44 protein-coding genes, 1 tRNA gene, 1 other RNA gene and 2 pseudogenes are annotated in these 41110 nt (G+C 70.2%); 44 read left to right on the top strand and 4 right to left on the bottom strand.

Annotation, left to right across the window (positions count from 1 at the left end; genetic code table 11):
• Positions 1-299 (top strand): annotated as a pseudogene (locus Q7W02_16420) (TCP-1/cpn60 chaperonin family protein).
• Between the two features lie 100 nt (positions 300-399).
• Here Q7W02_16420 and Q7W02_16415 read toward each other — a convergent pair.
• Both Q7W02_16415 and Q7W02_16410 read right to left on the bottom strand, forming a co-directional pair.
• Positions 400-3204 carry an AMP-binding protein gene (locus tag Q7W02_16415; GenBank protein MDO8477746.1) on the bottom strand — a complete coding sequence of 935 codons (2805 nt, stop codon included), beginning with the start codon at positions 3202-3204 and terminating at the stop codon, positions 400-402.
• Between the two features lie 24 nt (positions 3205-3228).
• The gene (locus tag Q7W02_16410) at positions 3229-3651 is read right to left on the bottom strand and encodes a CBS domain-containing protein (protein ID MDO8477745.1); all 423 of its coding nucleotides are present in this window, start codon (positions 3649-3651) and stop codon (positions 3229-3231) included.
• A gap of 287 nt (positions 3652-3938) precedes the next feature.
• Between Q7W02_16410 and Q7W02_16405 the strand changes: the two genes are divergently transcribed.
• Together Q7W02_16405 and mgtA are read left to right on the top strand one after the other, a co-directional pair.
• Complete coding sequence (locus Q7W02_16405) at positions 3939-4346, top strand: hypothetical protein (protein MDO8477744.1); 408 nt, start codon at positions 3939-3941, stop codon at positions 4344-4346.
• Between the two features lie 38 nt (positions 4347-4384).
• A complete protein-coding gene (mgtA, locus tag Q7W02_16400; protein ID MDO8477743.1) occupies positions 4385-6904 on the top strand; it encodes a magnesium-translocating P-type ATPase in 2520 nt (839 codons plus the stop codon).
• On the opposite strand, the gene Q7W02_16395 is transcribed toward mgtA, so the two are convergent.
• On the bottom strand, positions 6901-7512 hold the full coding sequence (locus Q7W02_16395; GenBank protein MDO8477742.1) for a class I SAM-dependent methyltransferase: 612 nt from the start codon (positions 7510-7512) through the stop codon (positions 6901-6903). The genes mgtA and Q7W02_16395 overlap by 4 nt on opposite strands.
• A complete protein-coding gene (gene ald, locus Q7W02_16390; GenBank protein ID MDO8477741.1) occupies positions 7509-8618 on the bottom strand; it encodes an alanine dehydrogenase in 1110 nt (369 codons plus the stop codon). Before ald ends, Q7W02_16395 begins: the two co-directional genes overlap by 4 nt.
• Positions 8619-8828: 210 nt before the next feature.
• Here ald and Q7W02_16385 point away from each other — a divergent pair, with 210 nt between their 5' ends.
• The 41 genes and pseudogenes from Q7W02_16385 to Q7W02_16185 form a co-directional block, all read left to right on the top strand.
• On the top strand, positions 8829-9266 hold the full coding sequence (locus Q7W02_16385) for an Hsp20/alpha crystallin family protein (protein MDO8477740.1): 438 nt from the start codon (positions 8829-8831) through the stop codon (positions 9264-9266).
• A 3-nt stretch (positions 9267-9269) separates the two neighbouring features.
• Entirely contained in the window at positions 9270-9698 is a 429-nt protein-coding gene (locus Q7W02_16380) for an archease (GenBank protein MDO8477739.1), read from the top strand.
• Positions 9699-9704: 6 nt separating this feature from the next.
• Positions 9705-11174: an RtcB family protein gene (locus Q7W02_16375; protein MDO8477738.1), complete on the top strand. Its 1470-nt coding sequence runs from the start codon at positions 9705-9707 to the stop codon at positions 11172-11174.
• 178 nt (positions 11175-11352) lie between these two features.
• Complete coding sequence (locus tag Q7W02_16370; GenBank protein MDO8477737.1) at positions 11353-11736, top strand: TraR/DksA family transcriptional regulator; 384 nt, start codon at positions 11353-11355, stop codon at positions 11734-11736.
• Positions 11737-11768: 32 nt separating this feature from the next.
• Complete coding sequence (locus Q7W02_16365; protein MDO8477736.1) at positions 11769-12068, top strand: c-type cytochrome; 300 nt, start codon at positions 11769-11771, stop codon at positions 12066-12068.
• Between the two features lie 4 nt (positions 12069-12072).
• Complete coding sequence (locus tag Q7W02_16360) at positions 12073-12522, top strand: universal stress protein (protein MDO8477735.1); 450 nt, start codon at positions 12073-12075, stop codon at positions 12520-12522.
• Positions 12512-12976 (top strand): universal stress protein, encoded by a 465-nt coding sequence (locus Q7W02_16355; protein MDO8477734.1) that lies wholly within the window; start codon positions 12512-12514, stop codon positions 12974-12976. The genes Q7W02_16360 and Q7W02_16355 overlap by 11 nt, the downstream gene beginning before the upstream one ends.
• Positions 12977-12979: 3 nt before the next feature.
• The gene (locus Q7W02_16350; protein ID MDO8477733.1) at positions 12980-13390 is read left to right on the top strand and encodes a CBS domain-containing protein; all 411 of its coding nucleotides are present in this window, start codon (positions 12980-12982) and stop codon (positions 13388-13390) included.
• 13 nt (positions 13391-13403) lie between these two features.
• A complete protein-coding gene (locus tag Q7W02_16345; GenBank protein MDO8477732.1) occupies positions 13404-13538 on the top strand; it encodes a hypothetical protein in 135 nt (44 codons plus the stop codon).
• A complete protein-coding gene (locus Q7W02_16340) occupies positions 13535-14002 on the top strand; it encodes a universal stress protein (GenBank protein MDO8477731.1) in 468 nt (155 codons plus the stop codon). Before Q7W02_16345 ends, Q7W02_16340 begins: the two co-directional genes overlap by 4 nt.
• Positions 14003-14007: 5 nt before the next feature.
• On the top strand, positions 14008-14580 hold the full coding sequence (locus tag Q7W02_16335; protein MDO8477730.1) for a universal stress protein: 573 nt from the start codon (positions 14008-14010) through the stop codon (positions 14578-14580).
• A 10-nt stretch (positions 14581-14590) separates the two neighbouring features.
• Positions 14591-15127: a YeeE/YedE thiosulfate transporter family protein gene (locus Q7W02_16330; GenBank protein ID MDO8477729.1), complete on the top strand. Its 537-nt coding sequence runs from the start codon at positions 14591-14593 to the stop codon at positions 15125-15127.
• Positions 15114-15668 (top strand): annotated as a pseudogene (locus tag Q7W02_16325) (YeeE/YedE thiosulfate transporter family protein). Before Q7W02_16330 ends, Q7W02_16325 begins: the two are co-directional and overlap by 14 nt.
• Positions 15669-15723: 55 nt before the next feature.
• Positions 15724-17940 (top strand): cytochrome-c oxidase, cbb3-type subunit I, encoded by a 2217-nt coding sequence (ccoN, locus tag Q7W02_16320; protein ID MDO8477728.1) that lies wholly within the window; start codon positions 15724-15726, stop codon positions 17938-17940.
• Between the two features lies 1 nt (position 17941).
• Positions 17942-18145, top strand: a complete 204-nt coding sequence (locus Q7W02_16315) for a cbb3-type cytochrome c oxidase subunit 3 (GenBank protein MDO8477727.1) — start codon at positions 17942-17944, stop codon at positions 18143-18145.
• Positions 18138-18716, top strand: coding sequence for a cbb3-type cytochrome c oxidase N-terminal domain-containing protein (locus Q7W02_16310; GenBank protein ID MDO8477726.1), 579 nt, complete (start codon positions 18138-18140; stop codon positions 18714-18716). The genes Q7W02_16315 and Q7W02_16310 overlap by 8 nt, the downstream gene beginning before the upstream one ends.
• Positions 18717-18724: 8 nt before the next feature.
• Positions 18725-20146, top strand: coding sequence for a cytochrome c oxidase accessory protein CcoG (gene ccoG, locus Q7W02_16305; GenBank protein MDO8477725.1), 1422 nt, complete (start codon positions 18725-18727; stop codon positions 20144-20146).
• Positions 20143-20625 carry a FixH family protein gene (locus tag Q7W02_16300; protein MDO8477724.1) on the top strand — a complete coding sequence of 161 codons (483 nt, stop codon included), beginning with the start codon at positions 20143-20145 and terminating at the stop codon, positions 20623-20625. Before ccoG ends, Q7W02_16300 begins: the two co-directional genes overlap by 4 nt.
• Positions 20622-21335, top strand: a complete 714-nt coding sequence (locus tag Q7W02_16295) for a sulfite exporter TauE/SafE family protein (GenBank protein MDO8477723.1) — start codon at positions 20622-20624, stop codon at positions 21333-21335. The genes Q7W02_16300 and Q7W02_16295 overlap by 4 nt, the downstream gene beginning before the upstream one ends.
• On the top strand, positions 21322-23787 hold the full coding sequence (locus Q7W02_16290) for a heavy metal translocating P-type ATPase (GenBank protein MDO8477722.1): 2466 nt from the start codon (positions 21322-21324) through the stop codon (positions 23785-23787). Before Q7W02_16295 ends, Q7W02_16290 begins: the two co-directional genes overlap by 14 nt.
• Positions 23787-23966, top strand: coding sequence for a cbb3-type cytochrome oxidase assembly protein CcoS (ccoS, locus tag Q7W02_16285; protein ID MDO8477721.1), 180 nt, complete (start codon positions 23787-23789; stop codon positions 23964-23966). The genes Q7W02_16290 and ccoS overlap by 1 nt, the downstream gene beginning before the upstream one ends.
• Before the next feature lie 58 nt (positions 23967-24024).
• A complete protein-coding gene (locus Q7W02_16280; GenBank protein ID MDO8477720.1) occupies positions 24025-25083 on the top strand; it encodes an NAD(P)/FAD-dependent oxidoreductase in 1059 nt (352 codons plus the stop codon).
• 76 nt (positions 25084-25159) lie between these two features.
• Positions 25160-25900, top strand: a complete 741-nt coding sequence (locus Q7W02_16275; GenBank protein ID MDO8477719.1) for a TVP38/TMEM64 family protein — start codon at positions 25160-25162, stop codon at positions 25898-25900.
• A gap of 278 nt (positions 25901-26178) precedes the next feature.
• On the top strand, positions 26179-27195 hold the full coding sequence (gene aroF / locus Q7W02_16270; protein ID MDO8477718.1) for a 3-deoxy-7-phosphoheptulonate synthase: 1017 nt from the start codon (positions 26179-26181) through the stop codon (positions 27193-27195).
• Positions 27192-28208, top strand: coding sequence for a 3-deoxy-7-phosphoheptulonate synthase (gene aroF / locus Q7W02_16265; protein MDO8477717.1), 1017 nt, complete (start codon positions 27192-27194; stop codon positions 28206-28208). Before aroF (Q7W02_16270) ends, aroF (Q7W02_16265) begins: the two co-directional genes overlap by 4 nt.
• 153 nt (positions 28209-28361) lie before the next feature.
• On the top strand, positions 28362-29324 hold the full coding sequence (locus Q7W02_16260; protein MDO8477716.1) for an energy transducer TonB: 963 nt from the start codon (positions 28362-28364) through the stop codon (positions 29322-29324).
• Positions 29325-29397: 73 nt separating this feature from the next.
• Positions 29398-29472: transfer RNA gene (locus Q7W02_16255), tRNA-Val, on the top strand.
• A gap of 137 nt (positions 29473-29609) precedes the next feature.
• Positions 29610-31406, top strand: coding sequence for a threonine--tRNA ligase (gene thrS / locus Q7W02_16250; GenBank protein MDO8477715.1), 1797 nt, complete (start codon positions 29610-29612; stop codon positions 31404-31406).
• Between the two features lie 82 nt (positions 31407-31488).
• Positions 31489-31950: a translation initiation factor IF-3 gene (gene infC / locus Q7W02_16245; protein ID MDO8477714.1), complete on the top strand. Its 462-nt coding sequence runs from the start codon at positions 31489-31491 to the stop codon at positions 31948-31950.
• Positions 31951-32010: 60 nt separating this feature from the next.
• Complete coding sequence (gene rpmI / locus Q7W02_16240; GenBank protein ID MDO8477713.1) at positions 32011-32208, top strand: 50S ribosomal protein L35; 198 nt, start codon at positions 32011-32013, stop codon at positions 32206-32208.
• 21 nt (positions 32209-32229) lie between these two features.
• Positions 32230-32586, top strand: a complete 357-nt coding sequence (gene rplT, locus Q7W02_16235; GenBank protein MDO8477712.1) for a 50S ribosomal protein L20 — start codon at positions 32230-32232, stop codon at positions 32584-32586.
• Positions 32587-32591: 5 nt separating this feature from the next.
• Positions 32592-33620, top strand: coding sequence for a phenylalanine--tRNA ligase subunit alpha (gene pheS, locus Q7W02_16230; GenBank protein MDO8477711.1), 1029 nt, complete (start codon positions 32592-32594; stop codon positions 33618-33620).
• Positions 33617-36070, top strand: a complete 2454-nt coding sequence (pheT, locus tag Q7W02_16225) for a phenylalanine--tRNA ligase subunit beta (protein ID MDO8477710.1) — start codon at positions 33617-33619, stop codon at positions 36068-36070. Before pheS ends, pheT begins: the two co-directional genes overlap by 4 nt.
• On the top strand, positions 36067-36288 hold the full coding sequence (locus Q7W02_16220) for a hypothetical protein (protein ID MDO8477709.1): 222 nt from the start codon (positions 36067-36069) through the stop codon (positions 36286-36288). The genes pheT and Q7W02_16220 overlap by 4 nt, the downstream gene beginning before the upstream one ends.
• Positions 36285-36587: a cell division protein ZapA gene (locus Q7W02_16215; GenBank protein MDO8477708.1), complete on the top strand. Its 303-nt coding sequence runs from the start codon at positions 36285-36287 to the stop codon at positions 36585-36587. The genes Q7W02_16220 and Q7W02_16215 overlap by 4 nt, the downstream gene beginning before the upstream one ends.
• Before the next feature lie 40 nt (positions 36588-36627).
• Positions 36628-36809, top strand: a non-coding RNA gene (ssrS, locus tag Q7W02_16210) — 6S RNA.
• A gap of 112 nt (positions 36810-36921) precedes the next feature.
• Entirely contained in the window at positions 36922-38529 is a 1608-nt protein-coding gene (gene rny / locus Q7W02_16205; GenBank protein ID MDO8477707.1) for a ribonuclease Y, read from the top strand.
• 102 nt (positions 38530-38631) lie between these two features.
• Positions 38632-39426: a TIGR00282 family metallophosphoesterase gene (locus Q7W02_16200; protein ID MDO8477706.1), complete on the top strand. Its 795-nt coding sequence runs from the start codon at positions 38632-38634 to the stop codon at positions 39424-39426.
• 5 nt (positions 39427-39431) lie between these two features.
• On the top strand, positions 39432-40286 hold the full coding sequence (gene folD / locus Q7W02_16195) for a bifunctional methylenetetrahydrofolate dehydrogenase/methenyltetrahydrofolate cyclohydrolase FolD (protein ID MDO8477705.1): 855 nt from the start codon (positions 39432-39434) through the stop codon (positions 40284-40286).
• A 164-nt stretch (positions 40287-40450) separates the two neighbouring features.
• Positions 40451-40927 carry a DUF559 domain-containing protein gene (locus tag Q7W02_16190; GenBank protein ID MDO8477704.1) on the top strand — a complete coding sequence of 159 codons (477 nt, stop codon included), beginning with the start codon at positions 40451-40453 and terminating at the stop codon, positions 40925-40927.
• Positions 40924-41110, top strand: a 187-nt coding sequence (locus Q7W02_16185; protein MDO8477703.1) for an exodeoxyribonuclease VII large subunit, incomplete at its 3' end; no start/stop codon positions are given. The genes Q7W02_16190 and Q7W02_16185, both read left to right, overlap by 4 nt.

Genomic DNA, 41110 nt, shown 5'->3' with positions numbered 1-41110 from the left:
TGCCGCTGCTCGAGCAGGTCGCCCGGACGGGCGAGCCGATCCTGATCATCGCCGAGGACATCGAGGGCGACGCGCTGGCGACCCTCGTGGTGAACAAGCTCCGGGGCGCGCTGCGCTGCGTGGCCGTGAAGGCGCCCGGCTGCGGCGACCGCCGCAAGGAGATGCTGGAGGACATCGCGGTCCTCACCGGCGGGCAGGTGATCAGCGAGGAGCTGGGCATCAAGCTCGAGAACGTCGAGCCCCGGCATCTCGGCCGCGCCAAGCGCATCGTGGTGGACAAGGAGGCGACGACGATCATCGGCGACGCTCACCGAGGCGGAAGAGGAAAAGGACAAGATGCCCGCGCCAGCCCTCGGGTGAGCGCGGACGGTGGACGAAGGGGCACGGCCAAGCCCGAGATCACGAAGCGGTAGGGGCACGCTCCAGAAGCCGCTCGCCTGAGCGGCGGGCGATCCAGTTCCTCGTCTCGTCGCGCAGCCGCACCATCTCGGGCCAGCCATCCTTGCCGGAGCGCAGGGGCGTACCCACCGCCACGGTGAGCGGTCCCGGTCGCGGCAGCCACACCTCGGCCGGAAGCACCTCCCGCGTGCCGCGCAACACGATCGGGATGATAGGACTGCCGGTCTCCATTGCGGCCTTGAAGGCGCCGAGCCGGAACGGCAGGATGCCGGCCGACCGGACGAACGTGCCTTCGGGGAACACGAGGACCGAGACGCCGGCGCGGAGGGCCTCGGTGACGCGGGCGGCATCGGCGACGCTCTGCGGCGCCCGGCCCCGCTCGACGGTGAGGTGGCCGACCTTGCGGATGAGCCTGCCGACCAGCGGTGCGCTGAGCAACTCACGCTTGGCCACGAATCGGAAGTCGGCAGGCAGGGCCGCGAGCAGGAGGACCACGTCGAGGTAGCTCGCGTGGTTCGCGGCCAGGACGGCGGGGCCGCCGCCCCGCAGGTGCTCGGCGCCTTCGAGGCGGATCGCGCAACCGCTGAGGGCCAGGATGACCCGGCACCACAGCCGCACCACGCGGTCGGCAACCCGCGCCCCCGGCGCCACGAGTATGCCGAGCCAGAGGGCCGGCAGCGTCACCAGGAGGAGCACTCCGAGGTAGCACCCGAGCGCCCAGCCCCCGAAGCGCACGGCCGCACGGCCCAGCCTGCTGCGGAGGGTGCCGCGGAGGAGCCTCCACCACTGGACGCGGGGCGACCCTCGCAGGCGTCCGAGAGTGCCGCTGACGTACGCCTCGCGTGTGGCCCCGCGCCGAATCTTCCCGCTCGAGGTCTTGAGGACTGCCCCCGGCGGGCCGATGACGACTGCATCGGCCGGCACGCCGAGGGCAGCGACGACACGGTCCTGCACGGCGGCTTCCAGCCGGGACGGCTGCGCACCGAGAGCCTCGCGGGTCTCGGCGACCACTACGAGCCGCTCGGTCCCGATCTCAGGATCCGGAACCCCGAAGGCCGCCACACACCCGCGCCGGACCCCAGGCACGCCGCCCACGATCTCCTCCACTTCCTGCGGGTAGAGGTTCCGGCCCGCCTTCTTGATCAGGTCCTTCCGCCGGCCCGTCACGAAGAGGTCGCCGTCGGCGACATAGCCGAGGTCGCCCGAGTCCATCCAGCCATCGCGGACGGCGTCGCGTGTCGCCACCGGATTGCGGAAGTAGCCGCTCGTCACCGACGGTCCCCGGAACTCGATGCGTCCCTCCAGGCGCTCCCCGAGCGCGCGGCCTGTCTCGTCCACGATGTGGATCTCGTGGCCTGTCAGCGGACGTCCGCAGCCGACGACGCGGAGCGGCGCCTGCTCGGACTGGTCCGCCGGCCGCGCCTGCCGCGTCCGCTCGAAGGCGTCGCGTCCTACGCGGTCGATACGGGGTGGGGCGCCGAGCCGGGGGACGGAGAGCGCGACGGAAGCTTCCGCGAGCCCGTACACCGGGCAGACCGTCTCGGGTTTGAGGCCGTAGGCGGCGAAGCGCCGGGTGAAGCGCTCGACAGTCTCCGCGCTCACCGCCTCGGAGCCGTTGAGCGCCAGGCGCCACGACGAGAGATCGAGCCCGCGGATCTCGTCGTCGGCCACCTTCCGCACGCAGAGGTCGAACGCGAAATTCGGCGCGGCCGACAGCGTGCCCCGGTGCGCGTGCAGCGCCCAGAGCCAGCGTGCCGGACGCGCGAGGAAAGTCATTGGCGAGAGGAGGACGAGCGGCACGCCGAAGTAGAGCGCGCCCAGCCAGCAGCCGATCAGCCCCATGTCGTGGTAGAGCGGCAGCCAGCTTACGGCCACGTCATCGTGGCGTATGTCGATCGCCTGGCCTATGGCGCGGATATTCGCGAGGACGTTGGCGTGGGAGAGGAGGACGCCCTTGGGCTCGCCCGTGCTGCCCGAAGTGTACTGGATCAGGGCGGGCTCTTCGGCCAGGGCGTGGGGCAGGGACAGCTCCGGTGCCGCAGCCTCCAAAGCGGGCACTGTCGTGACGGCACCGATCGAAGGCACCAGGGAGCGCAGGAGGTGCCCCACCGGCAGACCTTCCGCGAAGGTCACGAGGACGCGGGCCTGGGCGTTCGCGAGGATGGTGGCCTGCCGGCGCGCGTACTCCTCGATGCGGTCACGTCTGAACGGCGGGTAGATCGGTACGGGCACCAGGCCGGCCATCAGCGCGCCGAAGAAGGCCTCGAAGAAGGCCGGCTCGGTGCGCAGCATGAGCGCTACGGCCGCGCCGGGATCGACCCCGAGACCACGCAAGCCGGCTGCGGCCGCCCGGGCGCCGCGCCAGAGATCGCCGTACGTGATGGGGCGCTCGCTGCCGTCCTCCTGTCGAAGGAGGACGTGCACCCGATCCGGGCGCGCCTCGGCCTGCCACGCCAGAACGTCCACGAGCGTGCCGGCGGAAGCCGGGGCCGGCACCCCGGGGCCCGGCAGTCGGACAGCCTCGGGCGGCGCCTCGACCCCGCGCGGGCCGCCCACCAGCACAGCCTTCGCCAGATCCCGCGGGTTCGAGGCTTCTTCCATGACGGCATCGGGCAGGCGGACCCCGAAGGACTTCTCGATCCGCAGCAGGAGCTCGACACGCTCGAGGCTCCCGATGCCAAGATCCCGGTCGAGCGTGTCGTCGAGGCTGGGCGCCCGCCCCGCGGACGGGCCGCCCAACTCCACCACGAGGCCCGCAACGATAGCGAGCACCCGCCGCTCGACCGACGCGCGGCCCTCGCTCACCGCGACACCGGAGCGGCGCCGGGGCTAGCTCGCCTTCCGGAGCCCTGCAGCCAGGGCGCCGGCCACGAGGCCCATCTCGTTGCCGAGCAGCATCATCAGGTCATCGAGGGCGACGATGCCGGAGACCCGCCCGGCCTTGTCCACCACCGGCAGGCGCCGGACGCCGGTCTTGGCGAAGATCCGGGCGGCGTCCATGAGTCCCAGGTCCTCCCGGAGCGTGGCGGGCTTCTTCCGCATCACGTCCTCCACGCGCACGGCGTCCGGGTCCTTGCCCGCGGCGACCACGTCCATGGCGATGTCCCGGTCGGTGAGCACGCCGAGCGGCCGCCCCGCGTTGACAACGATCAGCGCGCCCACATTCTTCTGCTTCATGGCGCGCGCGGCCTCGGCGATGGTCATGCGGGCCGAGGCGGTGACGACGGGCTTCACGGCGATCTGCTTGAGCATGGCTTCCTCCTTCTGGGGTTCGGGACGCCGCAGTTGACAAGCTTCCAGGGCATGGCGACACCCTTTGGCCTCTCACTGTGCAAGCGAGATGCCTCGAGCATCCAGCGTTCGGAGGCCGTTTGCCGCCTCCGCCGGGTAGGCGGAGGGGCACCGTGATGGAAGTTCCTGCGACACCTGGGGCGCGGCGGCCCCGGCCCGGGTATGCAAGAGGGCGGATTTACGCAGCGCAAGCCGGTCAAGTGCTGGCACTCTCCTTGCCTGGTTGAGAGTCCGAGGAGGAGTCTGCTATGACGAGCCGGCATGCTTGGTGGACGGCGTCCACTGTTGGCCTGGTGCTTCTGAGCTTGGCGGCGCCCGGATTGGCCCAGGCCGCCGCCACCCGCCACTCGGGAACTGTCGTGGCGGTGGACCGGGCCGCGGGCACGATCACCATCGAGGCGATCGGGCCTTGGCGCGTCAAAGATGGCCGGACCGTGACCACTCGCTTCACGGTCAAGCCGGATGGATCCACCGCGTGGACGCGGGCACGGCGCGCGGCCGGCGCCGGTCCCTCGGGGTGGGACGGCGAGTTCATCGAGGTTCCGCAGGATGCCTGGGGGCTCAAGCTCGGCGACTACGCAACCGTCGAGGTCCAGCGGGTGGGCAAGCGGCAGGTGGCGACGCGGGTGACCGTGTCGGAGCTCGACACGCGGTAGGCCGTCTTCCGTGAGGCGGCCCGGCTAGAATGGGCACGATGGCTTCCCAGCCCTTCTGGGCTGCGACCCGCGACGACGTCCTGGCCGAGGCCGGCAGCTCGAGCGCCGGTCTCAGCTCCGACGACGCCGGGGCCCGCCTCAAGCGCGTCGGTCCCAACGAGCACGCGCCGCCGCGTCGCTTCGAAGCGCTCAGAGAGCTCGGCGCCTACCTCGTCAACCCGCTGGTCCTGATCCTGCTCGTGGCGAGCGCCGTGTCGGCCGCCTTCGGCCAGGTGGTGAGTTCCCTGATCATCGCCTGCATGCTGCTGCTGAGCGTTGCGCTCAACTTCAGCCAGGCGTATCAGTCGCAGGTGGCGGCGCGGTGGCTCCGCGACCGGGTCGGCCAGCGCGCCACCGTCCTGCGCGACGGCCGGGCGCAGGAAATCCCGGCGCGGGAGGTGGTGCCGGGCGACGTCGTCCGTCTCACAGCCGGCGACCTCGTCCCGGGTGACGGCCGCCTGCTGTCGAGCAGGGACCTCTTCCTCAACGAGGCCGCGCTGACCGGCGAGTCGCTCCCGCGCGAGAAGCACGCCGACGCGGCGGTCGGGGCCGGGACGTCGCTCGGGGAAGCCCCCACGGCCGTGCTCCAGGGCACGTCCGTGGTGAGCGGCCTCGGCGAGGCTGTGATCGTCCGCACCGGCGCCCGCACCGAATTCGGGCAGGTGGCGGCGCGGCTCGCCGGTCGCGTGCCGGAGACCGAGTTCGAGCGCGGCGCGCGCCAGTTCGGGATGCTCATCCTCCAGATTGTGCTCCTGCTGGTCCTCTTCGTGTTCCTGGTCAACGCCCTGGTCCGGCGCGACCCGCTCGAGTCCTTCCTCTTCGCCGTGGCCCTGGCCGTGGGACTCACGCCCGAGCTCCTGCCCATGATCGTCTCGGTGACGCTGGCCTCGGGTGCCGTCCGCATGGCGCGGAAGAAGGTCATCGTCAAGCGCCTGGCCGCCATCGAGAACTTCGGTAGCATGGACATCCTCTTCAGCGACAAAACGGGCACGCTGACGGTGGGCGAGATCTCCGTCTCGCGCCACGTCAACGCCCGCGGCGAGGAGGACGAGGCGGTGATCCGCCTGGCTGCGCTCAACAGCGCTTTCCAGACAGGCCTCAAGAGCCCGATGGATGAGGCCATCCTCCGTCACGAGCATCCCGACGTCGTGCGCTACCGCTCGTGCGACGAGATCCCGTTCGATTTTCAGCGGCGCCGCATGTCCGTGGTCGTCGAGAGCGGCGGCGAGCGCCTCCTGATCACCAAGGGCGCGCCCGAGAGCGTGCTGCCGGCCTGCGGCGCGCTCGAGCTCGCGGGCGCGTCCACCCCGCTCGACGCGGCGGCCCGGGCCGAGATCGAGGCGCTGTTCCGGCGCCTCTCCGGCGACGGTTACCGCGTCCTCGCGGTCGCGTACCGGCCCGTGCCGCGCCAGGCCGCCTACGGCATCGCCGACGAGTGCGAGCTTCGGTTCGTGGGCTTCGCCGCCTTCCTGGACCCGCCCCGCGAGGGCGTAGCGGACATGCTGGCCGCGCTCAAGGCCGATGGCATCACGGTCAAGATCATCACGGGGGACAACGAGCTCGTGACCCAGCACATCTGCCGGCAGGTCGGCCTCGACGCCGACGAGATCGTGCTGGGAGACGCGGTCGAGCGCATGTCCGACCCGGCACTGGCGGCCGTGGCCGAGCGCACTCAGGTCTTCGCGCGCGCGTCGCCGATGCAGAAGAACCGGATCATTCTGGCGCTGCGCTCGCGCGGCCACGTGTTGGGATGCATGGGCGATGGCATCAACGACGCCCCGGCGCTGCGATCGGCCGACGTCGGCATCTCGGTGGATACGGCCGTGGACGTGGCGCGGGACGCCGCCGACATCATCCTGCTCGAGAAGCGGCTCGACGTTCTCCACGAAGGCGTGCTCGAGGGTCGGCGGAGCTTTGGCAACATCATGAAGTACGTGCTGATGGGCACGAGCTCAAACTTTGGCAACATGCTGAGCATGGCAGCGGCCTCGATGTTTCTGCCCTTCCTGCCGATGCTGCCGCTGCAGATCCTGCTCAACAACTTCCTGTACGACCTGGCGCAGGTACCCATCCCGTCGGACCGCGTGGACGGCACCTACACGCTCAAGCCCAAGCGCTGGAACGTGCATTTCATCCGGCGGTTCATGCTGGTGATCGGGCCGCTCTCCTCGATCTATGACTTCCTGACCTTCGCCGTGATGCTGTGGCTCTTCCACGCCAACGAGTCCCTGTTCCAGACCGGCTGGTTCGTCGAATCGCTCGCGACTCAGACTCTCGTGATCTTCGTCATCCGCACCGCCGGACGGCCGTGGAAGAGCCGGCCGAGCGCGGGTCTCACCTGGGGTGTGTGCGCCTGCGTGGCGGCGGGCGCCGCGATCCCGTTCACGCCCTTGGCGCCGTGGCTCGGTTTCACGCCGCTGCCGCCGCTCTTCTTCGCGATCCTCGTGCTGATGATCGTGACGTATCTCGGGCTCGTCGAGGTCGTCAAGCGCTGGTTCTACCGCCGGTACTCGATTTAGGCGGGAACCGCAGCGCCGCGGACGAAGAGCGGGCCCGGCAGCGGGCCCCACGCACAGCGCTCGAGCTCCTCGATGGTGAAGCCCGCCCGGCGGACCGCCGTCACCGTGTCCCGGTTCGGGTGGCAGCCGGCGAACAGCGCCTTCCACGCCGGCGCCACGACGTCCTGCACTCTGCCCCAGACGGGGTGCTCGAGCCTCACGTGTTCGAGGAAGAGGAGCCGGCCCCCCGGTCTCAGGATCCGACGGATCTCGTGGAGCGCCCGCGCCGGATCCTCGACCGTGCAGAGGACGAGGGTGGCGAGCACGGCGTCGACGGACGCCGCCTCGAGCGGGAGCGATTCGGCGGCATCGGGCAGGAAGGTGACGGAGAGTCCCAGCGCCCGGGCGCGCCGCCGCGCGCGGGCAAGCATGTACGGATCGGGCTCGGCTGCCAGCACCTGCGCATCTGCGTCGAGGTAGGGGAAGTTGGCGCCGGTCCCCGCGCCCAGGTCGAGCACACGCCCGGTCGCGCGGGCGCAGAGCCACGCGCGATGGGCGCCGAGGAACTTCCGCTCGGCCGAGCGCGTCAGGCGGTCGTACACCGCCGCGAAGACAGGATGCCCCGTCAACGGAGCTGATCGAGCGGCAGGGGCGTCTCGCCGACGGCGGCGGCGACCGCGGGATAGACGACGCGCCCCCGCCAGACGTTGACGCCGCGGGCCAGCTCGGCGCTCTCGCGCACCGCCCTGAGCGCGCCCTTGCGCGCGAGATCCAGCGCGTAGGGCAGGGTGGCATTGGTGAGCGCGAAGGTCGAGGTGCGCGGCACCAGCGCCGGCATGTTGGTGACGCCGTAGTGCAGCACGCCGTGGAGCGTGTAGACCGGCTCCACGAGCGTCGTCGGGCGGATCGTCTCCACGCAGCCGCCCTGGTCCACCGCGACGTCCACGATGACGGCGCCGGGCTTCATGCGGGCGACCACGGTCTCCGTGACGAGCCTCGGCGCCTTGGCGCCCGCCACGAGCACCCCGCCGACGAGGAGATCGGCGCGCTGCGCCGCCTGCTCGATGTTGAAGGCGTTCGAGGACAGCGTGACGACCCGCCCGTTGAAGAGATCGTCGGCGGCGCGGAGGCGGTCGAGGTTGATGTCGAGGAGCGCGGCGTCGGCTCCCAGGCCGAGCGCAACCTTGGCAGCGTTGATTCCCACGGTGCCCGCTCCCAGTATGACCACGTTGCCGCGGGGAACGCCGGGCACGCCCGAGAGCAGGATGCCGCGACCGCCGTAGGCGCGGCCGAGGTAGTGGGCGCCTTCCTGGACCGCGAGCCGTCCAGCCACCTCGCTCATGGGCGTGAGGAGCGGCAGGCTGCCGTCGGCCCGCTCGACGGTCTCGTAGGCGATGGCGAGGACGCCGCGCGCCTGGAGCGCGCGGACCAGGTCGGGCACGGGCGCCAGGTGGAGATAGGTGAAGAGCGTCTGGCCCTCGCGAATGCGCGGAATTTCCTCGGCGAGCGGCTCCTTGACCTTGAGCACGAGCTCGGCCCGGCTCCAGACTGCGCCCACCTCGCCGGGCTCGGCGCCGGCCTGGGTGTACTCCTTGTCTCGGAACCCGCTTCCTGCCCCGGCGCCCGCCTCGACCAGCACCCGGTGGCCGGCCTCTGAGAAAGCCCTCGCGCCTGCGGGCGTGAGCGCTACGCGCTGTTCGCCGACCTTGATCTCCCGCGGCACGCCGATGACCATGTTGCCAATATGCGCGCCGGGATTCCGGCGGGCAAGCCGGGGCGGCGGCCATGGGGTGGGCCCGCCCCAATCCGGGCGCGGCCGCCCCAGCCGGACGCGGGGGCGCTCGCCAAGTCCGCGTAACACCGTGGCCTCGCGCTGGCACCGCGGTTGCTTCTTCCATGGAGCGGAGGCCCTCGCCTCGACCAACGTGGAAAGGAGGAGTAAGTCATGCGTTCGCTGATGCCGTGGATGGGGATGCCGAACCTCAAGCAGGAGATGGAAAAGCTCTTCGACCGGTTCGCCGACTTCAAGCTGGAGGAGTTCCCGGCGACGGGCGAGTGGGCGCCGAGCATGGATGTCTCCGAGACGAAGGACGCCGTGATGGTCAAGGCGGAAGTCCCGGGCATGGATCCGAAGGACATCCAGATCTCGCTCCAGGAGCAGCTTCTGACCATCAAGGGCGAGAAGCAGATCGACAAGGAGGAGAAAGAGGAGCGCTACTACCGCGCGGAGCGGAGCTACGGGGCCTTCACCCGCAGCGTCCGTCTGCCCGTGGCCGTGGACGGCAGCAGGGTCAGCGCATCCTTTAAGAACGGGCTGCTGACGGTCACCCTGCCCAAGACGCCCGCCGCCAAGGGCACGATGATCCCGATCAAGACGGAGTAGCGTCTGGGCCATTACCGCTTTCTCGAAGAGGTCGCGCTCGCCGACTGCGCGGTCGAGGTCGAGGGCCGAGACCCCGCCGACCTCTTCGAGACTGCGGCTTCGGCTTTGGCTTGTCTCATGGTCGATCCGGCCACGCTGTCCATCACCGTCGAGCGGGCCGTGACCATCGAAGCGCCGCAGCTCGACCTGCTGCTCTACGACTGGCTGTCCGAGCTGATCTACCTCAAGGACCGCGACCGGCAGGTCTTCCCGGCCGCTCAGGTCACAATCGCGGGCAAGGGGCCCTTCAGGCTCGACGCGATCGCGCGGGGCGGCACCATCGACGCGGAACACACGACCCTCGGCGCCGACCCCAAGGCCGTCACCTTCCACCAGTTCGTCCTCGAACAAACCGCCGACGGCTGGCGGGCCCGGCTCGTCATCGACATCTGAGGCGCCATGAGGACATCGCCGGAGCTCCGGGCAAAGGCCAGGCCGGCGGGCGACTGCGTCTGGGAGATCGCGCCGTCCGAGAAGGCCGGGATGCGGGTGCCCGCGCGCATTTACGCTTCCGAGGCGCTCTTCGGCCAGATGGATGATGGCGTCTTCGAGCAGGTGACGAACGTCGCCTGCCTGCCGGGCATCGTCCGCGCGGCGCTCTGCATGCCTGACGGCCACTGGGGCTACGGTTTCCCGATCGGCGGTGTCGCGGCCTTCGACGCCGAGGACGGCGTGATTTCGCCTGGCGGCATCGGCTTCGACATCAACTGCGGCATGCGCCTGATCCGGACCGGGCTCAGCGAGGGGGAGGTGCGCCCCCGCATCACGGAGCTCATCGACGCGCTCTTCGAGGCCGTGCCGTCCGGCGTGGGCGCCAAGGGCTTCGTGCGCCTCACCGAGGAGTCCTTCCGCCGCATCATGGTCCAGGGCGCCGGCTGGTGCGTGGCGCACGGCTACGGCTGGCCCGAGGACCTCGAACGGATGGAAGGTCAGGGATGCCTGCCGGGCGCCGATCCGACCCACGTCAGCGCGCGCGCCGTCTCGCGCGGCATGGAGCAGCTCGGCACGCTCGGCTCGGGCAACCACTACCTCGAGATCCAGGTCGTGCGCGAGGGCGGCATCCACGATCCGGTCGCAGCCCGCGCGCTCGGCGTCGAAGCGCCCGGCCAGGTCTTCGTCATGCTCCACTGCGGCTCGCGCGGGTTCGGTCACCAGATCGGCACGGACTACCTCCGCATCTTCGACCAGGCCATGCCGCGCTACGGGATCAGGGTCAACGACCGCGAGCTTGCCTGCGCGCCGTTTCGCTCCCCAGAGGGGCAGGCGTATTTCGGGGCCATGACGGCCGCGGCCAATTCCGCCTTCGCCAACCGGCAGGTGATCACCCACCGGGTGCGCGAGGTCTTCTCGCGGATCTTCGGCAGGGATGCGCGGACGCTCGGGCTCGACATGATCTACGACGTCTGCCACAACACCGCCAAGCTCGAGCGCCATCGCGTGGACGGCCGCGAGATGGAGCTGGTCGTCCACCGCAAGGGCGCCACGCGGGCCTTCGGCCCGGGCGCTCCCGACGTGCCGTCGGCCTACCGGACGATCGGCCAGCCGGTCATCATCGGCGGCTCCATGGAGACGGGCTCGGCGCTCCTCGTGGGAACGGCCCACGCCATGGAAGAAACCTGGGGTTCCACGGCGCACGGCGCCGGGCGCACCATGTCCCGCGCCCAGGCCAAGAAGCTCGTAAGGGGGGACACCCTGATTCGCGACATGGCCGCGCGCGGCATCGTCGTGCGTGCCGCCTCCAAGTCCGGCGTGGCCGAGGAGGCCGGCTTCGCCTACAAGGATCTCTCCGCCGTGGTGGACGTGCTCCACCGTCTCGACCTCTCCCGCCGCGTCGCCACGCTCTCGCCTATCGGCAACATCAAGGGTTAGGCTCGTCGGGGCGCCGCCGCCCCAGCCGGGTGAGCGCGACCCCACAGCGCGGTGCCGCCACCCGTCGCAACTTCACGATTCTGTGGGCGTGTAGCGCCGTTGAACCGTGGCATCCGCCTTGCAATCCGGGTATGACGGTCGCGCTCGACGTGGCTACACAACGCTCAGGAGGCTTTCCATGACGGCAGGCAAGGGACAGCTGGACGCGGACAGGAGCAGCGAGTTCCGTGGGCTGCTGCGCGAGGCGCGCCACCAGCTGCTTCGCACCGTGGTGGTGACGGACGGCGAGCTCGCCTCGCTGTCGGACCACGAACCCGGCTCGCTCGTGGAGGACTCGGCGCGGGGCATCATGGCGGACCTGCTGGCGCGGCTCGAAGGTCGCGAGCGCCATGAGCTCGACGAGATCCAGGCCGCGCAGGCGCGGCTCGAGACGGGCAGCTTCGGCGTGTGCGAGGACTGCGGCGGCGCCATCCCGCTGCCGCGGCTGCGGGCGGTGCCCTGGGCGCGTCACTGTCTCGGCTGCCAGACCAGGGACGAGCGGCCCAGAGACGTGCGCTCATGATTGCGTGGGCGCGCGACGTGAGGGCAGCGTCGGTGGCCGCGGCGATCGCCCTGGCGGCGACCGTGGCGTTCGGGCAAGACGGTACCGCGCTCGCCTCGCAGGGCAAGCGCCTGTTCACCGAGCAGGGCTGCTACGGCTGCCACACTGTCGGCAAGGCCGGCACACCCATCGCGAACGATCTGTCGCAGGTGGGCTCGAAGTACCCTGAGAGCTACCTGCGCCAATGGCTGCGCGAGCCCAAGCAGCAGAAGCCGCGGGCGCACATGCCGAAGATCGAGATGGCCGAGGCGGATGCCCGGGCGATCGCCGCCTACCTGGCTTCCCTCAAGTGACGCCATGACCGCCTTCCGCCGCATCCTGCATCCAACGGACTTCTCGCGAGCCTCGGCGCCGGCCCTTCGGCGCGCCGTGGCCCTGGCGAGGGCGTGCCGCGCGCCACTCGTGCTGGTCCACGTCATGACGCCGCCGTCCCCGTTCATCGGCGAGGGCACGCTGCCGAGCAGCTACGCCGACCTGCTCATCCTGGCCCAGCGCTCCGCCAGACGGCGGCTCGCCGCCGCCCTCGCCCGCGTAAGGCGGAAGCGCGTGCGCGCCCGGGCGATCTTCGCGGAGGGGCTCCCGGCGGACGAGATCCTGCGCGCGGCGCGGCGCACGCGGGCCGACCTCATCGTGATGGGCACGCACGGACGCACCGGCGTGTCCCGCGTCTTCATGGGCAGCGTCGCCGAGCGCGTCGTGCGCGAATCACGCTGCCCCGTGCTGACGGTGCGGGCCCATGGCCGCTGACCAGGCCGCCGACGGTCTCGCGCGGATCCTCGTGCCGACGGATTTTTCCGAGGGTTCCGAGCGCGCATGGGCCGAGGCGCGTCGGCTGGCTGCGCGGCTCGGCGCCGAGCTGGTGCTGGTCCACGTGCTGGTCGAGACTCCGCTCTACTCGGAGGGGCCCTTCACCATGAAGCGGGCGCGCGGCGTCTTCGATGCGGCGCGAGCGTGGGCCGTGAAGACACTCGGGGAGTGGACCGCGACCGCCGCGGCCGCGGGCATCTCCGCGCGCTGGGTCCTGCGGACCGGCGTGCCGTACAAGGAGATCGTCGGGGCGGCGGCCCGCGAGCGCGCCGATCTCATCGTGATCGGGACGCACGGGCGGGGCGGCCTCGATCGCGCGCTGCTCGGCAGCGTCGCCGACCGCGTGATCCGCCTCGCGCCGTGCCCGGTCGTGACCGTGCGGGACACGGAGTAGGGCATGGCGGACCGATCGACGGAGCGCTGCGGGGCCGTGCGCGACTGGATGACGAAGCAGCCCGCCACGGTGGCGCCGGACTCCTCGATCGGCGCGGCGCTCGCGCGCATGCGCCGCGCCGAGGTGCGGCACCTCCTCGTGGTGGACGCCGACCGGCTGGTGGGCATCGTCTCGCACCGGGACTGGCGGCGGCTCGAGACCGGCGAGACGTCGGCCGGCTGGGAGAGTCAGGCCGTCGCGAGCATCATGACCGAAGACCCCGTGACGGTGGCGCCGGAGACGCCGGTGACGGTCGCCGCGCGCGTGCTGCTCGAGCGGAAGATCGGCTGCCTGCCGGTGCGCGACGGCGAGAGCATCGTCGGCATCTTCACGACCTCGGACGCGCTCGACGCGCTCCTCTCGGCGCTCGAGTAAGAACGGAGACGACATGGGCATCCGGAAGAGCTACGGCAAGAACAAGAAGAACAAGCGGCCCATTTCCGCTATCGCGGTGAAGCGGGACGAGACAGTTCGCCGCGCGGCGAAATCGCCGCGGCGCTCTCCGCGGCGCGCCCCGGCGTGAGCGCGCGCCCCGCCGGGGCGCCCCGCCGGGTTGTCGTCGGGCTCGACGGGTCGTCCCACGCCTCCCGCGTGGTCGCCCACCTGGCGCGCTGGTCGGGCCGCGGCAGGGCGGTGGTGGTGCGAGTCGTCGAGCCCGTGAGGGTGCCCTCGCTCGCGTTCGTTCCGGCTTCCGTGCGGGCCGCCGTTGCGGGCCTGGTCCGGGCGGATATGGGCGCGCGCGTGCGTACGGCGCGGCGCGAGGTGGAAGCTGCGGTCGCGCGCCTCAGGCGTGCGGGGTGGCGCGCGCACGGAACCGTTCGTGTCGGGGTGCCGCTGCCTGAATTGCTCCGGACCGTCCGCGAGGAGCGGGCAGGGATGCTCGCCCTGGGCGCCCGTGGAGCGGGGGGCGCCGCGCGCCTCCTCCTCGGCAGCGTGGCTGACGGTGCCCTCAAGCGAGCGCCTGTCCCGGTCCTCATCGTGAGGTAACGAACATGAAGATCAGCGAGATCCTGCTGCCGACCGACTTCTCGGCCGCAGCCGAAGCGGCCGCTCTGGTCGCGACGGCCATGGCGCGGGAGACCGGCGCGCGGCTGCACGTGGTGCACGTCGTGCCCCCGGCCACCGACCCATCATTGGGCTCGGAGCAGTTGACCCGGCTCGGCCGCCAGCTCGGCACGGGACTCGCCCTCGAGCTCGCGCTCCTCTCCGGCCGGGCGGCCCGGGAGATTACCGCATACGCGCGCGACAAGGGCATCGACCTCATCGTGATGAGCACCCACGGCCGCACGGGCGTGAGCCGGACCCTGCTCGGCAGCGTGGCCGAAGCCGTCGTGCGGCTCTCGCCCTGCCTCGTGCTGACCGTGCCCATGGCGCTGCCCACGGCTGGGACGCCTGCGGCATCGTTGGCGCACGCGGGCGCGCCCCCCGTGCCCCATCGCTGCATCGTCTGCGCGGGGCAGACCGACGACCTCGTCTGCGAAACGTGCCGCGCGCGCATCCGGGGCGAGGCGCTCGAGCACAAGATCGAATCCGAGCGGGCGGGCCGCCGCGGGTCCTCGGCCTGAGGAGGGCAGCATGAGCTGGCTGCGGAAAGCGGAGTGGCCGTGGTGGCAGGCGGGCCTGATGCTGGGCCTCCTCAATGCTTTTGTCTTCTACACGGCGAACTACTACCTCTCGACCTCGACGACCTTCTCGCGCGCCGCGGGCATGATCGTGGGCCTCGTGGCGCCCGCGCACGTGGCCGCCAACGCCTACTACCGGATGGTCAAGCCCGTCGTGGATTGGCAGTTCATGCTGGTCCTGGGCATTCCGCTCGGCGCCTACCTGGCGGCGCGGCTCGGCCGCGGGAGCGTCGCGTTCACCACGGAGATGCCGGCGCTCTGGGTCAGCCGGTTCGGGACGAGTCGGGGCCGCCGGTGGGCCGTCGGCCTCCTGGGCGGTTTCCTCGTGGGCTTCGGAGCCCGGCTTGCCGATGGCTGCACGTCGGGCCACGGGCTCAGCGGGGGACTCCAGATGGCGGTGAGCAGCTGGATCTTCCTCGGCGCGATGATGCTCGCGGGCATCGTGGCGGCGCGGTTCGTCTTCAGGGGGCCTGACAATGGGGCCGCTTGATCTGACGGGCGCTGCGAGGCTCCTGCTCGGGCTCGCGACGGGCATCGCCTTCGGCTTCGTCCTCCAGAAGGGGCAGATGACCCGCTACGACAAGATCGTGTCCTTCTTCCGCCTGACCGACCTGACCATGCTCAAGGTGATGATGGGCGGCATCCTCTCCGGCATGGTGGCCGTGTACGCCCTCTACTCGCTCGGTCTCGTCAACCTTCACATCAAGCCGACGGTCCTCGCCGCCAACGTCCTGGGCGGGCTCGTCTTCGGCGCGGGCATGCTGCTCCTCGGATTCTGACCCGGCACCTGCGCCGGGGCCTTCGGTGAAGGCCGCATGGACGGGCTGCTGAGGGGAGTGCTGGGAATCCTGCTGGGAGCGGGCGTCTACTCGGAGGTCTATCCGTTCATCAAGGACACGCTGCTGCGAGTCGGAGACTTTGGAAAGCTGACGCTGCCCGGCCTGCTCGGCGTCAACCACTGGGTCGTCATCGTGCCCCTGGTCGCCGTGTGCGGCGCGGCACTCGTTTGGCTCGACCGCCGGGGTCCGTGACCCCGCGGTCGGCGTTTCCATCCTCCACACCGATCGAAGAGGAGAGCGCGCGCGTATGAGCGACCGCGTCGAACGGTTCGTCTACGACGACCAGATCGTCCGCATGTTCCTGCTGGTCACCGTGCTGTGGGGCCTGGTCGGCATGGCCGTGGGCCTGCTGATCGCGCTCCAGCTCGTCCTGCCCGTCCTCAACTTCCAGACGTCGTGGCTCTCCTTCGGCCGGCTGCGCCCGCTGCACACCAACGCGGTGATCTTCGCCTTCGCGGGCAACGCGATCTTCGCGGGCGTCTACTACTCCTCGCAGCGCCTCCTCAAGGCGCGCATGTGGAGCGACGCGCTGGGCCGGCTACACTTCTGGGGGTGGCAGGCCATCATCGTCGCCGCCGCCGTGACGCTGCCGCTCGGCTACAGCCAGTCGAAGGAGTACGCGGAGCTCGAGTGGCCCATCGACATCGCCATCGCCGTCATCTGGGTCGTCTTCGCCGCGAACTTCTTCGGCACGCTGGCCCGCCGGCGCGAGCGGCACCTCTACGTCGCGCTCTGGTTCTACATCGCCACGCTGGTGGCCATCGCCGTGCTCCACATCTTCAACAACCTCGTGGTCGTGGCGGGGCCGATGAAGAGCTACTCGATCTACGCGGGGGTGCAGGACGCCTTCATGCAGTGGTGGTACGGCCACAACGCGGTCGCCTTCTTCCTGACCACGCCGTTCCTCGGCATGATGTACTACTTCCTGCCCAAGGCGGCCGAACGGCCGGTGTACTCCTACCGCCTGTCGATCCTGCACTTCTGGACTCTGGTCTTCATCTACATCTGGGCGGGGCCGCACCACCTCCACTACACGGCGCTGCCCGCCTGGGCCTCGACGCTCGGCATGCTCTTCTCGGTCATGCTGTGGATGCCGTCCTGGGGCGGGATGATCAACGGGCTTCTGACGCTCCGTGGCGCGTGGTCGAAGGTGACCGACGATCCCGTGCTCAAGTTCTTCGTGGTGGCGGTGACCTTCTACGGCATGTCGACCTTCGAGGGGCCGCTCCTGTCGATCAAGAGCGTCAACGCGCTCTCGCACTACACGGATTGGACCATCGCCCACGTCCACGCGGGCACGCTCGGCTGGGTCGGCTTCATGATCTTCGGGATGATCTACTGGCTCCTGCCGCGCCTCTTCCAGACGGAGCTCTGGAGCAAGAAGCTGGCCGAGCTGCACTTCTGGATCGGCACGATCGGCATCCTGCTCTACATCGTGGCCATCTACGCGGCCGGGCTGACCCAGGGACTCATGTTCCGCGCCTTCGACGAGAGCGGGCGGCTCGCGTACCCGGACTTCATCGAGGCGACCGTACGGCTCATGCCCATGTACTGGGTGCGCGTGCTGGGCGGCGGCCTCTACATCGCCGGCATGGCGCTCTGCGCGTGGAACGTGGTGATGACGTGGCGGCGCGCGCCCGCGGCGTATGCGGAGCCCGTGCACGAGGCGCCCGCGCTGACCCGCGAGTACCGGGCCGAGGTGACGGCCGCCGGCTTCAAGCGCGCGGCGTGGCACCGGCGCTGGGAGGGCATGCCGCTGACCTTTTCCATCTGGGTCGTCGTCGCGGTGGTGAGCGCCTCGCTCTTCGAGATCATCCCCATGTTCCTCATCCGCTCGAACGTGCCCACGATCGCCGCGGTCATGCCCTACACGCCGCTGGAGCTCGCCGGGCGCGATGTCTACATCTCGGAGGGCTGCAACAACTGCCACTCGCAGATGATCCGGCCCATCCGCTCCGAGACGGTGCGCTACGGGGAATACAGCAAGCCGGGCGAGTTCGTCTACGACCATCCGTTCCTCTGGGGCTCCCGCCGCATCGGCCCGGACCTGCAGCGGATCGGCGGCAAGTACCCGAACCTCTGGCACGTGCGCCACATGGAGGACCCGCGCTCGACCACGCCGCAGTCCATCATGCCGCCATACCCGTGGCTGGCGAAGCGGCCGCTCGATTTCGCGGCCGTCGAGCGCGGCGTGGCGGCGCAGGTGACGCTCGGCGTTCCGTACACGCCCCAGCAGGTCAAGGGCGCCCCGGAGCTCGCGCGGGCGCAGGGGAAGAAGATCGCGCAGGCGATCGTCGCGCAGGGCGGGCCCAAGGGGCTCGAGGAGACTCGGCTCGTGGCGCTCATCGCGTACCTCCAGCGGCTCGGCACCGATATCAAGAAGAGCCCGGCCGCGGCCGGCCCCAGCGGACGCCGGGCCGAAGCCCTACCGCAGCCCCAACCCCACCCGGAGCCGAGGCGGTGACATGAGCCTCACCGACGTGATGAGCGGCTTCGGGCTGCAGATCTTCGCCGAGGCCGGCCTGGTGCTGTTCGGGGCCGCCTTCCTCGCGATCGCGGTGACCACGTTTCTCCGGCGCAACCGGGAGCACTTCGAGCGCGCCCGCTTTCTGCCCCTCGAGGACGAGCCGAGCGCGCCGCTGACAGGGGAGAGAGCGACCCATGAGTGACGCCGACCGCGACCGGCTGCTGCCGCACGCCCAGGACGGCATCGAGGAGTATGACAACCCGCTGCCCGGCTGGTGGGTGTGGATCTTCTGGGTGACTATCGCGTTCTCGCTCGGGTACTGGGCCTACTACCAGCTGGGGCCGGGGCCGTCGGTGGTCGCCGTCTACGAGGCCGAGATGAGGGCGGCGGCCGAGCGGCAGCCCAAGGCGGTGGCCAGTGCGGTCACGGACGCTTCGCTGGCGGCGCTCGAGAAGGACGCGGCCGCGATGGCCAAGGCGAAGGGGATCTTCGCCACCCGGTGCGCGCCGTGCCATGGCGATCGCGGCCAGGGCATCGTCGGGCCCAACCTCACGGACGAATACTGGCTGCACGGCGGGCGGCTGACCGAGTTCTACGAGACGATCAGCGAGGGTGTGCCCGAGAAGGGCATGGTGCCCTGGAAGACCCAGCTCTCGCCCGCTGAAATCGCCGCCATGGCCGCCTACGTTGGAACGCTGCGGGGCACGCATCCGCCCAACCCCAAGCCGCCGGAGGGCCAGAAGGCCGCCGCGGACGGCTCACCGACCCGTTGAGAGGGACGATGCCCGCGCCGCCACCGCTGCCCTCAGCGACCAAGGAGCGCGTCCTTCCCACGCTCAACCTGGACGGCACGCGACGCTGGATGCGCCCCAAGCTCTTCGAGGGGCGTTTCCTTCGGCGCCGGCGGGCGCTCGCTTGGGCGCTCATCGGGCTCTTCACCGTCCTGCCGTATCTCAGGATGGGCGGCAAGCCCGTCATCCTGCTCGACGTCGTCAATCGGCGCTTCATCCTCTTCGGGGCCACGTTCCTGCCGACGGACACGATGCTGCTGATGCTCCTCCTCGTGGGCCTCTTCATCGGCATCTTCCTCCTGACGGCGATCTACGGCCGCGTCTGGTGCGGCTGGGCCTGTCCCCAAACGGTCTACATGGAGTTTCTCTACCGCCCCATCGAGCGGCTCATCGAGGGCGGCCCGCGCGCGCAGCGCGACCTCGACGGCCGGCGGCTCGCGCCGCGGCGACTCGTCAAGTACGCGGTCTTCGGCGCCCTCAGCATGTTCCTCGCCCATACCTTCCTCGCGTACTTCGTGGGCGTCGAGGCGCTCCGTCACTGGATCACGCGCTCGCCCTTCGAGCACCCGGCCGCCTTCCTCGTGATGGCGGGCACCACCGCGCTGATGTTCCTCGACTTCGGCTGGTTCCGCGAGCAGGTCTGCGTCGTGGCGTGCCCGTACGGGCGCTTCCAGTCAGCATTGCTCGACCGGCGCTCGCTCATCGTCGGCTACGACTTCCGCCGCGGCGAGCCGCGCGGGCGCCTCGCGCGCCGTGCGGGCAACGGCCCCGGCGCTCCGCCGCTGGCCTTGGGCGACTGCATCGACTGCGGCGCGTGCGTGGTCACGTGCCCGACGGGCATCGACATCCGCGACGGGTTGCAGATGGAGTGCATCCACTGCACGCAGTGCATGGACGCGTGCGACTCGATCATGGAGCGGATCGGCCGGCCGCGCGGGCTGATCCGCTACAGCTCGAGCGACGAGCTGGGCGGGGCGCCGCGGCGCATCCTCCGGCCGCGCGTCGTCCTCTACCCGATCTTATTGATCGCGGTCTGGGGGATGCTCGGCTGGGCGCTCGCGCACCGGGCGAGCGCCGACGTGACGGTCCTGCGCGGGCTCGGCAGCCCGTTCACGCTCCTGCCGTCGGGCGACGTGTCGAACCAGATCCGGGTCAAGATCGTCAACCGCGCCGACGGCGATCGCCGCTACCTGATCGAGCTCGCCGACGGCGAGGGTCTCCACTTCATCGCGCCCGACAACCCGCTCGCCGTTGCGGCCGGGCACGCGGCCACGGCGACGGTCTTCGTGACCGCGCCGCGCGCGGCGTTCCACGGCGGCGCGCGCGAGATCCGCTTCCGGGTCGGGGACGGCGCCGGCTTTGCCGCCTCTGTGCCGTACCGCCTGCTCGGACCCGAGGAGACGCGGCCGTGAGGAGCCGCGGCTGGTACTGGCCGGTGGGCCTGGCGGCGCTCCTCGTCGGCTCCGCGGGAGCCAACATCGCGCTTGTCGTCATCACCTCGCGCGACGCCTCCTTCGCGGTCGAGCCCAACTACTACGCGAAGGCGCTCGCCTGGGACGAGACCATGGCCCAGCAGGCGCGCAACGAGGCGCTCGGCTGGTCGCTCGGGCTCAGTGTCGAGCCGACAGGAGAGCGCGGCGGGATGACGGTGGCCGCGCGCCTCACCGATGGCGCGGGCGCGCCGCTCCCGGGCGCGCGCATCGCGATCGAGGCGCTGCACAACGCGCGAGCGAGCCGGGTGCTGACGGCGGTCCTCGAGCCTCGGGGTCTGGGCTACGTGGCGGCGATGCCGCTCGAGCGGCCGGGTCTCTGGGAATTCCGCATGCGCGTCACGCGCGGCCCGGACGTCTTCACCGCGACCCTCATGCGCGACGTGCCGGAGGCCCGGTGACAACCCTCGCCCTGACCGTGCTCGGGGCGAGCCTCGTGGGCAGCCTTCACTGCGCCGGCATGTGCGGCGGCTTCGTCGCCTTCTACACGGGCGCCGCCGGTCGCCGCCCGGGGCTCGGCCACGCCGCGTACAACCTCGGCCGTTTCGCCGCGTACGCGACCCTGGGCGCGCTGGCGGGCACGCTCGGCGCGGCCCTCGACCTGGCCGCGGCGCCCGCGGGGATCCAGCGGGGCGCGGCGGTGCTGGCCGGGGTCCTGATCGCGCTGTGGGGGACGCGGACGCTCCTCGAGACGGCCGGAGTGCGCGTGGCGCGGCTCGAGCCTCCGGCCGCGCTCCGCGGCGCCGTCGCCCGTGGTGTGGCGGCGGTCGCCGCCCAGCCCCCCGTGACGCGCGCTCTCGTGATCGGTCTTCTGACCGGCCTCCTGCCGTGCGGCTGGCTCTACGCGTTTATCGTCACGGCGGCGGGCACGGGCGATCCGCTTCGCGGCGCGGGACTGATGGCCGTGTTCTGGCTGGGCACCCTGCCGGTGATGGCGGGGCTCGGTGTGGCCGTCCAGGCCCTGGCGGGTGGGTTCCGCCGCTGGATGCCGGCCGTCTGCGCCGTCGCCATGATCGTGGTCGGGCTCCTCGCCGTCGCGGGGCGCGCGAGGGCTCCGGAGAGACACGCGATCCAGCACTCGGAGACGGGAGCGCCGCATGAGCATCGCTGAAGGCGCGGTCGCCCCGCCGCGCGCCGCCTTCGCCCAGTGCGCCCACTGCGGGCTGGGTGTACCGCCCGGCCTGGTGGACGGGGGCGCGCCGCGACAGTTCTGCTGCCACGGCTGCCGCGCCGTGTACGCGGTGATCCACGAGCACGGTCTCGACCGCTACTACGCGCTCCGCGACTCGACGGACGCCGCGCCCGCACCGGCGAACCCGACCGGCAGGTCGTACGGCGAATTCGACGACCCCGGCTTTCAGGCCCGCGCCTGCTGGCGCACTGCCGACGGTCTCGCAGCGACGGAGCTCTACCTCGAGGGCGTCCACTGCGCGGCCTGCGTCTGGCTCGTGGAGCGTCTGCCGGGCCTCGTGCCCGGGGTGCTGGAGGTCCGCCTCGACCTGCCGCGCTCCCGCGCGCTCGTGCGCTGGGACCCGCGGGCCGTGCTGCTGTCCGCCGCCGCGCGGCAGCTCGACGCGCTGGGATACCGCGCTCACCCGAGCCGCGGCCTCGAGGCGCGGGCGCTCCGCCGGCAAGAGGACCGGAGGATGCTGGCGCGGATCGGGCTGGCGGGCGCTGTCGCGGCCAACGTCATGGCCATCGCCTTCGCGCTGTACGGCGGCGCCTTCCACGGCATGGAGCCCGAGTACGCCTCGCTCTTCCGCTGGACGAGCCTCGCGATCACGGTGCCGTCCGTCATCTGGGGCGGCGGCGTCTTTTTCCGCGGCGCCTGGGCCGCGCTCCGGATGCGGACGCTGCACATGGATCTGCCCATCAGCATCGGGCTCCTGGCAGGGTTTCTCCACGGCGCCGTCAACACGCTCCGCGGGGCGGGGGACGTCTACTTCGACTCGGTGACGGCGCTGATCTTCCTGCTCCTGGCCGGCCGCTACGTCCAGCGTCGCCAGCAGCGCGCCGCCGCGGACTCGGCAGAGCTCCTGGCCGCGCTCGCTCCGAGCGCCGCGCGGGTCATCGAGGCGCGCGGCGTTCGGGAGGTGCCGCTCGAGGCGCTCCTGCCGGGCGCGCGCGTCGAAGTGCGGGCGGGCGACGTCGTGCCCGCCGACGGCGTCATCGCGTCCGGCCGCTCGGCCCTCGACCTCTCGCTGCTCTCGGGCGAATCGCGCCCGATGGGCGCCGGACCCGGCGACCGGGTGCACGCGGGCACGGTCAATCTCTCCTCCCGCCTCGAGGTTCTGGTGGAGCAGACCGGTGAGGACACGCGCATCGGCCGGCTGATGAAGCTCGTCGAGGAGTATGGGCGGCGCCGCGCGCCCATCGTGGAGCTCGCCGACCGCATCGCCGGACATTTTGTCGCCGCCGTGCTGGTCCTGGCGGCGCTGACGTTCGCGCTCTGGGCGCGCGTGGACGCGGGGCGGGCGGTGGACCACGCCGTCGCCCTCCTGATCGTCACGTGTCCCTGCGCGCTCGGCCTGGCGACGCCGCTGGCGCTCAGCGCGGCCATCGGGCAGGCGGCCCGCGCGGGCTTCCTGATCAAGGGCGCCGACGTGATCGAGAAGCTGACACGGCCCGGCCGTATGTGGCTCGACAAGACCGGCACGCTCACGGCCGGGCGCGCCGCGCTGCTCGCCTGGTGGGGCGACGCGGCGGCCAGGCCGCTCGCGGCCGCCGCCGAGGCCCACTCGTCACACCCGCTGGCACGCGCGCTCGTGGCCGCCCTGGGCCCGGCGCCCGACCTGCCCGTGACGATCACCGAGACGCACGGCGGCGGCATCGAGGGAGAGGTGGCGGGCCGCGCCGTGGTCTTGGGCTCGCCCGATTTCGTGGGGGCGCGCGTCGGCTTCGTACCGCCCGAGTTCGCGGGTCATGCGCGCGATCTCTCCGAAGGCGGGCTCACGCCGGTGCTGGTGGCCGTGGACGGCGCCGTGGTCGCGGCGGCCGGCTTCGGCGACCCGCTGCGCGGGGACGCGGGGCCCGCGCTCGCCCGCGTGAGCAACCACGGCTGGCGCGTCGGCATCCTCTCGGGCGACGACCACGTGGTGGTCGCGGCCGTCGGGACCCGCCTGGGCCTCGATCCGGAGGACTGCCGGGGCGGGGTCTCGCCGGAGGCCAAGCTCCGCGCGGTGCGGGACGGGGCGGCCGCCGGATCGGTCGTCATGGTCGGCGACGGCGTCAATGACGCCGCGGCGCTCGCGGCGGCCACGGTCGGCATCGCCGTGCACGGCGGCGCCGAGGCCGCGCTGGCCGCTGCGGACGTGTTCATCACGCGGCCGGGTGTCGCGCGCGTGGCGGACCTGCTCGACGGGGCGGCGCGCGCCATGAAAACGGTGCGCCGCAACCTCGTCCTCTCCCTCTGCTACAACGCGGTCGGCGTGGCGCTCGCCATGGCGGGTCTGATCACTCCGGTCGTCGCCGCCGTGCTGATGCCGCTGTCCTCCATCACGGTGATCGCCAGCTCCTACCGGGCGAGAAGCTTCACGCGCGCTGGGGAGCCATCGTGTCGGTGATGTTCATCCTCCTGCCGCTGGCACTGGTCTTCGCCGCCGCCGCCCTGGGCGTCTTCATCTGGGCGGCGTTGTCCGGCCAGTATGACGACGTCCACACTCCGGCCGTGCGCATCCTCTACGATGACGAGTCGGCGGGGCATGACGACGAGCCGCCGGGGCCATCCCGGCAGAGTCCGTGAGGGCGGCCTTCGCCGCCCGATTTGACTTCTCCCGCGGTCTGTCGGAGTATCCGGTGACATGGCTGGCCGGGACTACGACGCCATCATAGTGGGTGCCAGCTTTGCCGGCTTGGCGGTGGCGCGCCGGCTCACCGGGCGCGTCCTCCTCCTCGACCGCAACGAGGTCGGCGCGGTACAGACCTCGGCCTGCGGCACGCCGCTCTGGGTTCCCCAGGCGCTCGGCGTCGCCGACAGCGTGCTCCAGGTCCACGACAAGCTCACCGTGCGGGCCCCGACGCGCACGGTCACCTACGACCTCTCGGCGGTGCCTTTCTGCACGTTCGACTACAAGCGCTTCTGCGAGGGGCTCCTCGAGCAGACGCGGGCGCGTTTCCTCAGGGCCTCGGTGACGGGGGTCGAGGACGGCGCGGTGCTGACGAGCGACGGGCGCTTCACGGCGCCGGTGATCGTGGACTGCTCGGGCTGGCGGGGCGCCCTCGTCAACAGCGGCAGCGCAGCGACGCCGGCCCGCGGCGACTTCTCGTTCGGGCTCGAGACGCGGACCGCGCTCGAAGACGAGGGGCTGTCCTTCTGGCTCGACGGCAGCCTGATTCCGCGCGGGCTCGGCTGGATCTTCCCCGTTGGCAAGGGCAGCCTCATCGGGCTCGGCTCCTACGTGGGGCTGTCCAAGCTCAAGCCGGCCCTCGAGCGCTTCCTGCGCGACCGCGGCACGGTGGCGACCACCTACCACGGCACGTACTTCCCGAACCGCCTCTTCCGCCCGACCGTGGGGCGGCTCTTTGCCGTCGGCGACGCGGCCGGGCAGTGTCTGCCTCTCACGGCCGAGGGCATCAGGCCGGCGCTCTACTTCGGGGTCGAGTGCGGGCGCATCATCCAGCAGATCTTCGAGGGCCGCGTGGGTCTCAGCGACGGGCTCGAGCGCTACCGCACGCTCGTGGACAGCTATCGCCGCGCCTACCGCATCCTGCGGCTGGCGCAGTGGGCGGCCGAGCACGTCCCGACCCACTTGTTCGCCGCCCTCACGGGGTTGGCCGCGCGCCACCCGGTGCTGCCGCGCTGGTGGCCGCGCTACGGCTGGTTCGGGCGCTTCGATCCCGACCCGTCGCCGGTGGCGTGACCGCGCAGGGCGCGACCGAGAGGCGGCTCTGACCACCCGCACGCGGTGGGCGCTGGCGCTGGCAGTCACCCTCGGTGTGTGCGCGTTCTTCGCGTGGATCGTCTGGACGGACGCGCCCGCCTACCGCTTCTGCTACCGCCTGTTCCACGACAACCAGTACATGAAGGAGAAGCTGGTTGAGTGGGGAGCGGCGGCGCCCGTCATCTTCATCCTGATCCAGTCCTTGCAGGTCGTCCTCGCGCCCGTCCCCGGCGAGGTGACCGGCATTCTCGGCGGTTTCGTCTTCGGTCAGTGGCTGGGGCTCATCTACTCGACGATCGGGCTCACGGGGGGCTCGCTCCTGGCGTTCGCGCTCGGCCGGTGGCTGGGCGACGCCTACGTGAGGCACCTCGTCAGCGAGGAGACCTGGAACAAGCTCGGGTTCATTGTGGAGGCTGAGGGCACGATTCTCTGCTTCATCATCTACCTCATCCCGGGGCTGCCCAAGGACATCGCCTGCTATCTCTTCGGGCTGTCTCCCATGCCCTTCTGGGTCTTCGCCGTGGTCTCGACGCTCGGCCGCATCCCCGGCACCTGGGTCCTGTCGGCCCAGGGGGCCAAGACCGCCACGGGGCACTATATAGAGGTAGCCCTCCTGACGGCCGCCGTCGCCGCTCTCGCCGTGCCGGCCTACTATTATCGCCACCGCATCATGGCGTGGTTCGAGGGGCGGACCCAGGATGACGAGGCGCAGGACGGGGAGAACGCGAAGGATCAGGACGGCAAGCAGGGCAAGAAGCGGCGCAAGCACCGTCGGCGGCGCGGAGCGGGCTCCTGAGGCGGTCCCGACAAGACTTGACAGGGTCCGGCAGACAGGGGTACAGTCGGCGGCACTTTCTCCATGGGAGGTTGTGAGCCGGTGAATCAGACGGGAAGCGGTACCGCGCAGGGCTGGTGGCGGTATTTTTACTTTCCCCACGTCTGCCCGCTGGCTCCCATGAGCTGAACCGAGGAGCCACGGGGCGGACCTACCGCCGGCCCGTGGCGAAGACAGACACCAGACGCCGCGGGTTACGGACCCGCGGCGTTTTCCATTTCGAGACAGGAGAGACGGACATGATCATCGTGCTGAAGCCGGGATCGAGCGACGCGGACATCGAGGACGTGTCGCGCCGCGTGCGGGACATGGGCTTCAAGACCCATCTCTCACGCGGGGACGTCCGCACCATCGTCGGCGTGGTCGGCGACGACCGCGCCAAGGAGCAGCTGCTCGCGCTGCAGTCGCTCGACTGCGTGGAGAGCGTGGTGCGGATCCTACAGCCTTTCAAGCTGGCGAGCCGCGAGGCGCACCCCGACGCGACCCAGTTCAAGGTCCACGGCGTGCCCATCGGCGGCACGCAGCTGGTCGTCATGGCCGGGCCCTGCTCCGTCGAGTCGCGGCCGCAGCTCATGGCCATCGCCGAAGGCGTCAAGGCGGGCGGCGCCCAGGTTCTCCGCGGCGGGGCGTTCAAGCCGCGGACCTCGCCCTACGCCTTCCAGGGGCTCGAGGAGGAGGGGCTGAAGCTCCTGAGCGAGGCGAGCAAGGCGACCGGCCTGCCCGTCGTGACGGAGGTCATGGAGCCCGACAAGGTGGACGTGGTGGCGCAGCACGCCGACATTCTCCAGATCGGCGCGCGCAACGTGCAGAACTTCTCGCTCCTCAAGCGCGTCGCCGAGTGCGGCAAGCCCGTGCTGTTGAAGCGCGGCATGTCGACCTCGATCCAGGAGTGGCTGCTCTCGGCCGAGTACGTGCTGGCCGGCGGCAACCCCAACGTCATTCTCTGCGAGCGCGGCATCCGGACCTTCGAGACCTCGACACGCTACACGCTCGATCTCAACGCCATCCCCGTGGTCAAGAAGCTCTCTCATCTCCCGGTGCTGGTGGATCCCTCGCATGGTACAGGCCACTGGGAGTACGTGTCCGCCATGGCCAAGGCGGGCTTGGCCGCCGGGGCCGACGGGCTCATCATCGAGGTGCACAACAATCCGGCCGAAGCGCTCTCGGATGGGCCGCAGTCGCTCAAGCCGGACCGCTTCGCCAAGCTGATGGCCGAACTTCGGCCGTTGGCCCAGGTGCTGGGGAGGTCGCTGTGATCATTATCCTGAAGTCGGGTGTCGGAGACGCGGAGATCGACGACGTCTGCCGTCGCGTGACCGAGATGGGCTACGCGCCGCACATCATTCGCGGCGAGTTCAAGACCATTGTCGCGGCGGTCGGAGAAGAGCGGGGGCGGCCCGATCTCCGCCTGCTCGAGGCGGTCGAGACGGTCGAGTCGGTCATGCCCGTCCAGCAGCCTTTCAAGCTCGCGAGCCGTGAAGTCCGGCAGGAGCCCACCGAGGTACGGGTCAACGGCGTGGTCATCGGCGGCAAGGCCGTCGTCGTCATGGCCGGGCCGTGCTCGGTCGAGTCGGAGGCCCAGGTGCTCGAAGTCGCCGACCGCGTCAAGGAGTCGGGCGCGAAGATCCTCCGCGGCGGCGCGTTCAAGCCGCGGACCTCGCCGTACGCGTTCCAGGGGCTCAAGGAGCAGGGGCTCAAGTACCTGGCGGAGGCGCGCAAGCGTACGGGGCTGCCGGTCGTGACCGAGGTGCTCGAGACGGAGAGCGTCGAGATGGTGGCCCAGTACACGGACATCCTGCAGATCGGCGCGCGCAACATCCAGAACTTCACGCTGCTGCGGCGGGTAGGGGAGATGGGCAAGCCGGTCCTGCTCAAGCGCGGCATGGCGACCAGCATCCAGGAGTTCCTGCTCTCGGCCGAGTACATCCTGGCCGCGGGCAACCCGAACGTCATCTTGTGCGAGCGCGGCATCCGCACGTTCGAGACCTCGACGCGCTTCACGCTCGATCTGAACGCGGTGCCGGTGCTGAAGAAGCTCTCCCACCTGCCGGTCTTCGTGGATCCGTCGCACGGCACGGGGCACTGGGACCTGGTCGCGCCGATGGCCAAGGGGGCGGTCGCCTGCGGCGCCGACGGGCTCATCATTGAGGTGCATCCGAAGCCCGAGGAGGCGCTCTCCGACGGGCCGCAGTCCCTCAAGCCCGCGAAGTTCGCCCAGCTCATGCGCGAGCTTCGTCCCGTCGCGGAGGCCGTCGGGCGCAGCTTGTAGTCGCCGGGAGCCGGGGGCCGGGGGGCCCGGGGGCGCCCCCGTCACCCCCAACTGCACGGGGGTTCGGGGGGCATCCCCCGGGCCCCCCGGCCCCCGGCTCCCTACCGTCCTGTGGCGACGGCCAACGGCCCCGGTGGCTTATACTGACTGCGTATGCGCGGCGTGTGGGAGTGGTGTCTGAAATACTTGCCCGAGGACCGGACCAACCGGTATCTGGTTGTCACGGTCATCGTATCGGTGCTCTTCCACATCCTCATCGGCGTGGGGCTGATCGTGGGCGGCGACATCGAGCAGCGGAAGATTATCGCCAAGCGCGGCGAGGCGATCCTCGTGGACATTGCACCCGACAAGCCGAAAGAGACGGCCCCGCTCGGCAATCCCTCGCGGCCGGTCGGCCCCAACGCGCCCGAGCCGCCGCGACAGGCCGCGCCTCCAACGCCGCCTGCTCCCAAGGCCGCGTCGGCTCCGCCAGCGCCCGCGGCTCCCAGAGTCGCGGAAGCTCCCAAGGCCGCGCCCAAAGCGCCGCCCGCGGCGCCCAAGTCCGCCGATCCCGGCCCCGCGCCCAAGGCGACTCCGCCGACCCCCGTTCCCGACCAAAGTCAGAGCGCGAAGGCGGCGCCACAACCGCCCGCGGCGCAGCCTCAGCCTCTCGCGCCGGCCGCCGATCCGCGCGTCGCCTCGGCGCCGCCGCAGCCTCCGCCCGCGGCGGCGATGTTCCGCCGGGGAGGGGGAGGAGGGCTCAAGGGCGGCCGGGGAGGCATCGAGGGCGAGCCAATCCCGCTCGACACGCCGGAGCCGAAGTTCCAGGACTACTTCAACCAGGTCCGCGAGCGGATCAAGAGCAAGTGGATCTACCCGCCCGAGGCAGCCAGCCGCGGTATCGAGGGCGAGCTGCAGATCGAGTTCGGCATCGCGAAGAGCGGGGAGCTTCAGTTCATCGAGAAGCGTCGCTCCTCCGGCACCGAGATCCTCGACGACTATGCCATGCGCGCCGTCCAGCTGGCCTCGCCCTTCCCGCCCGTGCCGGACGCGATCTCCAAGGGCGGCCTGCCCATCAACGGCAGCTTCCGCTACCACATCCTCGGCTCCGGCCTCATCAACAACTATCTCCGTTGAGGCCCCGGAGCGAGGCAGGTCCTCTTGACAGCCGTGTCGGCTATCCTGTAGTCTCGTTTGTACTTTTCGGCGTAGGCTCGTAGCTCAGCGGGAGAGCGCTACCTTGACACGGTAGAGGTCGGCGGTTCGACACCGCCCGAGCCTACCATTTACTCCACCAGTCGTTGAGGAGTGCACATCGTCGGGAACAGGCAGCACGTGTGTGGTTGAGGGAGTGCGAAGCATCACCGGGCGCAATCCCCGTGATGCTTTTTTGTCTTCACTAACTGGACGCAAGGCACAGACATGATCAATTCCGAAGAGGATCGGCACCTCAAGCTCGCTGGGGAGGCGGACTGCGCCCCGGAGCCGCTGCCGACTCTCCGCCACTCGACGGCGCACCTGATGGCCCAGGCCGTCACGCAGATCTTCCCCGAGGTCAAGGTCGCCATCGGCCCGGCCATCGAGGACGGCTTTTACTATGATTTCGCGAAGCCCGCGCCCTTCACGCCCGAGGACCTCGAGCGCATCGAAGCCAGGATGCGCGAGCTGGCGAAGCAGGACCTGCCCTTCGCTCGCGAGGAGATGGCGCGCGACAAGGCGATCCGCTTCTTCGAGGAGCGCGGCGAGCCCTTCAAGGTCGAGATCCTGCACGGCATCGACGCGCCCACCGTCTCGTTCTACCGCCAGGGCGACTTCGTGGACCTCTGCCGCGGGCCGCACGTGGCCTCGACCGGGGCGATCCGGTTCTTCAAGCTCCTCTCGTCTTCGGGCGCCTACTGGCGTGGGAGCGAGAAGAACCCGATGCTCCAGCGGATCTACGGCACCGCGTGGCTGACCAAGGAAGAGCTGGACCAGTACCTCTGGCGGCTCGAAGAGGCCAAGAAACGCGACCACCGCAAGCTCGGACGCGAGCTCGACCTCTTCGAGTTCCACGACATCTCGCCGGGCGCCGCCTTCTGGCTGCCGGGCGGGATGGTCCTGGTCCGCGAGCTGGAGAAGTTCGCGCGCGAGTCCCTGGATGCCCGGGGCTACCAGGAGATCTCGACGCCGATGCTCGTGAACAAGAAGCTGTGGGAGCAATCGGGACACTGGGACCACTACCAGGACAACATGTTCAAGGTCGAGGTCGAGGACGAGACCTTCAGCCTGAAGCCGATGAACTGCCCCGAGTCGACGTACGTGTACCGTCGGACGGTGCGGTCGTACCGCGACCTGCCGATCCGGTACTCCGAGATGGGCCGCTGCCACCGCAACGAGCGCTCGGGCACGCTCACGGGCCTGATCCGCGTGCGGCAGTTCACCCAGGACGACGCGCACATTTATTGCCGCCCGGACCAGCTCCAGGCGGAGATCACGGACCTGCTGGACCTCGTGCGCGAGTGGTACGGGACCTTCGGTCTCCGGCCGTCGTACCGTCTCTCGACGCGTCCGGCCGACAAGCTCGGCACGGAGCAGCAGTGGGACCAGGCCGAGGACGGCCTCTACGAGGCGCTGCGCGCGAACGGTCTCGCCTACGACCAGGACAAGGGAGGTGGGGCCTTCTACGGGCCGAAGATCGATATCGACGTCGAGGACACGCTGGCGCGGCAGTGGCAGCTCGCCACGATCCAGGTGGATTTGACGATGCTGCCCGAGCGCATGGGGTGCGAGTACATCGACACCGACGGCCAGCCCAAGCGGCCGGTGGTGATCCACCGCGCCATCTTCGGCTCCTACGAGCGCTTCATCGCCATCCTGACCGAGCACTTCGCCGGCGCCTTCCCGACGTGGCTCGCGCCCGTGCAGGCGCGCGTCCTGCCCGTGAGCGAGAAGCACGCCGAGTACGCCAAGGCCGTGTACGCGCGGCTGCGCGCGGCCCGGATCCGCGCTCACCTCGACGACCGCAACGAGAAGCTCGGCTACCGCATCCGCGAGGCGCAGGTGCACAAGGTGCCCTACACGCTGGTGGTCGGTGAGCGCGAGGCGCAGCAGGACACGGCGAGCCTGCGTCCCCGCGGCAGCGACCAGTCGGCCGTGTTGCCCATGAACGAGATCCTTGCCGCGTTGGCCGCCGAGATCGGCGGCCGTTCCGCCACCCTCACCGTGGGCCGCTCAGGTTGAGCGCCGCCCGCAGCTAGGAGCCACGCCCATACAGTCCAAGGAGATCCGCATCAACGAGGGCATTCGCGTTCGGGAGGTCCGCGTGGTCAGCGCCGACGGCGAGCAGCTGGGGGTTCTGCCCATCGCGCAGGCGCTGGAGCTGGCGCGGCAGGGGGAGATGGATCTCGTCGAGGTGGCGGCCGAGGCGGCGCCCCCCGTGTGCCGGATCATGGACTTCGGGAAGTACAAGTACATGCAGGCGCGCCGCCAGAAGGACGCGCGGAAGAAGCAGACGACGATCCAGGTGAAGGAGGTCAAGCTCGGGCCCAAGACGGACACTCACGATTTCGATTTCAAGGCGAAGCACGTGAGGCGCTTCCTTGAAGAAGGCAACAAGGCCAAGGTGACCGTGCGCTTCAAGGGACGCGAGATGGCCCATACGGAGCTTGGGTGGAAGATGCTGAACAAGATGACGGAGATCATGGCCGACATGGCGATCATCGAGAGCCACCCTCGGATGGAAGGGCGCATGCTCTCCATGATCCTGTCGCCGAAGCCACACTAAGACCCCCTCACCCTGCCCTCTCCCCAGAGGGGCGAGGGGGATAGGGAGGAAAGGCTCATTATGCCGAAGATGAAGACGAAGCAGGCCGCGGCCAAGCGCCTCAAGGTGACGGGGACCGGCAAGCTCATGGGCAGGAGCGGATGGAAGCGGCACCTCTTGGAAGCCAAGAGCCCCAAGCGGCGGCGCAAGCTTCGCGGGCCGAGGTTGATCGCTAAAGCGGACGTGCCGAGACTCAAGCGGCTCGTCCCGTACCTATAAGAGCAGGAAGGAGACACTTACATGCCACGGGCAAAGGGCGGGTCCAAGACCCGCCAGCGCAGGAAGAAGGTGCTCAAGCAGGCCAAGGGTTATTTCGGCGGGCGCCGCAAGCTCTACCGCACGGCCGCCGAGACGGTGCTCCGCGCCGGGGCCTTCGCCTACAAGGGCCGCAAGCAGAAGAAGCGCCGCGCGCGCGCACTCTGGATCATCCGCGTCAACGCCGCGTGCCGGCAGGTGGGTCTCTCCTACTCGGTCTTCATGGCCGGGCTCAAGAAGGCCGGCATCACGCTCGACCGCAAGATCCTGGCCGAGCTCGCCGTCTCGGATCCGCCCGCCTTCGCGAAGCTCGCGTCGATCGTCGCCGCCCAGCGGGGCTGAGCAGGGTGGCAGGGGACCCGCGGGTCCAGGAAATCCTCGACCGGGCCCTGGCGGATGTCGCCGGGGCCCGATCCACGTCCGCCCTCGAGCAGCTGCGCGTCCGCGTGCTCGGGCGCTCCGGCGAGCTGACGGCGCTTCTGCGCGGGCTCGGCAAGATCGCCGCCGCCGAGCGCCCGCGGGTCGGCCAGGAGGCCAACCGCGCCAAGGAGCGGATCGAGGAGGGGCTCGCCGCCAGGCTCGAGGCGCTCAAGCCCGAGGAGCACCGCCAGTTGCTCGCCTCCCGGCGCGTGGACCTGACGCTGCCTGGGCGCGCTACACGGCCGGGCGCCGTGCACCCGATCATCCGCGTCCAGGACGAGATCATCGGGATCTTCGAGGGGCTCGGATTCTCCGTGGCCGAGGGGCCCGAGGTCGAGAGCGACTACTACAACTTCGCGGCGCTCAACTTCCCCGACGACCACCCCGCGCGCGACATGCAGGACACCTTCCACCTGTCGGCGGACACGCTGCTCCGCACGCACACCTCGCCGGTGCAGATCCGGACCATGAAGGCGCAGCCGCCACCGGTGCGCGTCATCTGCCCGGGCAAAACGTACCGCCGTGACGCCGACAACACGCATTCCCCGATGTTCCACCAGGTGGAGGGCCTGGCGGTGGACGCCAATATCTCCATGGGCGATCTCAAGGGCACGCTCGAGCTCTTCGCCCGCGAGATGTTCGGCCCGGGCGCCGCTATTCGCTTCCGCCCGTCCTTCTTCCCGTTCACGGAGCCCTCGGCGGAGGCGGACGTCCGCTGCTTCGCCTGCGCGGGCGCCGGGTGCCGCGTCTGCTCGCAGTCGGGCTGGCTCGAGATCCTTGGCTCGGGCATGGTGCATCCCAACGTGCTGCGCAATGTGGGCTATGACACCGAGCAGGTGACGGGCTGGGCCTTCGGCATGGGCGTCGAGCGGGTGGCCATGCTGAAGTACGGGATCGACGACATCCGCCTCTTCTTCGAGAACGACATGCGCTTCCTCGGACAGTTCGCCCCGTGAGGATCTCCCACCGCTGGCTGCTCGAGTTCGTCGAGACGGACCTCCCGCCCGCCGCGATCGCCGACCGCCTGGTCAACGCCGGCATCGAGGTGCCCTCCGTCTCGCCGCTCGTCGAGGGGCTCTCGGGCGTGGTCGTCGGTGAGATCGAGGCGATCGAGAAAGACCTGGGCGTCACACCCGCCGGCCACCACAATCGCCTCTGCCGGGTCGCGCTGCCCGACAAGAAATTCTCGGTGATCTGCGGCGCGCCCAATGCCGCGCCCGGCCTGCGCACGGCTTTCGCCCCTCCGGGGGCGACGCTGCCGGCCAGCGCCGCTTTTCCCGGTGGACGCGCCATCAAGGCCGCGAAGATCCGCGGCACGGTCTCCGACGGGATGCTCTGTTCCGAGCTGGAGCTCGGCATCGGCCAGGACGGCTCGGGCATCCTCGAGCTGCCCGCCGACGCGCCGCTCGGCGCCCCGCTCATCCAGTACCTGGGCCTCGACGATGCCATCCTCGAGATCGAAATCACGCCGAACCGCCCTGACGCGCTCAGCATCGTCGGCGTCGCGCGGGAAGTCGCGGCGCTCACGGGCGCGCCCTTCCGCTTCCCGCAGATCGCGGTCAAGGAAGGGGAGACCGAGGCCGGCTCGCTCGCGACGGTCGAGATCCTCGACCCCGACCTCTGCCCGCGCTACGCGGCGCGCGTCATCACCGGCCTCACGGTCAAGCCTTCGCCGCCGTGGCTCGCCCAGCGGCTCCGCGCGGTGGGCCTGCGCCCCATCAACAACCTCGTGGACGTGACCAACTACGTCCTCTGGGAGCTGGGCCAGCCGCTCCACGCCTTCGACTACGCCACCATCTCCCAGCACGCGATCGTGGTGCGGCGGGCGCGGCCGGGCGAGCGGCTCCGGACGCTCGACGGGCAGGACAGAGCGCTCGAGCCCGACATGTTGATGATCTGCGATCCCGAGCGCGCCGTTGCCATCGGCGGCGTCATGGGCGGCGGCAACACGGAAGTGACGGCGGCCACGACGACGGTGCTGCTCGAGAGCGCCTACTTCAACCCCGGCTCCGTCCGCCGGACGGCGCGCGCGCTCGGCCTGCACACCGATGCCGCGTACCGCTTCGAGCGCGGCGCCGACATCGAAGGGCTCCGCGAGGCCCTCGACCGCGCCGCCCAGCTCATGGCCGACCTCGGCGGCGGCACCGTCGCCAAGGGCGTCGTCGATGTCTACCCGGGGCCGAAGCCCCGCCCGCGCATCGCGCTTCGCCGCTCGCGCATCGAGCGGCTCATCGGCGCCTGCCCGACTCACGAAGACGTCGTGAAGATCCTTCAGGGGCTGGGCTTCGCCGTGGACGACTCGGGGATCGCGCTCCAGGTGGTGGTGCCGAGCTTCCGGCGCGACATTGCCCAGGAGGACGACCTGGTCGAGGAGATCATCCGCGTCTGGGGCTACGACAAGATCCCCTCGACGCTGTCGAGGGGCAGCCAGCTCCAGCCCGTGACGCGCCCCGCCGATCTCACGCTCTCTCGCGGCGTGACGGCCGCGCTGACCGCGGCGGGCCTCTACCAGGCCGTCACGTATGCCTTCGTCGATCCCGGGCGCCTCGCGGCGATGGGTTGGAGCGCGCCCGAGGCCCTGATCGCGCTCCAGAACCCGATCTCCGTCGAGCGCTCCGTCCTGCGCCCGTCGTTGGCCCCGGGGCTCCTCGAGGTGGTCGCGCTCAACGGCAGCCGCCAGATTCCCGACGTGCGCGTGTTCGAGATCGGCCAGACCTTCGCTCCCCATCGGGATGAAGACGGAGATTGTCCCGCCCACGAAGAGCTCTGGGTCGCTGTGGTGATGACGGGGCAGCGCGCGACCCGCGCCTGGCACGCGGGCCGTGAGCGCGCGGACGTCTACGACGCGAAGGGCGCCGCCGAGCTGGTCGTGGGCGCCGCGGGAGTGGGCGAGGCGGGCGTCACGCCGTATGCGCCCGGCAAGGGCCCGCGCTACCTTGAGGAGGGCCGCGCTGCGGCGCTCACCGCCGGCGGCCGCGAGATCGGCTGGTTCGGCGAGGTCGCGCTCCACGTGCGCGAGGCCTTCGACCTGCCGGCGCCCATCTTCCTCGCCGAAGTGTCGCTGACCGCGCTGCTCGCCCTGCCGCGTCGCGAGATCCGCTACGAGCCGCTGCCGCGCTTCCCGGCCGTCCAGCGGGACCTCGCCGTCGTCGTCCAGGCCGAGGTGACGGCGGGGCAGGTCGAGGCCGCGATCCGCGCGATGAAGCTGCCGCTCCTGTCGCGGATCACGCTCTTCGACGTCTACGAGGGCGGCCAGGTCGGCGCCGGCAAGCGGAGCCTCGCCTGGAGCCTGACCTTCCAGGCGGCCGACCGCACGCTCACCGACAAGGAAGTCAATGATCTCCACGCCAAGATCGTCGCCGAGGTCGGCCGCCGCTTCGCGGCCGAGATCAGGGGGGTGTCATGACCGAGCCGCTCGGGGAGCGACTGGAGGAGCTCGAGAAGGCCGTCAGGCGCGCGGCGGAGGTCATCGCGACGCTCCGCAAGGAGCGCGACACTCTCGCGTCCAGGGCGGGGGCGGGCGACGCCGACCGCGCCGAGCTTCAGCGCCTGCGCCAGGAGCGCAAGGAGACGCTGTCGCAGGTCAACGCCATGCTCAAGGAAATGGAGAAGCTCGACCTATGAGCGAGATGCAGCGGGTCGAGGTCGAGATCCTCGGGCAGAAGTACACGATCAGGAGCGAGGCCGATCCGAAGTACGTCCGCGACCTTGCGGCCTACGTCGAGAAACGCGTCAAGAGCGTGGAAGGACAGATGCGTGGCCAGGACCCGGTCAAGGCGCTGGCGCTGGCGGGCCTGTATATCGCCGACGAGCTGTTCCGTGCCCGCGAGGAGCTGTCCACGTTCGAGGGCGACCTGCCCAAGCGCATCGGCGCGATGGTGGACCTGCTGGAGGCGATCGTCCCCGCCAAGGGCCAACGGTAGGTATCGCTTGACTTGCCTGAGGCAAGGGGGGTACACAGGGGAAGCCCTGCGCTGTTTGTGATGTCGGGGGGGAGTTTCAACCTCGATACACATGAGGACGCCGCTCAAGAGGGTGGTGCGCATGCCCCTCACACGAGGGGAAGCCTGAAGCCCTCCATTTTGGCGCCCACCTGGCTTGCCAGGTTCGAAACACCGTCGGCACACGGCAGAGGCGGGGCGCCTCCTTCGTTGACTTTCCTTCCGCAAAGAGCTTATACTTCCGATGATTTTTCGCTGTCGCGAAGGTCCTGATCGTCCTTATTAAATCCGGGGCTGTCCCCGGTTGGAGATAGCAATGGACGTCAAGCTTGTTCTGATCGTCCTGGTTCCGCTCGTCGCCCTCCTGGCACTCTTCGTCGGCTACATGGCGCACAAGCTCGCCATCGCCCGTACCCTCGGCGACGCCGAGACTCGCGCCAAGCGCATCCTCGACGACGCCCAGCGCGCCGTGGAGCAGGCGCGCGCGGAGGCCGAAGTCAAGTTCCGCGAGGGCGAGGCCCGCATCCGCGCCGTCGAGCTCGAGGCCAAGGAGACGGCGCTCAAGGCGCGTAGCGAGCTCGAGCAGGAGACGCGCGCGCGCCAGAAAGAGATCCAGGAGGTCGAGCGCCGCGTGGTCCAGCAGGAAGAGCAGCTGGCCCGTCAGCTCGACCAGCTCGGCCGGCGCGAGAGCGAGATGCAGTCCCGCGATCGCGCGCTGGGCGAAAGGGACAAGGGCATTGCCACGAAAGAGGCGCAGCTGAATTCCGCGCTCGATGACCAGCGGAGGAAGCTCGAGGGCATCGCCGGTCTCACCGCGGAAGAGGCCAAGCGGCAGCTCATGGCCCAGGTCGAGGTCGAGTGCCGCCGCGAGGCCCAGCTCCTCGGCATGCGGCTCGAGGAAGAGGCGAAGGAGACCGCCCAGGTCAAGGCGAGGGAAGTCCTGGCCACGACGATCCAGCGGCTGGCGCCCGACTACACGGTCGAGACCTCGGTGTCCATCGTGAACCTGCCGTCGGACGACATGAAGGGGCGCATCATCGGCCGCGAGGGGCGAAACATTCGCGCGCTCGAGCTGCACACGGGCGTGGACCTGATCGTCGACGACACGCCTGAGGCCGTCCTCATCTCCGCCTACGACCCGTATCGCCGGGAGATCGCGAAGCTGGCGCTCCAGAAGCTGATCGCCGACGGGCGGATTCATCCAGCGCGCATCGAGGAGGTCGTCGAGAAGGTCAAGAAGGAGATGGAGGAGCAGCTCAAGGAAGAGGGCGAGAAGGCCTGCTTCGAGGTGGGCGTCCACGGCCTGCACCCCGAGCTCGTCAAGCTCGTGGGGCGCATGAAGTACCGGACCTCCTACGGGCAGAACTGCCTCCAGCACTCGAAAGAAGTCGCCTGGCTCGCGGGCATGATGGCGGCCGAGATCAAGGCCGACGTCAAGCTGGCCAAGCGCATGGGGCTGCTCCACGACATCGGCAAGGCGCTCACGCACGAGCAGGAGGGCAGCCACCCGGAGCTCAGCCTGCAGGTGCTGACCAAGTACGGCGAGTCGCCGCAGATCATCAACGCCGCGCTCTGCGGCCACGAGAACGTCGAGCCCGAGACCATCGAGGCGGTGCTGACCGAGGCGGCCGACGGCATCTCCGCGGCCCGGCCCGGCGCGCGCCGTGACGTCCTCGAGAGCTACATCAAGCGCCTGGCCAAGCTTGAGGAGATCGCCATGTCCTACAAGGGCGTGGAGATGTGCTACGCGATCCAGGCCGGGCGCGAGCTCCGCGTCATGACCAAGTCCGAACAGATCTCCGACCTCGACGCCCACCAGCTGGCCAAGGACATCTCCAAGCGCATCGAGGCCGAGATGCAGTACCCCGGCCACATCAAGGTCATCGTCATCCGCGAGACGCGCGCGGTGGAAGTGGCGAAGTGAAGCGCCCAAGGAGGATGACTCTGGCGGCGACGCGGATGCTCAATGCGGTGGGGGGGTCTGGGGGAGGAGCGGCGCCGCTCCCCCCCAGGACCAGATAGACCCTTGGCCAAGCCGCTCACCATCCTCTGCGTCGGCGACGTCTTCGGAGAGCCGGGGCGCAAGGCTGTGCACGCGCTCCTCCCGCGCCTCCGCAAGCAGTACGAGGCCGACCTGGCCGTCGTCAACGTGGAGAATGCCGCGGCCGGCTTCGGGGTCACGCCGTTGATCGCGCGGACGTTCCTCGAGCACGGCGTGGACGTGATGACCTCCGGCAACCACATCTGGGACAAGAAGGAGATCATCGAGTACATCGCCAAGGAGAACCTCCTGCTCCGCCCGGCGAACTTCCCTGTTGGCACCCCGGGTGTCGGCCACGTCACCGTCAAAGCCGGCCCGCACAAGGTCGCGGTGCTGAACCTGATGGGACGGGTGTTCATGCTGCCGATCGACTGCCCGTTCCAGAAGGCCGACGAGCTCGTGGCCGAGCTCCGCAAGGACACGCCGGTGATCCTCGTGGACATGCACGCGGAGGCGACGAGCGAGTCGCAGGCCATGGGCTGGTATCTCGACGGGCGGGTCAGCGCCGTGGTCGGCACGCACCGGCACGTGCAGACCGCGGACGAGCGCGTGCTGCCGAAGGGCACCGCCTACATCACCGACCTCGGCATGACGGGCCCGACCGACTCCGTCATCGGCGTGGACAAGGACCTGGCGCTCCAGCGCTTCCTCTCGCAGATGCCGAATCGCTTCGAGCCCGCCAAGGGCCCCGTCGCCCTCCACGGCGTCGTGATCCGGATCGACCCCGACACGGGCCGGGGGCTGTCCATCGAGCGGCTGCGCGTCCCTCTCCCCGACTAAGGCCGGTGCAGATCCTCGAGGGCAAGGCGGTCGCGGCGAAGGTCCTGGCCGAGGTCAAGGCCGGCGTCGCCGCCCTCACAGCCAGGACCGGCGTCCAGCCGACGCTCGCGGTCATCCTGGTCGGCGAAGACCCCGCGTCGCAGATCTACGTTCGCAACAAGAAGCGCGCGGCCGACGACGTCGGTATCGCCTCGCGCGACTTCCTCTTCCCCGCCGGCTGCTCCCAGGCGGAGCTGTCCGAGACGATCCGGAAGATCAACGCGGATCCGTCCGTCCACGGCATCCTCCTCCAGCTGCCGCTGCCCAAGGGGCTGGACGAGAACGAAGCCGTCAATGCCATCGCCCCCGCCAAGGACGCCGACGGTCTGCACCCAATGAGCCTGGGCAACCTGCTGGCGGGCAAGCCCTCCATGGTCCCGTGCACGCCCGCCGGCTGCATCGAGATCCTGGATCATTACGGCATTCCGCTCGAGGGCGCCGAGGCCGTCGTGGTCGGGCGCTCGCGTCTTGTCGGCAAGCCGCTGGCCCAGCTGCTGCTCGCGCGCAATGCGACGGTGACCATGTGCCATACGCGCACGCGCGACCTCGCCGAGCACTGCCGCCGCGCCGACGTCCTCTGCGTGGCCGCCGGCAGGCCGCGATTCATCACCGGCGACATGGTGAAGGAGGGCGCCGTCGTCATCGACGTCGGCGTCAACCGCCTCGACACCGGCAAGCTCGCCGGCGACGTGGATTTCGACTCCGCCTCGAAGCGGGCGCGCGCCATCACCCCCGTGCCGGGCGGCGTCGGCCTGATGACCGTGGCCATGCTCATGAAGAACACCCTCCTCGCGGCCACGCGCCAACTGGGTGTCTCGTGACCGCTCTCCGCCCCTCACCTCTCTGCCCCTCACCTCTCCGCCCCTCACCTCTCCGCCCCTCACCCTACCCTCTCCCCAAAGGGGAGAGGGGTTCGGAACGGGCCATCGGGGCAGGGGTGGGGATCACCAGAGTCCCCCTCTCCCCCATCGGGGGAGAGGGCAGGGTGAGGGGGCAGGTTCGCGAGCATCTGCGTTGCTACGCGCGTCGACTTCGACGCGACCAGACGGATGCGGAGAGGAAGTTGTGGTCGCGGCTTCGTGATCGCCGACTCTGCGGTGCGAGATTCCGCCGCCAGCATCCCATCGGTCCCTTCATCGCAGATTTTTGCTGCACGGAAGGCAAACTGGTTATCGAGCTCGACGGTGGCCAGCACGCGCTGCGGCTGCGTGAAGATCAGGTACGTACGCAGTACATCGAGTCCCAAGGGTATCGCATCCTTCGCTTCTGGGACAACGAGGCCCTGGCAAATACGGAAGGCGTACTCCTCCGCATCGTTGAGGCGCTCGGCGCCAATGGAACTTCCCCCTCACCCTGCCCTCTCCCCAAGGGGGAGAGGGAATCCGGGAGGCCCATTCGAATGAAACCCTCTCCCCAGCGGGGAGAGGGTAGGGTGAGGGGGCTAGAGGTGAGGGGGCTGTGAGCGAGGGTGAGCGGCGGGTTTTTACGGTGTCGGAGCTGACGGTGCGGCTCAAGGCGGCGCTCGAGGAGACATGTCCGGGCGTGTGGGTCGAGGGGGAGATCTCGAACCTGCGCACGCCCGGCTCGGGCCACGCCTACTTCACGCTCAAGGACGAGGGCGCGCAGCTCTCGGCCGTCCTTTTCC

Source organism: Candidatus Rokuibacteriota bacterium, assembly GCA_030647435.1.
Taxonomy (GTDB): Bacteria; Methylomirabilota; Methylomirabilia; order Rokubacteriales; family CSP1-6; genus AR37.
The sequence above is the reverse complement of the archived record's forward strand: the minus strand, read 5'-3'. Positions and strand labels throughout refer to the sequence as shown.

What these genes read in the sequence shown, in the direction of transcription:
- Q7W02_16410 (MDO8477745.1), bottom strand. Translation starts at nt 3,651, where the DNA reads ATGCTCAAGCAGATCGCCGTGAAGCCCGTCGTCACCGCCTCGGCCCGC.
- Q7W02_16405 (MDO8477744.1), top strand. Translation starts at nt 3,939, where the DNA reads ATGACGAGCCGGCATGCTTGGTGGACGGCGTCCACTGTTGGCCTGGTG.
- mgtA (MDO8477743.1), top strand. Translation starts at nt 4,385, where the DNA reads ATGGCTTCCCAGCCCTTCTGGGCTGCGACCCGCGACGACGTCCTGGCC.
- ald (MDO8477741.1), bottom strand. Translation starts at nt 8,618, where the DNA reads ATGGTCATCGGCGTGCCGCGGGAGATCAAGGTCGGCGAACAGCGCGTA.
- Q7W02_16385 (MDO8477740.1), top strand. Translation starts at nt 8,829, where the DNA reads ATGCGTTCGCTGATGCCGTGGATGGGGATGCCGAACCTCAAGCAGGAG.
- Q7W02_16375 (MDO8477738.1), top strand. Translation starts at nt 9,705, where the DNA reads ATGAGGACATCGCCGGAGCTCCGGGCAAAGGCCAGGCCGGCGGGCGAC.
- Q7W02_16370 (MDO8477737.1), top strand. Translation starts at nt 11,353, where the DNA reads ATGACGGCAGGCAAGGGACAGCTGGACGCGGACAGGAGCAGCGAGTTC.
- Q7W02_16360 (MDO8477735.1), top strand. Translation starts at nt 12,073, where the DNA reads ATGACCGCCTTCCGCCGCATCCTGCATCCAACGGACTTCTCGCGAGCC.
- Q7W02_16355 (MDO8477734.1), top strand. Translation starts at nt 12,512, where the DNA reads ATGGCCGCTGACCAGGCCGCCGACGGTCTCGCGCGGATCCTCGTGCCG.
- Q7W02_16350 (MDO8477733.1), top strand. Translation starts at nt 12,980, where the DNA reads ATGGCGGACCGATCGACGGAGCGCTGCGGGGCCGTGCGCGACTGGATG.
- Q7W02_16345 (MDO8477732.1), top strand. Translation starts at nt 13,404, where the DNA reads ATGGGCATCCGGAAGAGCTACGGCAAGAACAAGAAGAACAAGCGGCCC.
- Q7W02_16335 (MDO8477730.1), top strand. Translation starts at nt 14,008, where the DNA reads ATGAAGATCAGCGAGATCCTGCTGCCGACCGACTTCTCGGCCGCAGCC.
- Q7W02_16330 (MDO8477729.1), top strand. Translation starts at nt 14,591, where the DNA reads ATGAGCTGGCTGCGGAAAGCGGAGTGGCCGTGGTGGCAGGCGGGCCTG.
- ccoN (MDO8477728.1), top strand. Translation starts at nt 15,724, where the DNA reads ATGAGCGACCGCGTCGAACGGTTCGTCTACGACGACCAGATCGTCCGC.
- Q7W02_16315 (MDO8477727.1), top strand. Translation starts at nt 17,942, where the DNA reads ATGAGCCTCACCGACGTGATGAGCGGCTTCGGGCTGCAGATCTTCGCC.
- Q7W02_16310 (MDO8477726.1), top strand. Translation starts at nt 18,138, where the DNA reads ATGAGTGACGCCGACCGCGACCGGCTGCTGCCGCACGCCCAGGACGGC.
- ccoG (MDO8477725.1), top strand. Translation starts at nt 18,725, where the DNA reads ATGCCCGCGCCGCCACCGCTGCCCTCAGCGACCAAGGAGCGCGTCCTT.
- Q7W02_16290 (MDO8477722.1), top strand. Translation starts at nt 21,322, where the DNA reads ATGAGCATCGCTGAAGGCGCGGTCGCCCCGCCGCGCGCCGCCTTCGCC.
- ccoS (MDO8477721.1), top strand. Translation starts at nt 23,787, where the DNA reads ATGTTCATCCTCCTGCCGCTGGCACTGGTCTTCGCCGCCGCCGCCCTG.
- Q7W02_16280 (MDO8477720.1), top strand. Translation starts at nt 24,025, where the DNA reads ATGGCTGGCCGGGACTACGACGCCATCATAGTGGGTGCCAGCTTTGCC.
- aroF (MDO8477718.1), top strand. Translation starts at nt 26,179, where the DNA reads ATGATCATCGTGCTGAAGCCGGGATCGAGCGACGCGGACATCGAGGAC.
- Q7W02_16260 (MDO8477716.1), top strand. Translation starts at nt 28,362, where the DNA reads ATGCGCGGCGTGTGGGAGTGGTGTCTGAAATACTTGCCCGAGGACCGG.
- thrS (MDO8477715.1), top strand. Translation starts at nt 29,610, where the DNA reads ATGATCAATTCCGAAGAGGATCGGCACCTCAAGCTCGCTGGGGAGGCG.
- rpmI (MDO8477713.1), top strand. Translation starts at nt 32,011, where the DNA reads ATGCCGAAGATGAAGACGAAGCAGGCCGCGGCCAAGCGCCTCAAGGTG.
- rplT (MDO8477712.1), top strand. Translation starts at nt 32,230, where the DNA reads ATGCCACGGGCAAAGGGCGGGTCCAAGACCCGCCAGCGCAGGAAGAAG.
- Q7W02_16220 (MDO8477709.1), top strand. Translation starts at nt 36,067, where the DNA reads ATGACCGAGCCGCTCGGGGAGCGACTGGAGGAGCTCGAGAAGGCCGTC.
- Q7W02_16215 (MDO8477708.1), top strand. Translation starts at nt 36,285, where the DNA reads ATGAGCGAGATGCAGCGGGTCGAGGTCGAGATCCTCGGGCAGAAGTAC.
- rny (MDO8477707.1), top strand. Translation starts at nt 36,922, where the DNA reads ATGGACGTCAAGCTTGTTCTGATCGTCCTGGTTCCGCTCGTCGCCCTC.